A 45163-nucleotide genomic window follows, 5' to 3' on the forward strand; every position below is an offset into this window, starting at 1 on the left:
GCCATCCACTCGACCTCGCACGAGTGGCGCCACCTGCTCACCGCGCGCACGCCCGACACCACGACCAGGAGGTGAGCCGGAATGGCACTGCCCGAGAACGGCGCAGCGTGGCCGCCCCCGGACTGGGCCGCGTACTACGACCGCATAGCCGTTGACGATGCCTGGTACTCCGGAGACCGGACCCGGCTCGCCCGGATCTACGGCCGCGAGCAGAAGACACCGCGCCGCCGCCTGTGGTCCCGCCGCAGCACCGCGCACCGCCCCGGCCGCGACACCCGCTTGCACGTCCCGTTCGCCGGCGACATTGCGCAGACGTCCGCCGACATGCTGTTCGCGGACATGCCGACCGTCACCGTCGAGGACACGGCCACACAGACCCGCCTCGACCAGTTGCTCGCCGACGGACACACACAGCAGATGCTCTTGTCCGCCGCCGAACAGTCCGCCGCCCTGTCTGGGATCTACCTCCGGACGACGTGGGACCGCGAGTTGGTCGACCGGCCGCTACTCACCGCCGTGCAGCCCGACAACGCGATCCCGGAGTTCCGTTGGGGGATGCTCGCCGCCGTCAACTTCTGGCGGGAACTCCCCGGCAGCACCACACAGCAGGTATGGCGGCACGTCGAGCGGCACGAACCCGGCCGCATCGTGCACGCCCTGTATCAGGGCAGCGGCGACAACATCGGTCGCCGCGTGCCGTTGCTCGAACACCCCGATACGGCCGGCCTGGTCGGCAGCATCGAGCGCGACGGAGAGTCGACGATCACGGGTATCCGGCAGCTCACCGCGGCCTACGTCCCGAACATGACTCCGAACCGTCTGCACCGGGGGTCGCCGATGGGGCGCAGCGACTACGCCGCGCCGATCTATGACCAGCTCGACAGCCTCGACGAGGTGTGGACGTCATGGATGCGCGACATTCGACTCGCCCGTGCGCGCCTGATCGTTCCCGATGGCTACCTACGGTCGAACGGGCCCGGCAAGGGTGCGTCGTTCGACGAGGATGCCGAGGTATACGCGCAGCTCAACATGCCGCCCACCGAAAACGGCGGCATCACGCTGAGCCAGTTCGAAATTCGGGTCGACGAGCACCAGCGCACGGCCGAGGCCCTGATGAGGCAGGCCGCCCAGTCCGCCGGATACGCCGCGCGCGCGTTCGGCCTCGACCAGGGCGGGGGCGCCGCACGCACCGCGACCGAGGTCGACAGCGACGACGACAAATCGGAGATCACCCGCAGGAAGAAGGCCGGCCACTGGAAACAGGGACTGGCCGACATTCTGTCCGCCCTGCTCGCCCTCGACTCCGTGCACTTCCGCACGGGTGTTGCCCCCGAGCGCCCGCGGGTGGAATTCCCCGACGGCGTCGCCGAGTCCCCGATGGACACCGCGACGACCCTCGAACTACTCAACCGGGCGCAGGCCGTCTCGACTCAGACCCGGGTGAAGATCGTTCACCCCGACTGGGACGACACGGCAGTGAAAGCCGAGGCCGCAGCGATCCTGCGGGAAACCGGCATGGGCGAGGCGCCCGACCCGGGCGACACGTACCCGCTCAGCGTGCGCTAGTAGCGAACGGAACGGCGCTGCTGTGGTGGTTGGGTCAGAGTTCACCCATGACGGCCCCTCGTGCCCCTCGTGTCCGCCTATCCGACCGGTTCAGGAGACGAACGCTCACGTCTCAGCCCCCCGAGCCGGAGCCGCAGGCACCCCCCGAACCGGAGCCGCAGGCTCCGGACGAGCCGGAAACCACGGACGACCACGAGCAGCACCCCAACAGGGTGCATACATGGATGAACACGGCTTCCACGGTGATAACTGCATTCATTGCTATTCCGGCACTCGTCCTCGCGATCATCACCTACCAAGATCAACAAGCGGACTCTGAAAGCAGCGCCCGCAAGGAAGCATCGCAGATTGCTTGGTATTGGCAAACGCGCGATAAGCAACCGACGCATCTCGTCCTGGAAAACAGAAGCCTTCGGCCGGTCTATCGCGCATTTGTCAACATCGAAGACGACAGCGAGGACAATCGACAGGTGTTCTACTTTGACGACACCGTGAGCCCGTGCAGCAGAGTCACTTACCCCCTAGGCGCTCACGGGAAAGATGTTCTTACCCAACTCAATGCGGAACTGTTTTTCACTGATTCACTGGACCAACTTTGGAGAATGAATTACACGGGCGTTCTTAAGAATCTCGGGGAGGGTAGGAACGTGAAGATGACAACCGACTTGAACATGGTCGAAACCTGGAAACTGAAAAGTGAATATGAGGAGCTTTCCGCCTGCGGCTGAGGATTAGGGGGTGGCATGCCAATCCACCCCGGCATGGTCGAGGATCTCGCCACGGGCACCCGTAACCTGTATGCGCAGGCCGAGGAACGCCTGTTGGGCATGATCGCGCGCCAGCTCGCCGCTGGCCTCGACGCGCCCGGGTGGGTCGAGGCCAAGCTCGCCGCCGTGCAGACGCTACGGAGGGCCGCACAAAGCGTCGTCGACGAGCTGGGTAAGGCGACGCAACTCGAAGTGTTCGACGCGGTCGCCGAGGCGTACAACGTCGGCCACCGGTCGGCCGTAGCCGAGCTGGGCGCCCTGTCCGACGACGCCCGCGCCCTGGTCGACGAGCGCACCCCGAACGCCCAGGCCGTCGACCGCCTCGCCGCCGAGGCCGTCGACGTCGTCACCGCGACCCATCGGTCGATCCTGCGGGCCGTCGTCGACACCTTCCGGGCCGTCGTCGCGTCCGTGGCCGCCACGCCCCTACTCGGTATCGGCACCCGCCGGCAGGCCACGCAGGACGCGATGCGACGATTTGCCGACGCCGGTATCCGGGCGTTCGTCGACCGCGCCGGCCGCCGTTGGCAGCTCAGCTCTTACGCCGAGATGGCAGTCAGGACGGCGACCGCGCGGGCCGCGACCGAGGCGCACATGCGCACCCTCGCCGACGCCGGGGTCGAGCTGGTCGTCGTCAGCGACGCCCCGCGCGAGTGCCCCCTGTGTCGGCCCTGGGAAGGGCGCGTACTGACGATCAGCGGGCCCGCGGGCGCGCGTACGGTCGAGGTCGAGCACGCCGTCGAGGACGGCCGCATGGTCCCCGTCCGGGTGGCCGGCAGCCTCGACCAGGCCAGGGCCGCAGGGTTGCAGCATCCCAACTGCCGCCACAGCGTGAGCATGTACTCGCCCGGACTGACCCGGATCGAGCAGGCCACCAGCGACCCGGCCGGCTACGACGCCGGGCAGCGTCAGCGCGAGATCGAGCGGACCATACGGAAATGGAAGCGCCGCGAGGCCGCCGCCATCACGCCCGAGGCGCAGCGCGTCGCCCGCGCCAAGGTTCGCCAGTGGCAAGGCGCCATGCGCCAGCACCTCGCCGACCACCCCGATCTACGCCGCAACCGCGTACGCGAGCAGATCGGCGCCGGTAACCTCCCCGAGCCCCGGAGGGAGGCGACCGCCGAGCAGGTCGAGGCCGCCCGCGTCTGGTCGGGCGACGACGCCAGCGTGCGCGAGATGAGCGACGACCAGCTCGCCGCCGCCATGCGCTCGAACCTGCTCGACGACCGCGCCCGCCGCCGGATGGAGGTCGAGGCCGACCGCCGCGACCTCGACGCCCTGCTCGACCGCGCCGCGCCCCGCGGCACCCTCGCCGCCGATCTGACCCCGTTCAGTGACGCGGAGTTGGGCCGGCTGGTCGGGCACGTCGACGACGCCGACGCCCTACGGATCGCCGCCGAGCTCGACCGCCGCGACCTCGCCGCACGACTCCCGGGCGTCCGCCCGGATCTGGTCGGCCTGTCCGACGACGAGCTCGCCGCCCGCGTCCGCTACGCGATCGAGCACGGCCTCGACGACGTCGACCAGCTCGCCGCCGAGGCGCACCGCCGCGACCTGCTCGCCGCGATGTTCCCCGGCGGGCGCCTGCTCGACGACCTGTCCGGTCTCGGCGACGACGACCTCGCATGGGCGATGCAGTACGCCGACAACGGCGAACTACTGCGGATCGCCGCGGAGATGGACGCCCGCGAGGCCGTCGAGCTACCCGAGCCGGCCGACACCGGCGACGCCGTCGAGAACCTGCTCGCCGACCGCGACGCCCTCGCCGAAGCCATGGGCGACACCGTGCCCGGCCCGGCCGCGTGGGGCGCCCTCGCCGCGGACCAGGCCGTCGACGACCACCTCGACGACGACGCGTTTTGGGCCGACCTACGCGACGCCTCAGCCGCCCTGTACGGGGGCGACGACGACGAGGACAAGGACAAGGACGAGCGGCATCTCATCACTCGCCGCGAGGCCCGCGCCCTGTACGACGAGTACGTGTATCGGCAGTACCTACAGGCCGAACAGGACTGCAACGGCTACCTACTCAACAAGAAGGCCAAGGCCGCCGGGCACAACCCCGCATCCCTGTTCAGCGGGCCCGCGCGCATCGCCTACGCGCGAGCAAGCGACGAGCTGAAAGAGTGGTGGAAGGAACACGGCCGGCTCACGCAAGCCGAGTTCATCGAGTCCGTGACCGGCAAGGCGCAGCGATGGGCCGACGGCGCCCGCAAGAACGAGAGCGACCAGCAGAACAAGAGGTGACCCCATGGGCACGCGCGAAGAGATCGTGAGGGCACTCACGGCCGGCCGCGAGGCAGGCGACCGGGGCGACCCGCCGACCGCGTGCCCGTACCCGCTCACCTCGACACTCAGCACCGCATGGATACGCGGATACGCCGAGCGCCGCCCCGTCGCCGACCAGGGCGACCAGGACGTCGACGACTGACAACCGAACACCGCAGCACGACCCCGAAGGGGGGTCCGCCACTACGGCGGGCCCCCCTTTCGCATGCCCGATTCCGCCCCGTCCCAGGAGAGCCACCGTGCCCGACCCGAACCCGAACCCGAACCCGTCGGCCGACCCCTCGACGGACCCGGCCAACCCGCCCGCGCCGCCGGCCAACCCGCCGGCCCCGGCCGCGCCGCCGGCGGGCCCGCCGGCCCCGCCGCAGGGCGACCCCCAGACGCCCGCCGAGGGCGACGTGTCCACGCTCCCCGAGTGGGCCCAGAAGCTCATCAAGGACGCCCAGCAGGCCCCGAAGGAGCCGGCCCCGGCCGCGCCCGAGCAGGCCGCCGAGGGCGACCTGTCCCGCCTGCCGAAGTGGGCACAGCAGCAGCTCACCCAGGCGCAGGAGCAGGCCCGCACCGCCGCCGTACAGGCCGCCGTACTGCGCACCGCGCCGACCGCCGGCGCCAACGCCGCCGCCCTGCTCGACTCCCAGTCCGCCATGACCGCGCTCGCCGCGGTCGACCCCAACGACCACAACGCCGTGACGGAGGCGATCAAGGCCGCCGTGCAGGCACAGCCGCACCTCGCCGCCGCCGTCGGCCCCGCCCGCGGGGGCGCCGATTTCGGCAGTGCCACCCCGCAGGAGCGCCGGCCCGGTTCCCTGCACGACGCCATCGCCGCCCGTCTGGGCGCCTGAACCTAGGAGCACCCCATGCCCGTCACTCTGACCGAGGCGAAGAACAACGCGCAGGACGACATAGACGTCGCGGTGATCGACGAGTTCCGCAAGGAATCCGCGATTCTCGACTCTCTGACGTTCGCGGACGTCGTCAACCCCGCCGATGGGGGCGACACCCTCACGTATGGATACCGCCGGCTGATCACCCAGCCGACGGCGTCGTTCCGTCCGATCAACACCGAGTACACCGCGTCGGAAGTCCAGACGCAGCGATACACGGTCGACCTGAAGGTGATGGGTGGATCGTTCCGCGTCGACCGCGTCGTCGCCCGGATCGGCCCGGCCGCGTCCGGTGCCGTCACGCTGAACATGCAGCAGAAGATCAAGGCGACCCGCACGCAGTTCCAAGACACCGTGATCAACGGCGACACCGCCGTCGACGCCGAGTCGTTCGACGGCCTCGACAAGGCTCTGACCGGCACGGCGACCGAGTTCCGCGCCGGCGCCGTCACCGACTGGTCGGATTTCGACACCGACCCGCGCGCCGAACACAAGGCCCTCGACGCCGTCGACGAATGGCTGTCCCTGCTCGACGGCTCGCCGACGATCATTCTCGGCAACAAGCGTGCGCTTGCCCGCGTCCGCGCCGCCGCGCGCCGTGCCGGCATGTACACACAGAACCCGCTCGACGGCCTGCTCGGTCCGAACGGCCGGCCGATCGTCCGCGAGCAGTACGGCGACATCGTGTTCGCCGACCCGGGCGACAAGGCCGGATCGAACGACCCGATCATCCCGGTTGAGAACCGGACCGTCGGGGGCACGGCCGCGACTGGCCTTACCGACCTGTACGCGTACCGCGTCGGCATGGACGGTTTCCACGGCGTGGCGTGCATGGGTGGGACCGTCGTGCGTCAGTGGCTCCCCAACTTCGACTCCCCGGGCGCCGTCAAGTTCGGCGAGGTCGAGCTCGGTCCCGTCGCCGTCGCGCTCAAGAGCACCAAGGCCGCCACGGTCTTCCGAAACATCAAGGTGGGCTGACCCATGGCAGTGATCCGTACCCCCGTGAAGGACTACAGCGGGCCCGGTGTGGCCGGCCTGCACTTCGTCGACGGCCAGGCCGAGACCGACGACGAGGCCGTTATCGCCTACGCCCGCCGGCGTGGCTACGACGTCGAGGACACCGCGCCGAAGCGGAAGGCCCCGGCGAAGACCGAGCCCCCGAAGGAGTAGCCCGGTGCCCCGTGTCTACGCGACCCCCGAGCAACTGGCCGCGTGGACGGGGGAGCCGGCCCCGCCCGACGCCGAACGGTTGCTCGCCCGCGCGTCCGCCGACGTCGACGCCGCCCTGTTGTGCGCGTTCTACGCCACGAGCGACGCCGGCATGCCGACCGAACCGCACGTCGTGCAGGCCCTCGCCGACGCGACGTGCGCACAGGTCGAGTACCAGCTCGCCACGGGCGACGACGGAACCGGCGCCGCCGGCAGGTGGGGCAGCGTCTCTATCGGCCCGGTGTCTCTCGGCGACCGCCGCGACGACCCGCGGGCCCCGGGCGACGTCGACCTCGCCCCCCGCGCGCACCGCGCCCTGATGTTGGCCGGCCTGCTCCCGGGGGTGATCTGGTGAACGTCCCCGGGTGGCTGTTGCGCCACCGCGTCACGGTCGAGCCGTACGACGGCGACAGCGCGTACGGCCCGACCTACCGCCCGGCCGTCGAGGTGCGGGCCCTGGTCGCCGAACAGACCAAGCTCACCCGGAACCGCGAGGGCGTCGAGGTCACGTCGACGACGCAAGTCATCGCCGCGCCCGGCCTCGACTGCCCGGCCGAGTCCCGCCTCACCCTGCCGTCGGGGCGAGTGACCAAGGCGATCAGCGTCGCCAACCACACCGCGCCCGGCCTACCGGTGCCGCAGTCAACAGAGGTGATGTGCGAGTGACACAGCGTTCCCGCCTCCGGTTGAACGGGGCCGCAGTCATGCGCGGCACCCGGGCCGGCGCCGTCCGCGGCCTACGCCTCGCCTCCGAGCACGTGCTCACCGAGTCACGACGCGTCGTGCCGATCGAAGAGGCCACCCTCGAACGCTCCGGCGTCGCCACCGTCGACGAGTCGTCCCTCACGGCCGCAGTCAGCTACGACACCCCGTACGCCGTCCGGCAGCACGAAGAGTTGACGTACCAGCACGACGCCGGCAGGACGGCGAAGTACCTCGAACGGCCCATGACCGAAGAGGCCGACACCGTCGGCGAGATCATCGCCGCTCAGGTGCGGAGGTCGCTACGTGGCTGATGTGACCGACGGCGTCGCCCGCCTGCTCGACGGCCTCGACCTGCTCGCCTACGACCCGACCGGCAAGACCGGCGACACGTTCGTCGAGCGCATGCCGTCGACCCCGGATGCCGCCGTGTGCCTGTCCCTGTACGACGCCGGCCCCCCGGACGCGCGCAACGCCTACGACACCGTACGGCTACAGGTGCGCGTGCGCGGGGGCCCGGACCCGCGCGCCTCCCGCGACCGCGCGTGGGCGATCTACAGCGCGTTGCACGGCCTCGCCGGCGTCGACCTCCCCGACGGGACGTGGCTCATCCTCGCCGCCGCCCGCGGCACCCCCGGACCGATGGGCGTCGACGCCCAAGGCCGGCACGAACACGTCGTGAATTTCGACCTCGACGTGTCTTCCCCCAGCACTCACCGCACCGAATAGGAGGTAGCCAGCATGGGACGCCCCATCGACGCCCGCGGCTGGTATTTCGAGGTCGAGGACACCACGACCCCCGCAACCCCCGTATGGCACCGCATCGGCAACGTCAACTCCTGGTCGTACAGCCCGTCGGAGAACGAGGAGACGGCCGACACCACGACCAACGACAGCGAAGGCGCGTACGAACAGGACGTGATGCAGCGGGGCGCGACGCTGGAGGTCACCGGCCTGTGGTCGCAGATCGGCACCACCCGCGACCCCGGACAGAACTACATCGACAACACGTGGGCGTGGAAGCTCGGCAGCGAATCGCGCGGCCGGATGCGCTACCGCCACAAGTCGCAAGCCGACTGGACCGTTTGGGAGTGCACCGTTACGCCCGGCGAGCAGGGGGGCGAGCACAACGCCAAGACCAGTTGGGGCGCCACCTTCACCCGGTGCGGATTCCCGGACACCGAGCCCGTCACTGCCACCCCGGAGCCGTAACCATGATCGAGCAGCACGACGACCAGGCCCTCGACGTCGACCAGCGCGTCGACGACGTCGCCGACTTCGACGCGTTTTTCGCCGAGCAGGCCGAGCCGGAACGCCGCGGCGTACCGCTGCGCCTGTACGGCCGTACCTACACCCTGCCGCCCACCCTGCCCGCGCTCTACATGCTCCAGCTTCACCGCGTCATGCACAGCGCGCGCCCCGAGGACATTCGACGCCTGCTCGGCTCGCTGTTCGGCCCCGCGGCCGTCGACGACTGGGCAGAGGCCGGCATGGACGACCGCAAGCTCGGAATCGTCCTGATGTGGGCGACCGCCAACGTCGCCGACCCCGGCTCGCTGAGCATGGAACAGGCCGCCGCGGCGTACGACAAGCGCGAGGCCGCCAAGGCGGGAAAAGCCCCGCGGCCGGCGACGACGTCGAGGCCGAAGAACCGCCCGAAGGGCAAGGGGAAGGCTCGCAACTCTGGTCGGCAGTAGTCCGCCACTGGGGAGCGGTCGAGGCTGACCTACGCCGCGAGTACCAGCTCACCGCCGGCGAGGTCGCACGGCTCACCGTGCGCGAGTTCCTGGTGTGTCTGGGCGGCCTGTCGTCCGAGTCCCGGTTCGCCCGCGTGTGGCAGGCGACGCCCCGCGTCGTGACCGACCCCGACGAGATCGCACGACTCACCGGCAGGTGACCAGCACGACAACTGAATAGCGCGCCCTGCGGGGCGCCGATGGGGGGTGCAAAGTGGCCCTCACCATCGGCGAGTTGGTCGGCTATATCGACCTCGACGACTCCGGGGCGCAACGCGGAGTCGACCGGACCGAGGCCGCCCTCGCGGGTCTCCAGCGCGACGCCGACGGCCGGTTGCGCGACATGCGCGGTCGCTTCGCCGCGGCCGGCGCAGAGATGGGGGGCGCACTCGGCGACGGCATCGGAGGGGGCGCCGAGGAGGCCGGCCGCGGCCTCGCCGGTATCGGCCCGCTACTGGGCGCCGCGGCGACCAGTACCAAACTCCTGTCCGCCGGCGCCCTGGGCGCCGCGGGCGCCCTCGCCGCTGTACCGCTCGCCGTTATCGGTCTCGGCGCGAAAGTCCTCGCCGAAAACGAGCAGGTCAAGGGCGCTTTTAGCGACCTGGGCGAGCACGTCAAGGGGCAAATGCAGTCCCTTGCCGAGCCGCTGGTCGAGCCGTTCGTCGGCGCGGCCGGGCAGCTCCGGGGGATCTTCGACGACCTCGCCCCGCAGATCGGGAAGCTGTTCGAGGGCGTCGCCCCGCTGGTCGAGCCGCTGGTCGACGGCATCGGCGCACTCGCCAAGGGCGCCATGCCCGGACTGGTGTCCGCGGTCGACGCCGCGGGCCCCGTGATCGACGCCCTGTCGACCGGTCTCGGCGCGGTCGGCGACGGCATCGGCGGCTTCTTCGAGGGCGTCTCCACAGGCGCCGACGGGGCCGCCGAAGGGCTCGGCGGCCTGCTCGGCGCGGTAGGCGAGATCCTGCCCGCACTGGGCGGCCTGATCGGCACACTCGCCGAGGCCGGCGGGCCCGTCCTCGCCGCGGTAGCTAAGGCCCTGGTCCCGGTCGTAACCGGCCTCGCCGACGCCCTGGGCCCGGCACTGGCCGCACTCGGCCCGCCGCTTGAAACGTTCATCGGCGCACTCGGCGACGCCCTGGTGCCGATCGTCGGCGAGCTGGGCCCGGTCCTCGCCGCCCTCGCGGAAACGTTCGGCCTAGTCCTAGAGGGCGTATCGCCCATACTGCCCATACTGGGGCAATTGATCGCCGCGGTCCTGCCCGTTTTCGCGGAGCTGCTGACCGCCGTTCAGCCCCTACTCGTCACCCTGGGCGAGGCGTTCGCGCAGGTCATGACCGCACTCGAACCACTGGTGCCGGTCATCGGCGCACTACTGCTCGCCGCCCTCGACGCCCTCATGCCGATCATCGAACCTTTGATCGGCCTGGTCGGAAAGCTCGCCGAGATCCTGGCCGCAGGACTCGCGCAGGTGATCACGTCCGTCGTTCTGCCGATCCTTCAAGCCCTGGTTGCGTTGCTGCAAGGCGACTTCGACAAGGCGTGGCAGCTCGCCAAGACAGCCGTACTCAACGCAGCGAAGCTGATCGGCGAGGCCGCCGGCAAGCTCGCCGAGTGGGTCGGCAAGGGCATATCCGCCGCCGTCGACTGGATCAAGGGACTCCCCGCGCGGGCGTACAACGCCCTTGCACCGTTCGCCGGCCAGCTCGCCGAGCGCGCGCGCTCTGCCCTGTCGTCCTTCAAGACCAGTGTGGTCAACAAGGCCAACGAGGCGATTTCGTGGATGCGCGGTTTGCCCGGCCGGATCTCCAACGCCATCGGGAATCTTGGTTCGCTGCTGGTCGACAAGGGCCGCGATGTCGTGCGCGGCCTGCTCAACGGCGTAAAGAGCATGGGCGGTTGGCTCCGCTCCCAGTTGATCAGCTTCGCAAAGGACATGATCCCCGGGCCGATCGCCGACGCACTCGGCATCGCCTCGCCCTCGCGCGTCATGGCGAAGGACGTCGGCCGCTGGATTCCCGCCGGCCTGGTCAAGGGGATTCAGGGTGGAGCCGGCGCCGTCGACCGCGCCATGCGGTCGCTGGTCACCACGCCCGCCGTTCCCCAGCTCGCCCCCGCCGGCGCCACCGTCGGCGCCTACGGCTCGCCGTTCGCCCCGGCCGCCGCGGGCGTGACTGTCCAGATCGAGCATTGGCACGCCGCCGAGCACGGCGGGCCCGACGACAACGCGCGGGCCCTCGCATGGCTCGCCAAGGCAAGGGGGTGACGATGCCTGTCACCGCCACGGGCGCCGCTGGCGCCCTGGTCACCCGGCCCGGACACGTCCAGTACGGCGACCTGTTGCTCGGCCCCGACACCCCGTACCGGTGGCGAACGCTCAGCGGGTGGGGTGACCTCCCGCCCCTCGACCCCGGAACCGTGCAACGGGCCGACGCGCACGGGGCGTTCCCCGGGCAGTTGCTCGCGCAGCAACGGACGATCGGAGTCGACGGCCTGGTCGTGCGCGCACCGCGCGCGCAGATCGGCGAGGTCGTCGGCCGGCTGGAGGCCGCGACCGCGCCGCGCGTCGACGAGATCCCGCTCGTAGTGTGGCTCGACGAGCGCGGGCCCCTGCTCGCCTACGCCCGCGCCGTCCGTCGAGCCGTACCGACGACGACCGGTTACCGGCTCGGAACGATCGTCGGTGGAGCGATCGAGTGGGTCGCCACCGACCCGCGCCGCTACGCCCTCGCCGAGCAGGCCGCCACGGCGACGCTCCCCGTTTCCGAGGACGGCCTGTCGTGGGAGTCGGCCGGCGTCGAGGCACTGCCCGCCAAGCAGGCCGCCGGCGTCGGCGAGCTCTGGCAATGGTGGAGCGACGGCGACCCCGTCATCAGCGGCGACGGCACCGGCCCCGTATCCGTGCGACCCCTCGCCGAGTTCGCCGAACTTGTGTGGACCATCCCGGGCAACGCCTACGGGTGGCCCGTCGCCCCCGGCCAGACCGTCACGTTCGCCTCACAGGTCGCCGCCGACCGCAACGCGATTACGACGCTGCGATGGTGGAATGCGGCCGGGCAACACGTCGCCGACCAGTCGAGCGAACCGGGCGACGCATCGCTTACCGGCACCGCGCCGGCCGGCGCCGCCCGCGTGCAACCGGTCGTCCTCTTTCCCGCAGCACTCCCCGCGCCCGTACCGATCGGCACGTCGTCGCTCCGGATCAGCACGACCGCGGGCGTCCTCGCGTGGCCGCTCAACTTCGGCACGCCCGGCAGTACCGGCCGCATGTCGGCCGTCAACACCGGCACCGCGGAGACGCACCCGGTCGTCGAGTTCCGGGGCCCGGTCACCGCGCCGAGCCTGACCAACATCACGACCGGCGACGTCCTCGAATACGACCTCCCCCTCGCCGCCGGCGACGTCCTGGTCGTCGACACCCTCGCCGGAACCGTGACGCTCAACGGCACCGCCTCGCGCCTCTACACCGCGAGTAGCCGCAGCGTGCCCGAGCAGACGTTCACGCTCGCGCCCGGCACAACCCCCCTGATGTTCCGCGCCGCGCCCGGCAGCAACGACCCGGCCGCGTCCGTCGTCGTGCGCTACCGCGCCGCCTACTGGTAAGGAGCCCCCGCCGTGACCGTGCGCCCCGCATGGCTGTTGCCGCTTGGGCAGACGAGAGAAGACACCCGCCTCGCCCCCGTGGGCACGTGGTCGCCCGACGGCGAGATACGCACCCGCGACGGAGTGATCCCGGGCGGGAACCCGTTCGCCGCGACCGGCGCCGGCGCCATGTCCCTACAGGTCGGTATCGGCCGGGCAGCCGTGCAGGGCACGACCGCGCAGGGCGCCTATCCCGTCGCCGTCGACGCCCCCGAGACCGTCACTTTCACCGACGGGAACGCCCAGTTCGCCCGCATCGACTCTGTGATCTTGCGCGTATACGACGGCCTGTTCGACCAGAGCCAAAACGCCCTCGCCCGCGTCGAGGTCCTGGTCGGCACAGCGTCGGCGACGCCGACCGCGCCGACCCTTCCCCCCTGCTCGCTGCGACTGTGGGACGTCACCGTGCCCGCGGGCGCGTCCGCGGGCGTGGGCGGTATCAACTGGAACTCTGCCCTCGCCGACCGCCGCCGGTACACGGCCGCCGTGGGCGGGATCATCCCCCAGGGGTGGGGACTCAGTTTCAACGGAGCGTACGACGGCCAGTACCGCGACGCCGGCGGCACCCTCGAACGCTGGAACGCAGCCGACGGCACGTGGAAGACCTACCGGCCGCCCGAGCTCGCAACCGAGACGATCACCGGAGGCGTAAGCACCGCGGCCGGCTGGTCGCTGAACACCTTCGGCGCCCGCCGCCGTAACGGCGTCGTGCAGATGGTCGGTTACTGGACCCGGACCGGCGCGACCCTGCTCGCTAACCCCAACCTCGCCGACACCCTGGTCGCCACGCTCCCGATCGGGTGGCGCCCCGTCCTGCTGGTCGAGGCCGTCGCCTCGAACGGCTTCGGATTCGGCGCATGCGCCATCGGAGCCGACGGCCTTATGACGCTGCGTTCGTGGGCGGGTGGCGGACCGACCCGCACCGACAACGCCCTCGAAAAAGACACGAACGTGCGGATCTCCGCGACGTTCGTGCAGTAGGGGGCGCCGCGTGCAGACCCCTTACCGGTTCGTGTTCACCGACCTACGAAGCGACCAGGTACTCGACGCCCTGCCCGTACAGGGCGTCGCCCTCGACGACTACATAGGCAAGGTGGGCCGGCTCACCGGCAATGTGCCCATCCCGAACCGGGAGATCGCCGAGCGGGCCCGGCGGGCGTTGCAGCCCGGCCGTACGGGCGTATGGGTCGAGCGCGGGCGCGACATCTGGTGGGGCGGCATCCTGTGGACGCTGCAACTCGCGTCCAGCGCCCGGGGGTTTCTCACCGCGCAGATTCAGTGCGGCGGGTGGGAGTCATACCTATACCGGCGCCAGTTGCTCGACACCCAGGTCGCCCAGGGCGTCGACCAGTTCGACCTTGTGCGCGGCCTGCTCGACTACGTGCAGTCGACGCCCGGGGGCGATATCGGCATCACCTACGACGGCGAGCCGTCCGGCGTCACCCGCGACCGCGAGTTCAGCCGCTACGACCTCCCCACGATCGGCGACCTTATCGACCAGCTCGCCGCCGTCGAGAACGGTTTCGAGTGGCGGATCGCCAGTTACCGCGACACCGACGGCCGCCGCGTGAAACGGCTTGTGCTCGGTCACCCGATCATCCGCACCGGTACGGCCGAGATCGTGCTCGACCACCCCGGGCCCGTCCTCACCTACACGTGGCCGAACGACGCGTCGGCCCTCGCCAACGGGTGGCAGTCCCGGGGCGCGTCGATCAACAACAACCAGGCCGAAGACTCCTATCCGCTCATGTCCGAGCGCCTGGTCGCCGACGACGACATCGCCGCCGGGTGGCCGCGCCTCGACGGATCGTCGGATTACACCACCGTCGAGCAGGCGAAGACGCTCGACGCGCACGCCCGCGCCGACTGGACCGCCGCCCGCCGGCCCGTGCAGATCCCCGAGGTCGAGGTGTTGCTCGGCGACAACGTGAGCCCGGCCCTGCTCGGCGCCGCCGTCCGGCTACGCATCCGCGACCTGTGGCACTCCGACGTCCTCGACGGCCGATACCGCGTCGTCGGCCTGTCCATCAACCCACCCGAGCGAGGCCGCCCCGAGACGGCGAAGCTCTATCTGGAGGTTCCCGAGTAATGGCGTACGTCCCACAGGATCTACTCGACCGCGTCGCCGCCCTCGAACGCGAGGTGCGCACCCTCCGCGGCCGGGCGCAGATACGCCCCGCCCTCAACCAGGTGTTGAACGGCGACGTCGTGATCGGCGAAGGCGGGCGCCTGTTCGTCAAGGACCCCGACGGAACCCCCGTATTCGAGACCGGGCAGAGCCCCGCCGGCGACTACTTCACCCGCATGCGCCGCGACGACGGCGCACGCGCAATCAGCATCGGCGCCAACAGCTACCCCGAAGACGACGCCCCCTCTCAGATGGTCCGCATATGGGACCGGAATCAGAACGTCATCGTCATGGATGACTACTACTCCGACGAATTCCTCGGTCGCCCGTGGATGCCGGTACAACTGCACCCCACCGAACGGCAGGACTACGACGGCACGACGTACCAACCGGCATGGGTCGGCACCACGCCCGCCCATAACGCCGTACTGCACCTGTACATGACGACCTACGCGAACACCGGGGGTGGACAAGCCCGCGTCGTCCTCGCGCACGACGGCGTCGAGACCGAACTCGACGAGTGGGATTGCCCGGCCGGCACGTGGACCAACCGCACCATCACGCGCCCGCTCGACGGCCTGCAATTCCTGTCGTATTTCACGCTCCGCATTGAGCACCGCAACAAGTCGACCGGGCAGAACGTCGAAACTCGCCTGTACTCCGCGTACACCCGGAACACGTTCACCGAGGCCGAGGCGCCCGACGTGCCGACCGGCGAGGCCGCCAACGGCGCGACCGCCGAGCCCGCCGCCGCGCCCGTCGAGGAGGTGTGATCGATGCTCCCCGACGGAATCCCCACCGTCCGAGTCACCGGCCGATTCCTCACCCCGGCCGGCGAACCCCTCGCCGGGCAAGTCGTGTTCCGCGCGACCCCCGGCATGGTCACCTTCCCTGACTCCGACGTCATCCTCGGAGGGCCCGTTACCGCGCCGCTCGACGCGACCGGGGCGTTCGCCGTCACCCTCCCCGCCACCGACGCCCCCGACATGAACCCGACCGGCTGGTCGTACAGCGTCGCCGAGCAGCTCGCCGGCGTGGCGATGAACCGCGTCTATCAGGTGTTGCTACCGGCCGACGATCCCGAGGTCGACCTCGCCGACATCGCGCCGACCGACCCGACGACCCCGACGTATGTCGCCGTCCGCGGCGACAGCGCGTACGAGGTCGCGGTGAAGAACGGGTTTGTCGGCACGGTCGCCCAGTGGCTCGCGTCCCTGGTCGGCGCCCAGGGCGTCAAGGGCGACACCGGCGCGACCGGCCCGCAGGGTGTCGCCGGCCCGCAGGGCCCGCAGGGCCCGCAGGGCCCGCAGGGGCCGGCCGGCGCACCGGGCGTCGTGCAGTCCGTCAACGGCAAGTCTCAGGCCGCGGTCGTCCTCGCCGCCGCCGACGTGGGCGCCGTGGCCAACAACGGCGGATACAGCCGCATGGACGGCACGTTGCACGTGGTCTATGCCGGCACTCAGGCCGACGTATTCAAGGCGTCGGATGCGGCACAGTCGAAGTACACCGCCGTCAACAAGAACGCCGAGCTGATCACCAACGCGACGGCCACGTTCACCGACGCGCGAATCGGTGGCACGGGCGCCACGTTGGGCGGGGGAGCCGGCGGAGTCCTCGCGTTCGCCAACGCCGCCACGCCGCCCACGACGAACCCCGCGGGCGCCCTGCTGTGGGCCGAGGGCGGGGCGTTGAAGGTACGGCAGGCAGACGGAACCGCGTTCACTCTCGGTGCCGGGGGAGGCGCCGCGCCGGTTACGTCCGTCAACACCAAGACCGGCGACGTCGTGCTCACGGCCGCCGACGTGGGAGCCGAGGCCGCCGGTACGGCCGTCACGCTCAGCACCACGCAGACGATCAGCGGAGCGAAGACGTTCAGCGCCATACCGTCGAGCACCGTCGCACCGACCACCGCGAACCACCTCGCCCGCAAGTCGTATGTAGACGCCGCAGCGTTCGCCGGCGAGTGGTCGCCCGCCGACCACGGCCTCGCCGCGTGGGCGTTCGACCCCGCCCTCGCCGTGTCGACCGGCATCTACCCGGGGTCGGGCCCGATCCGGGTAACGGCCGTGATCCTCCGCGCCACGACCACGATCAACCGCGTTGTATGGTTCGCCACCGGTTACGCCGGCGGCCTGCAAACCGGATCGTGGGCCGCCCTCTACAACAGCAGCGGAACGCGCGTTGCCGCGACCGGCGACATGTCGACGGCCACCTACGAGCCGCCCGAGGAGCACGACGCCGGGGGCGGCACGATATCGAGCCCCCTCACCGCCGCCTACTCCGCAGCAGCCGGCATCTACTACATCGCGTGGCGCATGGTCTACAACACGACCACCCAGGATGGGCCCATGTTGCTCGCCGCTGAATCCGGCGCCGGCGCCCCGCCCAACCAGTTCGGTTACACCATGGTTCGCCGGTTTGGCGTTTACTCGACCGGCGCCAGCACCGCGCCCGCCTCGATCACCGTGTCGAGCATGGAGAACGGCGCGAACCGCTTTTGGGCCGCCCTCGCGTAGACCGCGCCGCCCCCTTCCCACCGCACGCCCCGGCACCGCGCCGAGGGCGTTTTTTCATGTCTGGAGACACCCCGTGTCTGTTTCGATCATCAGCCGCGCCACGTGGGGCGCCAAGCCGTGGGACAACGACCCCCGCAGCGACGGCCCCGCATACGTGCCGCTCAGCTCCCGTACAGAGTTCTTCGTCCACTACGACGGAGCGCACCACGTGACCAAGACCGGTTACGCGGTCCCGCGCGCCATCGAGGCCCAGCACCTCGCGCAGGGTTGGGCGGGCGTCGGGTATCACTTCGTCGTCGACCAGGCCGGCAACATCTACGAGGGCCGCGGGTGGACCCGCGCCGGCGCGCACTGCCCCGGACACAACGTGTCCGGCATCGGCGTACAGATCGCCGTCGGTGGCGACCAGGAGCCGAGCGAGGCCGCCCTCGCCGCATGCCGCGCCCTGTACGACGAGGCGTGCCGCAAGACCGGCCGCACCCTCGCCAAGCGAGGCCACCGCGACGGCATCGCTACCCAGTGCCCCGGCAGCAAGCTCTACGCGTGGGTACAGGCCGGCATGCCCGCGAAGGGCTACAAGCCGCCCACGGGTGGCACCGCGCCCAAGCCGAAGCCGACCGCGCCGCCGTTCCCCGGGCGCGACCAGTTCGGCCCCGGCAAGCGCAACAAGCACGTGACACGGCTCGGCGAGGCCCTGGCACGCAAGGGTTACGGCCGCTTCTACAAGGTCGGTCCCGGCCCGTCCTGGTCCGACGCCGACCGCAACGCCGTGCGCGCCTTCCAGCGGGCCCAGGGGTGGACCGGCGCCGACGCCGACGGATACCCCGGCCCGGAGACGTGGCGCCGCCTGTTCGCCTGACCATCCCCCGCCCGCCCGGCGCGAGGCGACGCTCGAGTATTAGCGTCAAAGTGACGACAAAACTCGAGGTTTCGCACCGCGCGGGGCGGGCCCCCGCCCACCCCCGAGAGGAACCCCCCATGCAGCCGAAGAACACCCGCGCCGTCCGTACCGCGCTCCAGACGTTCGCCGCCGTCCTCGCGGTCGTGCCCGCGCTCGCCGCGGTCGTCGCCGACTCTGGCGACCTCGTCGTCGCTGCCCCGTGGCTGGTCGGCGCCGCAGCCACGGCCGCCGCGGTCGCCGGCGTCGTCGCTCGCGCCATGGCGCACCCCGTCGTCGAGGCCCTGCTCGACCGGTTCGGTCTCGGCCTGGTCGACGACGCCGACGGGGGCGCCCAGTGACGATCCCCACCCCGTCCGATCCGGCCGCGGTCGCCGTCGAGCTGGAGAAGCTACGCGGCACGATGGAGACCGGATTTGCCCGCGTCGACGGAAGCCTCGCCCTGCTCGTGCAACGGGGCGACCAGACCGACCGCGCCATCGCCGACCACGAGAGCCGGCTCGACGCCCTCGAACGCAACCGATGGCCCCTGCCATCCCTCGCCGCCCTGGTCGCCGTCTGCGGCCTCATCCTGTCTCTGTGGCAGCTCGCCAACCGCCCATGACAAACGCCCCCCGCACGGCCACGCACGGCCGTTGCGGGGGGCGTTCTGTCGTTCTGTGGCGCCCTTACGCCTCGAAGTCACCCGCCCGGATACCGGCCACCAGGCCGGCCAGACTCGCGCGCGAGAACAGCAGCGCCGGCCCGGTCGGGTTCTTACTGTCCCTCACCGCGACGCGCGCAGGATCGACGACGGCGCACTCGACACAGTCAGACTGTGCGCCGGACAGCGACGACTTCCACCAGGTCACGGGGAGAGTCGACGCGTCTTCAACGTGGTTCATTCCGTCTGGTCCCTTATCTCTGCGATGCGTTTTGCGGACAGCTCGGGCGACAACGCAGCAGCGCGCAGCCGCTCGAACGCGTCCCGGTAGACGCCCACCTGCTCCGGTTCCTCGACGTACAGAGCCGACGTCAGCGACTCGACGTGCACGACGTCGAGGTCGACGCCTTCCTCGAACGACAGGAGCGAGTAACTGCCCATCTGTCCGACGTGCGGTGGGGCGTCCGACGGGAGAATCTGAATCGTGACGTTCGGCCGTCGGCCGCGGTCGAGCAGCCGCGAAAGCTGGTCACGCATGACGCCGTCGCCCGTGCACGTCGTGCGTAGCGCACTCTCGGCGATGATCGCCCACAGGTCGACCGGATGCTCGCGGGTGAGCACAGACTGACGTGCGAGGCGTACCTCGACCAGTGGATCGATTCGTTCCGCGACGGCCGCCGACATGGCGGTCGCCGTGATGATCTCCCGGGCGTAGTCGCCGGTTTGGAGCAGGCCGGGAACCACGCCCATTGCACAGGCGCGGACTTGCGCCGCCTCATGTTCGAGGCTGATCAAGTCCTCATACACGGGCGACAGTACGCCGCGGTAGCTGTGCCACCATCCACGCTTCGCGCCCTCGCGTGCGAGGGACAGCATTGCGCCCCGCAACTCGGCGTCGTCGACGCCGTACAGGTCGAGCAACGCCTCGACGTCGGCAGGCTTGGCCGCGCTCTTTGCCAGCTCCAGCCGAGACAGCTTGGCCACCGTGAACGTGCCGTCGCTCTTTTCGGCGACATCTTCGAGGGTGAGGTGTTGGGAGTCGCGCATCGCGCGCAGCTTCTTACCGAGCCTGCGCCGGCGCACCGTTGGTCCGCTCAACTTCACCTCACCTCCGTCATGTCCGACAGTCTGCCGGTTCGCCTCTAACCATGTCACCTGCGTTCGCCTCTCGTGAGCTGGCCCTCTCGCGGGCATATGCGAATTCTCATTCGTTGACTGAGAGGGTTGCATGTCGAGTGTGACAGGGAGCACTCTGGTGCGACGAAATGTGATCGTGCCGACGTATGGCGTTACGAAACGCTGCGCCAACAGGCACCACAGGCGTAGGGAGTTTGCATGGTGCACATGCAGCCGAGCGCGTTACCGGACTGCTGCGCTCCCCCGACCGGCCCCCCGGCGCAGTGTGTTTTCGAGTCGGGCCCCGAAGCGGCCGGCAAGGCCCGCCGGTACGTCCGGGAGTTGCTGAGACACGACGACAACCCCCTCGACGACACACGGCTCGCCGACGTCCTGCTCACCGTCTCCGAGCTGGTGACGAACGCGTACCGGTACGGCACCGAACCGGGCGACTCCGTACTCGTCAAAGTCCTGACGACGGACAAGCGCGTGCGCATCGAGGTGCACGACCCCCGGCGCAAGCGCCCGCGCCTCCGGAACGAGTCGGACGAACGGGCCCGCGGGCGCGGCCTGCACATCATCGACGGACTCGCGGCGCGGTGGGGCACCGACGACCGCGAGTTCGGTAAAGCCGTATGGGTGGAGTTGGAACGATGACCGACAGAGCCATAACCTTCCGGGCCGTCCCCGGCCCCGCCTTCCTCGAACGCTGCACGGTGGCAACGTGGCTGCACCGGGGCGCGCTCGCCGACCCGGTCGCACACGTCCTGATCGCCCACGCGCCCCCGCAGGGTGACGAGACAGCCGCGTCGGTCGAGGTCGGCCTGATGGGCATGGCCGACGCACTGCTGATGAATCCGGCCGCCGAACAGTTAGCGCATGTCGGCGACCGCCTGATCATGCGCGGGCCCTTCGTCGCGCTCGACTACGGGCACCCGACTGAGGTCCTGGGTCTCCCCACGCCCGGCGAGGACTGGCGAGCATTCGTCGCCACGGGTGGGCAAGCGTGCGTCACGATCGGCCTCGACCCCGTACCGCCCGGCGCCGGACCCGACGCCATCGCGGCGTACCTCGAACGCGTCATAGCCACGGGCCGCGCCTACATGGGCACGACGGCGATACGGAACCCCTGATGATTGGGGAACCGGTCGAGGAACTGCCCTTGCCGCCGCCGTTCATGTGGTCGTGCATCGCGTGCGAGTTGTTCCTGTTGCGGCTGGCCCGAAAGTGGGACGACCCTGCGGGGTGCTTCTGGGAACAGTTGGAGACGGCGCGGCACATCGTCGAGTCGCACCCCGGGGAGGTGCCCCCCCAGCACCTCGACGGGTGCGAGCTGTGCCCCGAGTACGCTCGCCGCGGAGACGATCACGCGGCCGACGTGTGGGCGCAGCACCGGGCACGGGACCTATTCATGCCGCCGTCGCTCGCCCGCTTGTTGTGAGCCACCCGTGACGCACGCTCGCGCCGGCGCGTGCGTCCGTCGGGGCCCGCCGATGTCGCATTCCCCCGTGCGGCGCGGTGCGGCCAACAGGAACGGCCCCGGTACCTACCGTGAGGCATCGGGGCCGTTCCTTCACTAATACTGCACTCGCACGTGTGTTCGACAGGGTGAGGCGTGGGGTACAGGGTGTGACGCAGGGAGCACTCTGTGCGCAGAGATAAGCGAGTGACCGAAGCTCCCGGCGCTCGGTTGCGAGCCAAGGCGTCGGGAAGCACGGCCCCCGGGGTTGAACCCCCGGGGGCCGTTGCGCGTGCCCACTGGTGGGTAGGCGCGAGATCGGGAGAGGGTTGACCCGTCCCGTACACCCTCGGAGAATCGAGGGCGCGTATTGGTCTAAACCACTTGGGATGGTGTGCTAGATGGCAGACAACGAGCGTTCGTCACTCTCCAACTTGCTCAAGGAAGAGCGCAGGTTCGCACCCCCCGCCGACCTGGCCGCGAACGCCAACGTCACCGCGGAGGCGTATGAGCAGGCCAAGGCTGACAGGCTCGGCTTCTGGGCCGAGCAGGCCCGTCGGCTGACCTGGGCCAAGGAGCCCACCGAAACGCTCGACTGGTCGAACCCGCCGTTCGCCAAGTGGTTCCAGGACGGCAAGCTCAACGTCGCCTACAACTGCGTCGACCGGCACGTGGAAGCAGGACACGGCGACCGGGTGGCCATCCACTTCGAGGGCGAGCCCGGCGACAGCCGCGCGATCACCTACGCCGAGCTCAAGGACGAGGTCTCCAAGGCGGCCAACGCCCTGCTGGAGCTGGGAGTCCGGGCGGGTGACCGCGTCGCCGTCTACATGCCGATGATCCCCGAGACGGCGATCGCGATGCTCGCCTGCGCCCGGATCGGCGCCGCGCACTCGGTCGTCTTCGGCGGTTTCTCCTCGGACGCGCTCGCCACCCGCATCCAGGACGCCGACGCGCGTGTGATCATCACCTCCGACGGCGGCTACCGCCGCGGCAAGCCCTCCGCGCTCAAGCCGGCCGTGGACGAGGCCGTCGAGAAGGCGGGTACCGTCGAACACGTCCTGGTCGTGCGGCGCACGGGCCAGGAGGTCGCCTTCACCGAGGGTCGCGACGTGTGGTGGCACGACCTGGTGGGGCGGCAGAGCGCCGAGCACGCCCCGCAGCCGTTCGACGCCGAGCACCCGCTGTTCATCCTCTACACGTCGGGCACCACGGGTAAGCCGAAGGGCATCCTGCACACCTCCGGCGGCTACCTCACCCAGACCGCATACACCCATCACGCCGTCTTCGACCTCAAGCCGGAGACGGACGTCTACTGGTGCACGGCCGACGTCGGCTGGGTCACCGGCCACTCGTACATCGTCTACGGCCCCCTGGCCAACGGCGCGACGCAGGTCATGTACGAGGGCACCCCGGACACCCCGCACCAGGGCCGCTTCTGGGAGATCGTCCAGAAGTACGGGGTCACGATCCTGTACACCGCGCCGACCGCGATCCGTACGTTCATGAAGTGGGGCGACGACATCCCCGCCAAGTTCGACCTGTCCAGCCTGCGCGTGCTGGGCTCGGTGGGCGAGCCGATCAACCCCGAGGCGTGGATCTGGTACCGCAAGAACATCGGCGGCGACCGCACCCCGGTCGTCGACACCTGGTGGCAGACCGAGACCGGCTCCATGATGATCACCCCGCTGCCGGGCGTGACCGCCACCAAGCCCGGATCGGCGCAGACGCCGCTGCCCGGCATCGCCGCGACGGTCGTCGACGACGAGGCCAACGAGGTGCCCAACGGCGGTGGCGGCTACCTGGTGCTGACCGAGCCGTGGCCGTCGATGCTGCGCACCATCTGGGGCGACGACCAGCGCTTCATCGACACCTACTGGTCGCGCTTCGAGGGCAAGTACTTCGCCGGTGACGGCGCCAAGAAGGACGACGACGGCGACATCTGGCTGCTCGGCCGGGTCGACGACGTCATGCTCGTCTCCGGGCACAACATCTCCACCACCGAGGTCGAGTCCGCCCTGGTCTCCCACCCCTCGGTCGCAGAGGCGGCCGTGGTCGGCGCGGCGGACGAGACGACCGGACAGGCGATCGTCGCCTTCGTGATCCTGCGTGGCACGGCCACGGAGACCGAGACCCTGGTCGCCGAGCTGCGCGCCCACGTCGGCAACACCCTCGGCCCGATCGCCAAGCCCAAGCGGATCCTGCCGGTCGCCGAGCTGCCCAAGACCCGCTCCGGCAAGATCATGCGCCGGCTGCTGCGGGACGTCGCCGAGAACCGTCAGCTGGGTGACGTCACCACGCTGACCGACTCCACGGTCATGGACCTCATCCAGGCCAAGCTGCCCGCCGCCCCCAGCGAGGACTGATCGCGGCAGCGGGATGGCGGAGCCGGCGGAGGGCACCCGATGATCGGGTGCCCTCCGCCGGGGCGCCCCGGCGGCGAGGACCGCCGGATGCGCACAGCCGTACGTATACCTAGACTCAGCTGAACAAGTGATCCATGGTGCGCCGGGAAGTCTGGTCGGCATGTGCTCCGTCCTGCCCACCGACCGGAGGTTCTCCGTGACCGCGTCCCGCTCCACCACCCCCCGCAAGGTCCTCGGCCGGCTGTCGCTGCCCGAGCGGACCTACGTGACGGACGCGCTGCGCACCGAGACCGTCGGCGGGCTGCTGTTGCTCGCCGCCGCGGTCGCCGCGCTGCTCTGGGCGAACATCCCCGCGCTGCGCGACAGCTACGAGAGCGTCTCCCACTTCCACCTGGGCCCCGCCGCCCTCGGCCTCGACCTGTCGATCGCGCACTGGGCCGCCGACGGGCTGCTGGCGGTCTTCTTCTTCGTCGCGGGGATCGAGCTCAAGCGGGAACTCGTGGCCGGTGACCTGCGCGACCCGAAGGCCGCCGCGCTCCCGGTCGTCGCCGCGCTCTGCGGCATGGCCGTACCGGCGCTCGTCTACACCCTCACCACCGTCGTCGGCGGTGGCTCCCTGGCCGGCTGGGCCGTGCCGACCGCCACCGACATCGCGTTCGCGCTCGCCGTGCTCGCCGTCATCGGCACGTCCCTGCCGAGTGCGCTGCGGGCCTTCCTGCTCACGCTCGCCGTCGTCGACGACCTCTTCGCGATCCTGATCATCGCGGTGTTCTTCACCGCCGACCTGAACTTCGCCGCTCTCGGCGGTGCCGCCGCCGGTCTTCTGCTCTTCTGGCTGCTCCTGCGCAAGGGCGTCCGCGGCTGGTACGTGTACGTGCCGCTCGCCCTCGTCATCTGGGCGCTGATGTACAACAGCGGCATCCACGCCACCATCGCCGGTGTCGCCATGGGCCTGATGCTGCGCTGCCACCGCCACGAGGGCGAGGACCGCTCCCCCGGCGAACGCGTCGAGCACCTCGTACGGCCCCTGTCCGCGGGCCTGGCCGTCCCCCTGTTCGCCCTGTTCAGCGCGGGGGTCGCCGTGTCCGGCGGGGCGCTCGCCGACGTGTTCACCCGGCCCGAGACCCTCGGTGTCGTCCTCGGGCTCGTCCTCGGCAAGGCACTCGGCATCTTCGGCGGGACGTGGCTGGCGGCCCGTTTCACCCGGGCGTCGCTCAGCGACGACCTCGCCTGGGCGGACGTGTTCGCCGTGGCGGCCCTCGCCGGCATCGGCTTCACCGTCTCACTGCTCATCGGCGAACTCGCCTTCGAGGGCGACCAGGCGATGACGAACGAGGTCAAGGCCGCCGTCCTGCTGGGCTCGCTGATCGCCGCGACACTCGCGACCGTTCTGCTGAAGATACGGAACGCCAAGTACCGCCGGCTGTGGGCGGAGGAGGAGCGCGACGAGGACGCCGACGGCATCCCGGACGTCTACGAGGAGGACGACCCGGCGTACCACCTGCGGCTCGCCGCGCTCTACGAGCGCAAGGCCGCCGAACACCGCAGGATCGCCCAGGAGAAGGCAGCCGCGCGCCACGGGCTTGCCGAAGTGCCGGGCGGGGCAGGCGAGGACCACCACCGTCCGGCATGATCTGACGAGACGGTACAAAAGACGGGACCGTACGCAGTCATGCCGTGCGCAGTCGGACGACCGCGCACGCGTCAGGCAGAAGACGCGGACATCGGACCGTACGCAGAAGAGGGAGACTCGCGATGAGCGCACCCGACGGCAGCCCGGTCGGCGCCGAACGCAGCATCGGCCAGCTGTTCGCCTCGGCGACGGCGGAAATGTCGGCGCTGGTGCACGACGAGATCGCGCTGGCGAAGGCGCAGCTCAAACAGGACGTGAAGCGCGGCGCGACCAGCGGAGGGGCCTTCTCGGCGGCCGGTGCCGTGCTGATCTTCTCCCTGCCGATGCTGAACTTCGCGCTGGCGTACGGCATCCGCACCTGGAGCGACTGGAACCTCGCGGTCTGCTTCCTCCTGTCGTTCGCGGCGAACGTGCTGGTCGCGCTCGTCCTCGCACTGGTCGGCGTGGCCTTCGCGAAGAAGGCCAAGAAGAGCAAGGGCCCGCAGAAGGTCGCCGCGTCGATGAAGGAGACCGCGGTCGTGCTGCAGAAGGCCAAGCCGCACCCGCGGCCGGAGCTCCCGAAGGACCGGGTCCCCGAGGCCATCGAGGCTGTGGCACGCTCGTCCTCATGACGGACCCCGCCACACCTTCGGAACCCCCGGCTCCGGCCGTCCTGCTGGACGGCCCCTGGAGCCACCGCGACGTCGCCGCCAACGGCGCCCGCTTCCACATCGCCGAGCTGGGTGACGGGCCGCTGGTGCTGCTGCTGCACGGCTTCCCGCAGTTCTGGTGGACCTGGCGGCACCAGTTGGTGGCGCTCGCCGACGCGGGCTACCGGGCCGTCGCCATGGACCTGCGGGGTGTCGGCGGCAGCGACCGCACACCGCGCGGCTACGACCCCGCCAACCTCGCGCTCGACGTCACCGGCGTCATCCGCTCCCTCGGCGAGCCGGACGCCGCGCTGGTCGGCCACGACCTGGGCGGATACCTCGCCTGGACGGCGGCCGCGATGCGCCCCAAGCTCGTGCGGCGGCTCGCGGTCGCGTCCATGCCGCACCCGCGGCGCTGGCGCTCGGCCATGCTGAGGGACGTCAAGCAGACCCGCGCCGGTTCACACATCTGGGGGTTCCAGCGGCCCTGGATCCCGGAGCGGCAGCTCACCGCCGACGACGGTGCGCTCGTCGCGGAGCTGATCCAGGAGTGGTCCGGGCCGCGCCCGCCCGAGGAGGAGGCGCTGCAGACCTACCGCCGCGCCATGTGCATCCCCTCCGCCGCTCACTGCGCGGTCGAGCCGTACCGCTGGATGGTGCGCTCCCTGGCCCGCCCGGACGGCATCCAGTTCAACCGGCGGATGAAGCGGCCCGTGCGGGTGCCGACGCTCCACCTGCACGGCTCGCTCGATCCCGTGATGCGCACGCGCAGCGCGGCAGGTTCCGGCGAGTACGTCGAAGCCCCCTACCGCTGGCGCCTGTTCGACGGCCTCGGACACTTCCCGCACGAGGAGGACCCGGTCGCGTTCTCCTCGGAACTCATCAACTGGCTGCGGGATCCCGAACCCGACCGGTGACCGGTCGGCCCCACCCGCCCCACCGGCACCTGAACACTTGTCCTACGAACGGCCAATTGCCCGGCGCATAGGCCAATTGGACGCTCCGGGAGCGGTTATCGACCATGGGGCGGGGGCACACGTCGGGGTATGGGCTGGACGCACGACTACAGTGACGCAACCCGCAATCGCCGCTCGGCGGGCGGTGCGAACCCCCACCGGCGAAGCGGCGCACCGCAGATGGCGACCGCGGATCCCCGGGTCGGGATTCCGCGTATCCTCCGCCGCCGGGCCCGCTGGGTCTCCGTACGACTGCGTCCTACACGCGATTGAGGCGCCACTCGCGCGAGTGACGCCCCGACACCTCCCGCTCCAGGACCGCTCCTAGAGGGCGCAGCTGTCGCTGCCCACCTGCTGGTCGGCGGTGCGCCCCTTGGTGATGTCCTCCTGGATCTCGTCCACGGTCAGCGCGTATCCCGTCTGGGCGTCGTCGAGCGACTTGGCGAAGACGACGCCGTAGACCTTGCCGTCGGGCGTGAGCAGCGGGCCGCCGGAGTTGCCCTGGCGGACGGTCGCGAAGAGGGAGTAGACGTCGCGGCGGACCGTGCCGCGGTGGTAGATGTCCGGGCCGTTGGCCGTGATGCGGCCCCGCACGCGCGCGGCCCGCACGTCGTACGCCCCGTTCTCCGGGAAGCCGGCGACGATCGCGCTGTCCCCGCTGCTCGCGTCCTTGTCGGTGAACCGCAGCACGGGCGCCTTGAGATCCGGCACGTCGAGGACGGCGATGTCGCGCCGCCAGTCGTAGAGCACGACCTTGGCGTCGTACTTCCTGCCCTCGCCGCCTATCTGCACGGTCGGCTCGTCGACCCCGCCCACCACGTGCGCGTTGGTCATCACACGGCGGCCGGAGAAGACGAAGCCGGTACCCTCCAGGACTTTGCCGCAGCTCGGGGCCGTGCCCATGACCTTGACGATGGAGCGCTGGGCACGGTTCGCCACGGGGCTGTTCGCCAGCGCCGGGTCGGGCGGCTGGACGTCGGTGATCGGCTCGTTCGAGAACGGGCTGAAGACCTGCGGGAAGCCGTTCTGCGCGAGGACGGAGGAGAAGTCCGCGAACCACGTGGCCGCCTGGTCCGGCAGCGCCTGCGAGACGCCCAGCAGCACCTTGGAGTTGCGGACCTCCTTGCCGAGGGTCGGCAGCGTCGTGCCCGCGAGGGCGGAGCCGATCAGCCAGGCGACCAGGAGCATCGCCACGACGTTGACGAGCGCGCCGCCGGTGGCGTCCAGGGCCCGGGCCGGGGACCAGGTGATGTGCCGGCGCAGCTTGTTGCCGAGGTGGGTGGTCAGGGCCTGGCCGACGGATGCGCAGACGATGACGACGATGACCGCGACGACGGCGGCGGTCGTGCTCACCTCCGCGTTGTCCGTCAGCGCGTCCCAGATGACGGGCAGCAGGTAGACCGCGACGAGACCGCCGCCCAGGAAGCCGATCACCGACAGGATGCCGACGACGAACCCCTGGCGGTACCCCACGACCGCGAACCACACGGCGGCGACCAGCAGCAAGATGTCCAGCACGTTCACGGAGGCCACCCTGTCATGCGCGCCAGTCGAGCGGGACCTGCTTCTCCCGGTCCCAGGGCCGCTCCCAGCCCGCGAAGTGCAGCAGCCGGTCGATGATTCCGGCCGTGAAACCCCAGACAAGGGCTGATTCGACCATAAATGCCGGACCTCGGTGGCCGCTGGGGTGAACGGCGGTCGCTCGGTTGGCGGGATCCGTGAGATCCGCCACGGGGACGGTGAAGACGCGGGCGGTCTCGTTCGGATCGACGACTCCGACCGGGGTCGGTTCGCGCCACCAGCCCAGCACCGGCGTGACGACGAAGCCGCTGACCGGGATGTACAGCCGGGGCAGGACACCGAAGAGCTGAACGCCCGAGGGGTCGAGGCCGGTCTCCTCCTCCGCCTCGCGCAGGGCGGCCCGCAGCGGGCCGTCGCCGGACGGGTCGCCGTCCTCCGGGTCGAGGGCACCGCCCGGGAAGGAGGGCTGGCCGGCGTGCGAGCGCAGGGAGCTCGCACGCTCCATCAGCAGCAGCTCCGGTCCGTGCGCGCCCTCACCGAACAGGACCAGCACGGCGGACTGGCGCCCGGCCCCGTCCGCCGGCGGCAGGAACCGGCTCAGCTGCCCGGGCCGGACCGTCTCCACGGCGTGCACCACCGGGTGCAGCCAGCCGGGCAGCCCGTCCTTGCTCAGTGCCACCGGGCCGCCCTGTGTGTCGCTCGCCCGCGTCATCGCCACCCCCGTCGTCCTGCCGCATCCAACGCGTGGCGGGCCCGAGATCGTTCCACGAGCGCCCTCGATCCCCTGAAAGGGCGGCGCGTCGGGCTCGTCGGGGGGCCTGCCGGAGGGCGCGGACGGCGCACCGGGGGGTTCGGGCAGCTCATCCGGCCCCCAGCGGCGGCGCCGGTGTACCGCCCGCGTCCAGATAGGCCTGCGGGGGCTTCAGACGCTGGCCGGGGAAGCCGCCCTTCTCGTACTTGAGGAGCTTCTTCGCCTTCTCCGGGTCCGTCTCGCCCTCGCCGTACGCCGGGCAGAGCGGGGCGATCGGGCAGGCGCCGCACGCGGGCTTGCGGGCGTGGCAGATACGGCGGCCGTGCCAGATCACGTGATGCGAGAGATCCGTCCAGTCGCTCTTCGGGAAGAGCGCGCCGACGGCGGCCTCGATCTTGTCCGGGTCGGTCTCGGCGGTCCACCGCCAGCGGCGCACCAGGCGCTGGAAGTGCGTGTCGACGGTGATGCCGGGGCGCCCGAAGGCGTTGCCCAGCACCACGAACGCGGTCTTGCGGCCGACGCCGGGCAGCTTGACCAGGTCCTCCAGACGGCCGGGCACCTCACCGCCGAAGTCCTCCACCAGGGCCTTCGACAGCCCTATGACCGACTTCGTCTTGGCCCGGAAGAAGCCGCACGGGCGGAGGATCTCCTCCACCTCCTCGGGGTTGGCGGCGGCCAGATCCTCGGGGGTCGGGTACGCGGCGAAGAGGGAGGGTGTCGTCTGGTTGACGCGCAGGTCGGTCGTCTGGGCGGACAGGACGGTGGCGACGACCAGTTGGAAGGGGTTGTCGAAGTCCAGCTCGGGGTGCGCGTACGGATAGACCTCGGCGAGCTCGCGGTTGATACGGCGGGCCCGGCGGACCAGGGCGGTGGGCGACTCGTCGCTCGGCGGGTGGACGACGGCCTTGGCGGGGGCGGCGCCCTTGAGACGGGCGGTGGCCTTCTGCGGCGCGGCCACGACCTTCTTGGCCGCGGGCGCCTTCTTCACGGCGGCACCCTTCGAGGCCTTCTCGGCGGTGGAGGCCTTGGACGCGGTCTTCCTCGCAGTCGCCGCCTTCTTGCCTGACGCGGCCTTCTCCGCAGGCGCCGCCTTCTTGCCTGACGCGGCCTTCTCCGCAGGCGCCGCCTTCTTTACAGACGCGGCCTTCTCCACGGGCGCCGCCTTCTTCACAGGCGTGGCCTTCTCCACAGACGCGGCTTTCTTCGCGGAAGCCGTCTTCTTCACCGGTTCCGTCTTGTTCCCTTTCGCCGTTTTCCTACCGCCATCGGAACCCTGTTCGCCCACAGCGGAATCGCGACGTACAACCACCCGCGCAGCCCCCTCGGCCTGTGCTCTCACCGGCGATTTGGACACCCGGCCAGCCTAAGGCCCGGCACCGGCATCCGCCCCGGCCCCTGAAGATCGGCGTCCAATTGGACCCCTGCCGCGTACCCCAGGACACGTGTGCGGCATCCTTGTGACAGATCACACTGTTTGGACCGCCCGACAAAATGGGCACCACGGTCCCTCGGTACACGGGGGAGCAAGATCCCCTGAGCAGGTCGAATAGGAGAGAACTCGTGGACGACGTTCTGCGGCGCAATCCGCTCTTCGCGGCGCTCGATGACGAGCAGGCCGCGGAGCTCCGCGCCTCCATGAGTGAGGTGACCCTCGCCCGCGGTGACTCGCTGTTCCACGAGGGCGACCCCGGTGACCGCCTGTACGTGGTCACCGAGGGCAAGGTGAAGCTCCACCGCACGTCCCCCGACGGCCGCGAGAACATGCTCGCCGTGGTCGGCCCCGGCGAGCTCATCGGCGAGCTCTCGCTGTTCGACCCGGGCCCCCGCACGGCGACCGCCACGGCTCTGACCGAGGTCAAGCTGCTCGGCCTCGGCCACGGCGACCTCCAGCCCTGGCTGAACGCCCGCCCGGAGGTGGCCACGGCGCTCCTGCGCGCCGTCGCGCGCCGACTGCGCAAGACCAACGACGCCATGTCCGACCTCGTCTTCTCGGACGTCCCGGGCCGTGTCGCCCGCGCCCTGCTCGACCTGTCCCGCCGGTTCGGCGTGCAGTCCGAGGAGGGTATCCACGTCGTCCACGACCTCACGCAGGAGGAGCTGGCCCAGCTGGTCGGCGCGTCCCGCGAGACGGTCAACAAGGCCCTCGCGGACTTCGCTCAGCGCGGCTGGCTGCGCCTGGAGGCCCGCGCGGTGATCCTCCTGGACGTGGAACGCCTCGCCAAGCGCTCGCGCTGACGCGCGCACCCCTGCCGTACGTCCTCGGGCCCCGTCTCCTCACGAGACGGGGCCCGAGGACGTATCAGGGGCGGTCAGATGAGCCCGTGCTCCTCCAGGTAGTCCATCTGGGCCCGTACCGACAGTTCCGCCGCCGGCCACAGGGAGCGGTCCACGTCGGCGTAGACGCGGGTGACGACTTCCGTGGGGGTGCGGTAGCCGTCCTCGACGGCTGTCTCGACCTGGGCGAGGCGGTTGGCGCGGTGGGCGAGGTAGTACTCGACGGCACCCTGGGCGTCGTCGAGGACCGGGCCGTGGCCGGGCAGGACCGTGTGGACGCCGTCGTCGACCGTGAGGGAACGCAGGCGCCGCAGGGAGTCCAGGTAGTCGCCCAGGCGACCGTCGGGGTGCGCCACGACCGTCGTGCCGCGGCCGAGGATCGTGTCGCCGGTGAGGACCGCCCGGTCGGCCGGGAGGTGGAAGCAGAGGGAGTCGGCGGTGTGACCGGGGGTCGGTACGACGCGCAGTTCCAGCCCGCCGGTGGTGATCACGTCTCCGGCGGCCAGGCCCTCGTCGCCCAGGCGCAGTGCCGGGTCGAGGGCACGCACGCGCGTGCCGGTCAGTTCGGCGAACCGGGCGGCGCCCTCGGCGTGGTCGGGATGGCCGTGGGTCAGCAGGGTGAGGGCGACGCGCTTGCCGGCCTGTTCGGCCGTGGCGACGACCCGGCGCAGGTGCGTGTCGTCCAGCGGGCCCGGGTCGACCACGACGGCGAGATCCGAGTCCGGTTCGGCGAGGATCCAGGTGTTGGTGCCGTCCAGGGTCATCGCCGACGCGTTGGGCGCCAGGACGTTCACGGACCGCGTGGTGGCGGGCCCCGAGAGGACCCCGCCGCGGGGCTGGCCGGGAAGGGCTGCTGCGTCCGTCATGCGGTGGCTCCACCGGTCGGGATGTGCTTGGTGAACTCGTCGTGGCCCGGCCAGGACAGCACGATCTCGCCGTCCACCAGGCGGGCGGTGGCCAGGACGGGCGTGAGGTCACGGCCCGGGGCGGCATCGAGCGCCCGGGCGGCCGTCTCGTACGCCGACAGCTGGCGCAGGGTCGCGATGGTCGGCGGCATCATCAGCAGCTCGCCCTTGTCGTAACCGGCCGCCGCCTCGCGTGGGGCGATCCACACCGTGCGGTCGGCCTCCGTCGAGGCGTTGCGGGTGCGCTGCCCCTCGGGGAGCGCCGCCACGAAGAACCAGGTGTCGTAACGGCGAGCCTCGAACTCCGGGGTGATCCAGCGGGTCCAGGCGCCGAGCAGGTCCGAGCGCAGGACCAGCCCACGGCGGTCCAGGAACTCCGCGAAGGACAGGTCCCGGGCGACCAGGGCGGCACGGTCCGCCTCCCAGTCGGCGCCCGTGGTGTCACCGACGACCGAGTCGGAGGCCGGCCCGGCGAGCAGCACGCCCGCCTCCTCGTACGTCTCCCGTACGGCTGCGCAGACGATCGCCTGGGCCGCCGTCTCGTCGACGCCGAGCCGGTCCGCCCACCACGCTCGCGTGGGTCCCGCCCAGCGGACGTGATGGTCGTCGTCGCGCGGATCGACCCCGCCGCCCGGATAGGCGTACGCGCCTCCGGCGAAGGCCATGGAGGCACGTCTGCGCAGCATGTGGACGGCGGGGCCGCTGCCGGTGTCCTTCAGGAGCATGACGGTGGCCGCGCGCTTCGGGGTCACCGGGGTGAGGGTGCCGGCCGCGAGTGCGCGGATGCGGTCCGGCCACTCCGGGGGGTACCACTGACCGTTCGCCATGGGCGCGAGGCTATCCCGTGACGGGCGGATGTTCGAGCGGCCCCGGGGACGGATTCCGCAGCTGGGACCGTCGAAGTGGGTGCCGGGCGGGTACTACGCGAGCTCCACCTGGATCTCGACCTCGACCGGCGCGTCCAGCGGCAGCACGGCCACGCCCACCGCGCTGCGCGCGTGCACGCCCTTGTCGCCGAGCACCTGGCCGAGGAGCTCGCTCGCGCCGTTCAGCACCGCGGGCTGGCCCGTGAAGTCCGAGGCCGAGGCCACGAAACCGACGACCTTCACCACGCGCGCGATGCGGTCCAGGTCACCGGCGACGGACTTGACGGCCGCCAGGGCGTTCAGCGCGCACGTGCGTGCCAGCTCCTTGGCCTCCTCCGGGGTGACCTCCGCGCCGACCTTGCCAGTGACCGGAAGCTTGCCCTCCACCATCGGGAGCTGCCCGGCGGTGTAGACGTAGGGGCCGGACTGCACGGCCGGCTGGTACGCGGCCAGCGGCGGGACCACGTCGGGAAGGCTCAGGCCGAGCTCGGCCAGCTTCGCCTCGACGGCGCCCACTACTGCTTCGCCCGCTTCAGGTAGGCCACGAGCTGCTCGGGGTTGTTCGGCCCGGGCACGACCTGGACGAGCTCCCAGCCGTCCTCGCCCCAGGTGTCCAGGATCTGCTTCGTGGCGTGGACGAGCAGCGGCACGGTTGCGTATTCCCACTTGGTCATGCGGCCGACTCTAGCCGCTGCCGCAGGGGGCCACACGGCCGCCCACGGCCCCGGTCGTCCACAGGCCACGGCCCCGGTTGTCCACAGCCTCCCGCGTAGCCCGGCCACGGACTGGTTAGGCTCGAATACGTGAGCAGGCTCCAGGTCGTCAGCGGCAAGGGCGGTACCGGCAAGACCACGGTGGCCGCGGCCCTAGCGCTGGCCCTGGCCACGGAGGGGAAGCGGACGCTTCTCGTCGAGGTCGAGGGCCGTCAGGGCATCGCGCAGCTCTTCGAAACGGAGGCGCTGCCTTATGAGGAACGGAAAATCGCGGTAGCACCCGGGGGCGGGGAGGTGTACGCACTCGCCATCGACCCCGAACTGGCCCTTCTGGACTACCTCCAGATGTTCTACAAGCTGGGCAGCGCCGGGCGGGCCCTGAAGAAGCTCGGCGCGATCGACTTCGCCACCACCATCGCGCCCGGCCTCAGGGACGTCCTCCTGACCGGAAAGGCCTGCGAGGCGGTGCGGCGCAAGGAGCGCAGCGGCCGGTTCACGTACGACTACGTCGTGATGGACGCCCCGCCGACCGGACGGATCACCCGCTTCCTGAACGTGAACGACGAGGTCGCGGGCCTCGCCAAGATCGGACCGATACACAATCAGGCGCAGGCCGTGATGCGGGTGCTGAAGTCGCCGGAGACGGCCGTGCACCTGGTGACGCTGCTGGAGGAGATGCCCGTCCAGGAGACCGCGGACGGCATCGCCGAGCTGCGGTCGGCCCGGCTTCCGGTGGGACGGGTCATCGTGAACATGGTCCGCCCGGAGGTGTTGGACGAGACCGACCTGGAACTCCTGCGCACGGTCCCGCGTTCCACTGTCGCGCGGTCCCTGTCGGCCGCCGGGCTCGGCGGGGCGCGGCGCGGCGGGCACGCCGAGCGGCTGGTGGACCCGCTGCTCGCGCAGGCCGCGGAGTACGCCGAGCGGTACACGCTGGAGCACGAGCAGCGCGCGGTCCTGACCGAGCTGGGCCTGCCGCTGCACGAACTGCGGCTGTTCGCCGAAGGCATGGATCTGGCGGGGCTGTACGAGCTGGCCCGCGAGCTGCGCGAGCAGGGCGTGTCATGAGCCAGGACAGACGGGCAAGGCCCGTAGCGAGTCGGAAGCAGGGGATGTCATGAGCCGTCCGGACCCGGCGTACACCCACGACCCGGCCCGCCCGCATCTCGCCCCGGCACGCCTGCTCGACATCGATCCGCTGCTGGAGGACCCCACCACCCGGATCGTGGTCTGCTGCGGCTCGGGCGGTGTCGGCAAGACCACGACCGCGGCGGCGCTGGGCCTGCGCGCGGCCGAGCGGGGCCGCAAGGTGGTCGTCCTGACCATCGATCCGGCCCGCCGGCTCGCCCAGTCCATGGGCATCGACTCGTTGGACAACACCCCGCGCCGGGTGAAGGGCATCGACGACTCCGCGGGCGGGGAGCTGCACGCGATGATGCTCGACATGAAGCGCACCTTCGACGAGATCGTCGAGGCGCACGCGGACCGTGAGCGGGCGGCCGCCATCCTGGGCAACCCCTTCTACCAGTCGCTCTCCGCGGGCTTCGCGGGCACACAGGAGTACATGGCGATGGAGAAGCTCGGGCAGCTGCGTGCCCGGGACGAGTGGGACCTGATCGTCGTCGACACCCCGCCGTCCCGCTCGGCGCTGGACTTCCTGGACGCGCCCAAGCGGCTCGGGTCGTTCCTGGACGGCCGACTGATCCGGCTGCTGACGGCACCGGCGAAGCTGGGCGGCCGCGCCGGGATGAAGTTCCTGAACGTCGGGATGTCGATGATGACCGGCACCCTCGGCAAGCTGCTCGGCGGTCAGCTCCTCAAGGACGTCCAGACGTTCGTGTCCGCGATGGACACGACCTTCGGCGGCTTCCGCACCCGAGCGGACGCGACGTACAAGCTGCTCCAGGCGCCCGGCACGGCGTTCCTCGTGGTCGCGGCTCCGGAGCGGGACGCGCTGCGCGAGGCCGCCTACTTCGTGGAGCGGCTGGCCGCGGAGGACATGCCGCTAGCCGGTCTGGTGCTCAACCGGGTGCACGGCAGCGGCGCCGACCGGTTGTCGGCCGAGCGGGCGCTCGCCGCTGCGGAAAATCTTGAAGAGCCCCGCATTGTGGATCAGGAGGGCGGGAAAGCAGTACTTCGTAACTCCCCCGACGCACAAGACAGTTCAGACTCTCCCACGCCCGGAACACCAGCTCAGGCTCCGGCATCGGCTCCCGAGGATGGCTCCCCCGCCGAGGACACCGAAGACGCCGAGCGGTCCGTCGACCAGCTCACGGCCGGCCTGCTGAGGCTGCACGCCGATCGCATGCAGCTGCTCTCCCGTGAGCGGCACACGCGTGACCGCTTCACCGCGCTCCACCCCGAGGTGGCCGTGACGGAAGTGGCCGCGCTGCCCGGCGACGTGCATGACCTCGCGGGACTGCGCGCCATCGGCAACCGGCTCGCGGCCGACGATCGCGAGCTTCCCGACCCCGCCGACCGGCCCGAAGCAAGTGCCTGAGGGCAACCCGGCGAGGGCGTAGGGCCGGTGAGCGACGCTGAGGGCTCACAGGCGATGGCGAAGGGCCCGGCAAGGGGCCCTCTGGCCTGGGCCTGGGAGCTCCCGGAGGGGAGCCCTCAGCTCACCGCCGCGTAGTTCTCGTAGATCTCGTCGTCGTCGAGGGGCATGACACTGCACCCCCGCTCGTACTCCGTGCGCGCCGTCTCCAGCAGCCGGCGCCAGGAGGTCACGGTGGGACGCCTGCGCAGCAGTGCGCGGCGTTCCCGCTCCGTCATGCCTCCCCACACGCCGAACTCGACGCGGTTGTCGAGCGCGTCGGCCAGGCACTCCGTGCGCACCGGGCATCCGGTGCACACCGCCTTGGCCCTGTTCTGCGCTGCTCCTTGAACGAACAGTTCATCCGGATCGGTAGTGCGGCAGGCCGCCTGCGCACTCCAGTCGGTTACCCAGCCCATACCGGCGCCGTCCTCTCCCGAATCGAGGCTCCCCCACGGCGGCAGCGGCATATTCACCGCCGCCAGTTGAGGACGTTACGGAAGGTGGGCACAGCGCAACACCCCCTTCGGGCCCAATCTTGAATGGCCCGAACGGACTATGGGTAAGCGGCAGATCACCCGGGGGAGTGAGCTGGCGACATATATAACCTTCCCGACAAACCGGGACAGTTCAGTTGCGTCACAATGGACACCGCATGACACACGAGGCGGATTCGGACACGACCCCACCGAAAAAGTTGGGGAACACCCGGAACGATTCGGGGTCGCCGGACGTATTGATACGTGACCTCGCTGCTGTGACAGTCGAGAGCAGCTTAGGCCAAGGCCTATACGCCTGTCCGGCGAATGAGAACGTAGGCTGCCCTCATGCCAAAGAAGCGCTCGGGCGGTGGTCTGTCTCCCACGCAGCAGGCCGCCAAGTTCCTCGGTGTCAGTGTCCTCGCGGGAGCCGTGCTGGCCGGCATCGCGCTCCCGGCGGTGGGCGCGCTGGGACTGGCGGCCAAGGGATCGGTCGAAAGCTTCGACGATCTCCCGGCCACCATGAAGACACCGCCGCTGAGTCAGCGCACCACCATCCTCGACGCCGACGGCGGCCCGATCGCCACCGTCTACTCGCGCGACCGCACGGTGGTCCCCCTCAAGGACATCTCGCCGTACATGCAAAAGGCGATCGTCGCGATCGAGGACTCGCGCTTCTACCAGCACGGCGCGGTCGACCTGAAGGGCGTCCTGCGCGCCCTCAACAAGAACGCGCAGACCGGCGGGGTCTCCGAAGGTGCCTCCACCCTGACGCAGCAGTACGTGAAGAACGTCTTCGTCGAGGAGGCGGGCGACGACCCGACCAAGGTCGCGCAGGCCACCCAGCAGACCATCGGCCGCAAGATCCGCGAGCTCAAGTACGCGATCCAGGTCGAGGAGGAGCTGGGCAAGAAGAAGATCCTCGAGAACTACCTGAACATCACGTTCTTCGGCCAGCAGGCCTACGGTGTCGAGGCCGCCGCCCGACGCTACTTCTCCAGGTCCGCCAAGGACCTCAGCCTGGAGCAGTCGGCCCTGCTCGCCGGCATCGTCCAGTCGCCCAGCCGGTACGACCCGGTCAACGACGAGGCGGAAGCCACCAAGCGCCGCAACACCGTGCTGCAGCGCATGGCGGCCGTCGGCGACATCTCCAGGGCGCAGGCCGCCGAGGCGATGAAGGCACCGCTCGGCCTGAAGGTCAGCAAGCCCAAGAACGGCTGCATCACCGCGGTCAAGGGCGCCGGCTTCTTCTGCGACTACGTGCGCGAGGTCTTCCTGAACGACCCGGTCTTCGGCAAGACCAAGAAGAAGCGGGCGAAGATCTGGAACCAGGGCGGTCTCACCATCCGCACGACCATGGACCCGCAGGCCCAGAACGCGGCGCAGACCTCCATCAAGGATCACGTCTACAAGAGCGACGAGGTGGCCACCGCCGCCACCCTCGTCCAGCCCGGCACCGGCAAGATCCTCGCCATGGGCCAGTCGCGTCCGTACGGCTTCAAGAAGAACGAGACGCAGATCAACCTCTCGGTCGACCAGTCGATGGGCGGCGGCATCGGCTACCAGCCCGGTTCGACGTTCAAGCCGATCGTGGCCGCCGCCGCCCTCGAGGACGGCATGCCGGCGAACAAGGTCTACTCCTCGCCGTACCAGATGCCGTACCCGAGCCCGGTCTCGGCCTGCGGCGGCAAGCGGTGGATGAACGACCCCGCCAACCCGGCCAAGCTGGAGAACGAGAACTCCTCCGAGGTCGGCCCGTACGACATGAAGGAAGCGACCGCCAAGTCGGTCAACACCTACTACGTGCAGATGATCAGCGACATCGGCATCTGCCCGGTGACGACCATGGCCAAGAAGATGGGCGTCGCGCGGGCCGACGGCGACAAGATGCCGCAGGTGCCCTCCATCGCCCTGGGCACCCAGGAGATGTCCCCGCTGACCATGGCGAACGCGTACGCGACCTTCGCCTCGCGCGGCATGCACTGCACGCCGGTCGCCATCGAGTCGGTCAACCGGCGCGTCGGTGACAAGACCACATCGCTCAAGGTCCCGAAGTCGACCTGCTCGCGCGCGATGTCGGAGAACACCGCCGACACCGTCAACGCCCTGCTGAAGGGCGTCGTCGAGGACGGTACGGGTAAGAAGGCCGGCCTCGGCAGCCGCCCCAGCGCCGGTAAGACCGGTACGACGGACGAGCGCTACGCGGCCTGGTTCGTGGGCTACACGCCGAACATGGCCGGTGCCGTGTGGGTCGGCGACCCCGCGCACAAGCGGAAGATGGTCGGCATCACCATCGGCGGCCGGTCGTACGGCAAGGTCTTCGGCGGCGAGGTTCCCGGCCCGATCTGGGGCGACATGATGTCCGGCGCGCTGGAGGGCAAGCCGGTCGAAAACTTCAACGACGTCCACATCCCCGACAGCAAGCCGCGGGACCGCGGCGACGGTGACCGCGAGGACGGGGACGGCGGCGGCCGCGACGACGGGGGCAACGGCGACGACGACGGCTTCATCGGCGGCCTGGTCGGCGGAAACAACGGCGGAGGCGGCAGCGAGCCCACGCCTTCGTTCTCCATCCCGGAGGGTTTCATCCGGGGCCAGGGCAACGGCGGGAACGGCAACAGCGGCCGGTTCGGCTGAGGCCGAGGGGCCGCAATGACCGAACGGGACTGAGCGCCTGAAACGGGGACGGCCCCCTCCGACCCGCACGGGTCGGAGGGGGCCGTCCCCGTCCGGCTGGAGGACCAGCCGGACGGCAGAAAGGTAAGGCGTCAGCCGGCCAGCAGCTTCTTCACCGCGGCGGCGACGCGGCCACCCTCGGCCTGGCCGGCCACCTTCGGGTTCACGATCTTCATGACCGCGCCCATGGCCCGCGGCCCCTCGGCACCGGCCGCCTTGGCCTCCTCGACGGCCTGCGCGACGATCTCCTGGAGCTGCTCGTCCGACAGCTGCTGCGGCAGGTACGTGGCGAGCACCTCGCCCTCCGCCTTCTCCCGCTCGGCCTGCTCGGCACGACCACCCTGCGCGAAGGCGTCGGCCGCCTCACGCCGCTTCTTCGCCTCCCGGGTGATCACCTTCTGGACCTCGTCGTCGGAGAGCTCGCGCTTCTCCTTGCCCGCGACCTCCTCCTTGGTGATCGCGGCGAGCGTCAGCCGGAGCGTCGAGGAGCGGAGCTCGTCGCGCTCCTTGATCGCAACGTTGAGGTCTTCCTGCAGCTTCGACTTGAGCGTGGTCATGGGTCGATTGTCGCAGGTGCGGGACGAACGGCGCCCCTCGATTTGCGGGGCGGTCGCCCAAAGGCCCAGCGCCCTCAGGGGATTCGGGTACCGCCCGGACACGGGCACGGCCGGGGTCTGACACGATGGTCGTATGCGCGCGCGATACGGAGTCCCCCTGGGAATCGCGGCGGCTGGTGCCGCCGGTCTGTTGTACTCCGCGGGCTTCGAAGCCCGCTCCTTCCGCCTCCGCCGGGTCACCGTCCCGGTCCTGCCTCCGGGAATGCGCCCCCTGCGTGTGCTCCAGGTCTCCGACATCCACATGGTCGGCGGGCAGCGCAAGAAGCAGCGCTGGCTGCGGTCCCTGGCGGGTCTGCGCCCCGACTTCGTGATCAACACGGGTGACAACCTCTCCGACCCGGAGGGCGTGCCGGAGGTCCTGGACGCGCTCGGTCCTCTGATGGAGTTCCCCGGCGCGTACGTCTTCGGCTCCAACGACTACTACGGCCCCAAGCTGCGCAACCCCGCCCGCTACCTGCTCGAGAAGGTCCAGGGCCGCCACGGGCTCAACGGCAACGCGCCGACCGAGGGCGCGGTGCACAACCCGTGGGAGGACCTGCGCGACGGTTTCGACGCGGCGGGCTGGCTGAACCTGACGAACGCGCGCGGCGAGCTCAAGCTCGAGGGCGTCTCGGTGGAACTCACGGGCCTGGACGACCCGCACATCAAGCGGGACCGCTACGCGCGGGTGGCGGGCGGCCCGTCCGACGCGGCGGACTTCTCGATGGGCGTCGTGCACGCCCCGTACCTGCGCACCCTGGACGCCTTCACGGCCGACGCCTACCCCCTGATCCTGGCCGGCCACACCCACGGCGGCCAGCTGTGCATCCCCTTCTACGGCGCCCTGGTCACCAACTGCGACCTCGACACGGACCGCGTGAAGGGCCTGTCCACGCACACGGCGGAGGGTCGTACGTCGTACCTCCACGTCTCGGCGGGCTGCGGCACGAACCGCTACACCCCCGTACGGTTCGCTTGCCCTCCGGAGGCCACGTTGCTGACGTTGATCGCGCGCGAGGACGTGGGCAAGTAGGGCGAGGGGGCCCGCCAGGGTAGCGCGAAGGGGCCCGGAGGGAAGCACGACGGACCCTGCCCGGTAGCGCGAAGGGACCGGGAGGGAAGCACGGGGGGCCAGTGGAGGCAGCGCAAAGGAGCCAGGGGGAAGCACTACGGACCCTGCCCGGTAGCGCGAAGGGGCCCGGAGGGGAGCACGACGGACCCTGCCCGGTAGCGCGAAGGGACCGGGAGGGAAGCGCGGGGGGCCAGTGGAGGCAGCGCGAAGGGGCCAGGGGGAAGCCCGACGGGTGGGCCCATGAGGTAGCGCGGCGGGTTCCGGCCGGATAACCCACACAGCCCCACCCACATCGCCCCCTATGTCCGTTTCTGCCAGCGTGGGGGCATGACCGCCCCGATACCCCGGGACATCCCGGACCTCCCCGCGCTCCCGTCCCCGCCGGCCCTGAAGTCCGCTCCCGTGCCCGCCGCGGCCGTCGTCACCCCGGTCCGCCGCCCCGCGGCCGCGGCCTACCGCCTGCTGATCGCCCTCGTGGCAGCCGCGGGCGTGACGCTGGAGCTGCTCCTCGGCGACGCGTCCCGGGCCCTCAGCCACTTCGCGATCCAGAGCAACATGCTGCTGGCACTGGTCATGGCCCTCTCCGCCCGCCGCGCCTGGACGGCACGCCGCCCCTTGCCCAGTGCCGTGCTGGGCGCGACGCTGCTCTACGTCGTCATCGCGGCCTTGGTGCACCACCTGCTGCTGGCGAACGAGGCGAGTTCCTTCTCCCTCACGGGCGAGGCCGCCGCCCCGACGGGCTGGCAGGCCCTCTCCCACGGTCTGCTGCACACGGTGACCCCGATAGCAGCGGTACTGGACTGGCTCCTGCTCACGTCCCCCGGCCGCCTGCACCTCCGCCAGGCCGGCGCCTGGCTCCTCTACCCCTTGGCCTACCTGGCCTTCTGCCTCGTCCGAGGCGAGCTGCTCCTCCCGGGCACCCAGGACCGGTACCTCTACCCGTTCCTGGACGTCGGCCAGGACGGCTTCAAACGCGTCCTCGGCAACGCCCTCCTCCTGGGCCTCTCCTTCTACGCCCTGGCCGTGCTCCTCGTAGCCCTCGACCACACCCGCCCGAACCCCATCCGCCACCGCGGCAAAACCGGATTTCGTCTCTAGCCACCGGTGGGCTAAAGTAAACGTCGTCGCCGCGACAGCAGCGACATCGGGGTGTAGCGCAGCTTGGCAGCGCGCTTCGTTCGGGACGAAGAGGTCGTGGGTTCAAATCCCGCCACCCCGACAGTGAAGTACCAGGTCAGGGGCCTGATCCACCAAGTGGATCAGGCCCCTGACGGGTTTCTGGAGATCGTTTGGGAGAAATCTGGGAGAAGATCTTGGTCAGGGTCTCCCAGGAGGTGACCGGTGAGGCCGTCTGAAGTGCGGCGGCTGAGGCCACTCGGACCTGCGCGTTCGCGAATCCAGCCCCGCAGTCGGCCGGGAACACCATGCCGCCCCGCCTCAACTGCCATTAGGACCACGACACATGGCAAGCCGCCACTCAGCGCGTCCCCACGACCACGCCCGAGCACTCGCCGAGCGGGTCCGTGCGCTGCGGGAGGCCCGTGGGTGGACGCGGGAGCGGCTCGCCAAAGAAGCTGGCATTGTTCTGGACGCAGAACGATCATTCAGGAACCACGGGCTTGGACAACGATACCGATGTGACGGTGCAGTTCTCGATCACCTCAGCGGAGACCGAACTCGTCACGCCGTTGGAGTCGAGGCACATGGTGAAAGCAAGCCTGTGGAGACCTGGAGTTCGCTGTTGGAGCCGCGGGCGAACTGCTGGTTGTGGCGCCGTTGCAGGTCCGACCTCCGAGGGCGAGCCCGCGGCCGTGCCGCCGCCGTAGATCTCCAGGCAACTGCTGGAGGCGGCGTTGACCAGGGCGCTGTAGGTGGGCGAGGCCGGGACACCACTCAGGGTCATGCCGTCGCCGTATCCGGTGGCAGTGTTGGGGGGACGGTTCCTGGCGTGCGCGCCCAGCTCGCCGGCGAGTCGCGCGGCTTTGGCGGGACCTTGGCGGTGACGGTCACTGTGTGCCCGCCCACCGGGGCCCGTGTGGCGATGCCCCAGGCCATGTTCCGGACGCCGATGATGGTGATCTGCACAGGTGCAGCGGTATGTGCGGCCGGGGACGACCGGTGGCACGCGGACCGTCTGGGTTACACGGTCAAGACCCTGACCCGTGCGTGCATGGCTGCCACCGGACAACCGGTGAAGCATGGGATCAATGCCCGTGCAGCGTTGGAGGTGAAGCGATTGCCGGCGCACACGGATGAGCCGGTGTCGACGCCGCGGCGGTCTGGCGATGGGCCGCGTCGCGGAACCTCCTGCGCAACACCACCTTCGACACGATGCAGTTCGGCCTCGAGATCAGCTCGACCAGCGGCGTACAGAAGCGGTACTCGCTGAACTCCTACAGCGCCTGGTGGAGCAACACCTCCGGCGGCGGATCAAGCATCTAGCTAGGGGCTTTCGTTTGGACCACCGTGCGGACCACAGAAAGATGCCTGCGATGTGGAGTCCGGCCAGGTAGATGGTGGCTGTCTTCTCGTAGCGGGTGGCGATGCCGCGCCACTGCTTGAGGCGGTTGATGCACCGCTCGACGGTGTTGCGGTGCTTGTAGGTCTCGCGGTCGAAGGCGGGCGGCCTGCCGCCCCGGCTGCCGCGTCGAAGGCGGTGTGCCAGCTGGCCGACCGGGCCGGGGATGACCGCACGGATTCCGGGCCTGCGCAGGTGCTTGTGGATGGCACGCGAGGAATACGCCTTGTCGGCCGCCAGGACGATGTCCGGAGTAGTGCGAGGCCGACCACGCTGCCGTGGCACTCGCAGGCGGGCCATGACCTACTCGAAGGCGGGTGCGTCACCGGCCTGTCCTGCGGTCAGGACGAACGCCAGGGGTCGGCAGCGACCGTCGGCCACCAGGTGGATCTTCGTGGTCAGTCCGCCGCGGGACTGGCCGATGGCGTGATCGTCCGGCTCGCCGGCCGGGCCCCTTTTTGCGAGCCCCGGCCGCGTGCTGGTGAGCGCGCACGATGGTGGAGTCCACCGAGACAGCCCAGTTGAGGTCCTCGTCAGCGTCGGCCTGGGCCATCAGCGCGGTGCCCTCACCGTCGACAACCGCGTACCAGGGAATCGTTTCCAGCTCGATGACCGAACGGACACGGGTACATCTGCCCGGCCTTCGATCAACTCGTGACGCAGGTCTAACAACAGGAGTTTCCTTCAGACGGCGATCAGCCGCCCCGGATCGGAGCGGCTGGTGCAGTTAACACACCACACACGGCCGGCCCCGTAGGGCGACCGGAGCGGCTTGGCCACGATTCCCTCAACGCCGGTGCCTTCGAGCGTCTCGAACCAGAGCAGGGCAGCGAGGCACACGCGCGCCTGATCGGTCGGGGCCCCCGCCGTCGGCCCGTAATGATCACCAAGCCCGCGTCCGCACGCGCTGCCACCTCCCCCTCACGACAAGAGACCCGCATAACCACGGAACCCGAAGCCGCTTGGTTCAATCTGCGATTTTGGCTCGCGAATCGTGCGAAAAGTATTGACGCAGTTCACCGGACCCTTAAGATCCAGTCGATCGACACTTCGACCGTCGTTCGTTATCTCGAACACGCTAGGGCCGCACCCCCGCCGGATTCCGGACAGCCTCTGACGG

Annotated in this window: 49 protein-coding genes, 1 tRNA gene and 2 pseudogenes (1 of these 52 running past the window's edge); 40 read left to right on the plus strand and 12 right to left on the minus strand. The window is 70.4% G+C overall.

All coding sequences use genetic code 11. The features are described 5' to 3' along the window. The 24 genes from ACIQHQ_RS32715 to ACIQHQ_RS32830 all read left to right on the plus strand — a co-directional run. Positions 1 to 75, plus strand: the 3' portion of a protein-coding gene (locus ACIQHQ_RS32715; RefSeq protein ID WP_402618999.1) for a PBSX family phage terminase large subunit. It extends 1185 nt beyond the left edge of the window; 75 of the gene's 1260 nt are visible here — the last part of the coding sequence; its start codon lies beyond the left edge, outside the window; its stop codon occupies positions 73 to 75. Positions 76 to 81: 6 nt separating this feature from the next. Continuing rightward, positions 82 to 1566, plus strand: a complete 1485-nt coding sequence (locus tag ACIQHQ_RS32720; RefSeq protein ID WP_402619002.1) for a phage portal protein — start codon at positions 82 to 84, stop codon at positions 1564 to 1566. 224 nt (positions 1567 to 1790) lie between these two features. Further along, positions 1791 to 2294: a hypothetical protein gene (locus ACIQHQ_RS32725; RefSeq protein WP_402619005.1), complete on the plus strand. Its 504-nt coding sequence runs from the start codon at positions 1791 to 1793 to the stop codon at positions 2292 to 2294. Between the two features lie 15 nt (positions 2295 to 2309). Beyond that, a complete protein-coding gene (locus ACIQHQ_RS32730; RefSeq protein WP_402619007.1) occupies positions 2310 to 4580 on the plus strand; it encodes a phage minor capsid protein in 2271 nt (756 codons plus the stop codon). A 4-nt stretch (positions 4581 to 4584) separates the two neighbouring features. Beyond that, positions 4585 to 4764 carry an Rmf/CrpP fold protein gene (locus tag ACIQHQ_RS32735; RefSeq protein WP_402154151.1) on the plus strand — a complete coding sequence of 60 codons (180 nt, stop codon included), beginning with the start codon at positions 4585 to 4587 and terminating at the stop codon, positions 4762 to 4764. Between the two features lie 97 nt (positions 4765 to 4861). After that, positions 4862 to 5464 carry a hypothetical protein gene (locus ACIQHQ_RS32740; protein ID WP_402619010.1) on the plus strand — a complete coding sequence of 201 codons (603 nt, stop codon included), beginning with the start codon at positions 4862 to 4864 and terminating at the stop codon, positions 5462 to 5464. A gap of 15 nt (positions 5465 to 5479) precedes the next feature. Further along, positions 5480 to 6484 carry a major capsid protein gene (locus tag ACIQHQ_RS32745; RefSeq protein WP_402619013.1) on the plus strand — a complete coding sequence of 335 codons (1005 nt, stop codon included), beginning with the start codon at positions 5480 to 5482 and terminating at the stop codon, positions 6482 to 6484. Between the two features lie 3 nt (positions 6485 to 6487). Further along, on the plus strand, positions 6488 to 6676 hold the full coding sequence (locus ACIQHQ_RS32750) for a hypothetical protein (RefSeq protein WP_402619016.1): 189 nt from the start codon (positions 6488 to 6490) through the stop codon (positions 6674 to 6676). Between the two features lie 4 nt (positions 6677 to 6680). After that, complete coding sequence (locus ACIQHQ_RS32755) at positions 6681 to 7070, plus strand: hypothetical protein (protein WP_355717869.1); 390 nt, start codon at positions 6681 to 6683, stop codon at positions 7068 to 7070. Then, the gene (locus tag ACIQHQ_RS32760) at positions 7067 to 7381 is read left to right on the plus strand and encodes a hypothetical protein (RefSeq protein WP_402619020.1); all 315 of its coding nucleotides are present in this window, start codon (positions 7067 to 7069) and stop codon (positions 7379 to 7381) included. Before ACIQHQ_RS32755 ends, ACIQHQ_RS32760 begins: the two co-directional genes overlap by 4 nt. Then, positions 7378 to 7731 (plus strand): minor capsid protein, encoded by a 354-nt coding sequence (locus ACIQHQ_RS32765; protein ID WP_402619023.1) that lies wholly within the window; start codon positions 7378 to 7380, stop codon positions 7729 to 7731. Before ACIQHQ_RS32760 ends, ACIQHQ_RS32765 begins: the two co-directional genes overlap by 4 nt. Further along, on the plus strand, positions 7724 to 8146 hold the full coding sequence (locus ACIQHQ_RS32770) for a minor capsid protein (RefSeq protein WP_402619026.1): 423 nt from the start codon (positions 7724 to 7726) through the stop codon (positions 8144 to 8146). The genes ACIQHQ_RS32765 and ACIQHQ_RS32770 overlap by 8 nt, the downstream gene beginning before the upstream one ends. Positions 8147 to 8158: 12 nt before the next feature. Then, the gene (locus tag ACIQHQ_RS32775; RefSeq protein ID WP_402619029.1) at positions 8159 to 8629 is read left to right on the plus strand and encodes a phage tail tube protein; all 471 of its coding nucleotides are present in this window, start codon (positions 8159 to 8161) and stop codon (positions 8627 to 8629) included. Between the two features lie 2 nt (positions 8630 to 8631). After that, the gene (locus tag ACIQHQ_RS32780) at positions 8632 to 9114 is read left to right on the plus strand and encodes a hypothetical protein (protein WP_402619032.1); all 483 of its coding nucleotides are present in this window, start codon (positions 8632 to 8634) and stop codon (positions 9112 to 9114) included. Positions 9115 to 9191: 77 nt separating this feature from the next. Beyond that, complete coding sequence (locus ACIQHQ_RS32785; RefSeq protein WP_402619035.1) at positions 9192 to 9314, plus strand: hypothetical protein; 123 nt, start codon at positions 9192 to 9194, stop codon at positions 9312 to 9314. A 53-nt stretch (positions 9315 to 9367) separates the two neighbouring features. Further along, complete coding sequence (locus ACIQHQ_RS32790) at positions 9368 to 11416, plus strand: hypothetical protein (protein WP_402619038.1); 2049 nt, start codon at positions 9368 to 9370, stop codon at positions 11414 to 11416. Positions 11417 to 11418: 2 nt separating this feature from the next. Continuing rightward, complete coding sequence (locus ACIQHQ_RS32795; RefSeq protein ID WP_402619041.1) at positions 11419 to 12753, plus strand: phage distal tail protein; 1335 nt, start codon at positions 11419 to 11421, stop codon at positions 12751 to 12753. A 12-nt stretch (positions 12754 to 12765) separates the two neighbouring features. Continuing rightward, positions 12766 to 13773, plus strand: coding sequence for a hypothetical protein (locus ACIQHQ_RS32800; protein WP_402619044.1), 1008 nt, complete (start codon positions 12766 to 12768; stop codon positions 13771 to 13773). Between the two features lie 10 nt (positions 13774 to 13783). Continuing rightward, the gene (locus ACIQHQ_RS32805) at positions 13784 to 14881 is read left to right on the plus strand and encodes a hypothetical protein (protein ID WP_402619046.1); all 1098 of its coding nucleotides are present in this window, start codon (positions 13784 to 13786) and stop codon (positions 14879 to 14881) included. Further along, a complete protein-coding gene (locus ACIQHQ_RS32810) occupies positions 14881 to 15693 on the plus strand; it encodes a hypothetical protein (RefSeq protein WP_402619048.1) in 813 nt (270 codons plus the stop codon). Before ACIQHQ_RS32805 ends, ACIQHQ_RS32810 begins: the two co-directional genes overlap by 1 nt. A 3-nt stretch (positions 15694 to 15696) precedes the next feature. Then, positions 15697 to 17436, plus strand: a complete 1740-nt coding sequence (locus tag ACIQHQ_RS32815; RefSeq protein ID WP_402619050.1) for a hypothetical protein — start codon at positions 15697 to 15699, stop codon at positions 17434 to 17436. 73 nt (positions 17437 to 17509) lie between these two features. Continuing rightward, entirely contained in the window at positions 17510 to 18295 is a 786-nt protein-coding gene (locus ACIQHQ_RS32820; protein WP_402619053.1) for a peptidoglycan-binding protein, read from the plus strand. A gap of 119 nt (positions 18296 to 18414) precedes the next feature. Then, a complete protein-coding gene (locus ACIQHQ_RS32825; protein ID WP_402619056.1) occupies positions 18415 to 18675 on the plus strand; it encodes a hypothetical protein in 261 nt (86 codons plus the stop codon). Continuing rightward, on the plus strand, positions 18672 to 18938 hold the full coding sequence (locus tag ACIQHQ_RS32830; protein WP_355724913.1) for a hypothetical protein: 267 nt from the start codon (positions 18672 to 18674) through the stop codon (positions 18936 to 18938). Before ACIQHQ_RS32825 ends, ACIQHQ_RS32830 begins: the two co-directional genes overlap by 4 nt. Before the next feature lie 64 nt (positions 18939 to 19002). On the opposite strand, the gene ACIQHQ_RS32835 is transcribed toward ACIQHQ_RS32830, so the two are convergent. Then, complete coding sequence (locus tag ACIQHQ_RS32835) at positions 19003 to 19218, minus strand: DUF397 domain-containing protein (RefSeq protein ID WP_402619060.1); 216 nt, start codon at positions 19216 to 19218, stop codon at positions 19003 to 19005. Next, positions 19215 to 20081, minus strand: a complete 867-nt coding sequence (locus tag ACIQHQ_RS32840) for a helix-turn-helix transcriptional regulator (protein WP_402619063.1) — start codon at positions 20079 to 20081, stop codon at positions 19215 to 19217. The genes ACIQHQ_RS32835 and ACIQHQ_RS32840 overlap by 4 nt, the downstream gene beginning before the upstream one ends. A 231-nt stretch (positions 20082 to 20312) precedes the next feature. Here ACIQHQ_RS32840 and ACIQHQ_RS32845 point away from each other — a divergent pair, with 231 nt between their 5' ends. The 8 genes from ACIQHQ_RS32845 to ACIQHQ_RS32880 all read left to right on the plus strand — a co-directional run bounded on the left by ACIQHQ_RS32845 (position 20313) and on the right by ACIQHQ_RS32880 (position 27409). Continuing rightward, positions 20313 to 20750 carry an ATP-binding protein gene (locus ACIQHQ_RS32845; RefSeq protein WP_402619066.1) on the plus strand — a complete coding sequence of 146 codons (438 nt, stop codon included), beginning with the start codon at positions 20313 to 20315 and terminating at the stop codon, positions 20748 to 20750. Continuing rightward, positions 20747 to 21226: a hypothetical protein gene (locus ACIQHQ_RS32850; RefSeq protein ID WP_402619069.1), complete on the plus strand. Its 480-nt coding sequence runs from the start codon at positions 20747 to 20749 to the stop codon at positions 21224 to 21226. The genes ACIQHQ_RS32845 and ACIQHQ_RS32850 overlap by 4 nt, the downstream gene beginning before the upstream one ends. Next, positions 21226 to 21534, plus strand: a complete 309-nt coding sequence (locus tag ACIQHQ_RS32855) for a hypothetical protein (protein ID WP_402619072.1) — start codon at positions 21226 to 21228, stop codon at positions 21532 to 21534. The genes ACIQHQ_RS32850 and ACIQHQ_RS32855 overlap by 1 nt, the downstream gene beginning before the upstream one ends. A 419-nt stretch (positions 21535 to 21953) precedes the next feature. Continuing rightward, on the plus strand, positions 21954 to 23918 hold the full coding sequence (acs, locus tag ACIQHQ_RS32860; protein ID WP_402619075.1) for an acetate--CoA ligase: 1965 nt from the start codon (positions 21954 to 21956) through the stop codon (positions 23916 to 23918). A 196-nt stretch (positions 23919 to 24114) separates the two neighbouring features. Beyond that, positions 24115 to 25551 carry a Na+/H+ antiporter NhaA gene (gene nhaA / locus ACIQHQ_RS32865; RefSeq protein ID WP_402619132.1) on the plus strand — a complete coding sequence of 479 codons (1437 nt, stop codon included), beginning with the start codon at positions 24115 to 24117 and terminating at the stop codon, positions 25549 to 25551. A gap of 122 nt (positions 25552 to 25673) precedes the next feature. After that, complete coding sequence (locus ACIQHQ_RS32870; RefSeq protein ID WP_402619078.1) at positions 25674 to 26162, plus strand: phage holin family protein; 489 nt, start codon at positions 25674 to 25676, stop codon at positions 26160 to 26162. Continuing rightward, positions 26159 to 27097 carry an alpha/beta fold hydrolase gene (locus ACIQHQ_RS32875; RefSeq protein ID WP_402619081.1) on the plus strand — a complete coding sequence of 313 codons (939 nt, stop codon included), beginning with the start codon at positions 26159 to 26161 and terminating at the stop codon, positions 27095 to 27097. Before ACIQHQ_RS32870 ends, ACIQHQ_RS32875 begins: the two co-directional genes overlap by 4 nt. Before the next feature lie 129 nt (positions 27098 to 27226). Beyond that, on the plus strand, positions 27227 to 27409 hold the full coding sequence (locus ACIQHQ_RS32880) for a hypothetical protein (protein WP_283968055.1): 183 nt from the start codon (positions 27227 to 27229) through the stop codon (positions 27407 to 27409). 51 nt (positions 27410 to 27460) lie between these two features. Here the strand turns inward: ACIQHQ_RS32880 and ACIQHQ_RS32885 are convergent, their stop codons facing one another. From ACIQHQ_RS32885 to nth, 3 genes are all read right to left on the minus strand, one after another. Beyond that, positions 27461 to 28660: a MarP family serine protease gene (locus ACIQHQ_RS32885; RefSeq protein ID WP_402619085.1), complete on the minus strand. Its 1200-nt coding sequence runs from the start codon at positions 28658 to 28660 to the stop codon at positions 27461 to 27463. Between the two features lie 13 nt (positions 28661 to 28673). Next, positions 28674 to 29369, minus strand: a complete 696-nt coding sequence (locus tag ACIQHQ_RS32890) for an NUDIX hydrolase (protein WP_402619088.1) — start codon at positions 29367 to 29369, stop codon at positions 28674 to 28676. 148 nt (positions 29370 to 29517) lie between these two features. Next, positions 29518 to 30633, minus strand: coding sequence for an endonuclease III (gene nth, locus ACIQHQ_RS32895; RefSeq protein ID WP_402619091.1), 1116 nt, complete (start codon positions 30631 to 30633; stop codon positions 29518 to 29520). 335 nt (positions 30634 to 30968) lie between these two features. On the opposite strand from nth, the gene ACIQHQ_RS32900 reads away from it, so the two are divergent. Further along, entirely contained in the window at positions 30969 to 31643 is a 675-nt protein-coding gene (locus ACIQHQ_RS32900) for a Crp/Fnr family transcriptional regulator (protein WP_010031945.1), read from the plus strand. A gap of 74 nt (positions 31644 to 31717) precedes the next feature. On the opposite strand, the gene ACIQHQ_RS32905 is transcribed toward ACIQHQ_RS32900, so the two are convergent. The 4 genes from ACIQHQ_RS32905 to ACIQHQ_RS32920 all read right to left on the minus strand — a co-directional run bounded on the left by ACIQHQ_RS32905 (position 31718) and on the right by ACIQHQ_RS32920 (position 34127). Next, positions 31718 to 32548, minus strand: a complete 831-nt coding sequence (locus tag ACIQHQ_RS32905; RefSeq protein WP_402619094.1) for an MBL fold metallo-hydrolase — start codon at positions 32546 to 32548, stop codon at positions 31718 to 31720. Continuing rightward, complete coding sequence (locus ACIQHQ_RS32910) at positions 32545 to 33414, minus strand: NUDIX hydrolase (protein WP_402619097.1); 870 nt, start codon at positions 33412 to 33414, stop codon at positions 32545 to 32547. Before ACIQHQ_RS32910 ends, ACIQHQ_RS32905 begins: the two co-directional genes overlap by 4 nt. 93 nt (positions 33415 to 33507) lie before the next feature. Then, positions 33508 to 33969 carry a RidA family protein gene (locus ACIQHQ_RS32915; protein WP_402619100.1) on the minus strand — a complete coding sequence of 154 codons (462 nt, stop codon included), beginning with the start codon at positions 33967 to 33969 and terminating at the stop codon, positions 33508 to 33510. Next, the gene (locus ACIQHQ_RS32920; RefSeq protein ID WP_093708112.1) at positions 33969 to 34127 is read right to left on the minus strand and encodes a DUF4177 domain-containing protein; all 159 of its coding nucleotides are present in this window, start codon (positions 34125 to 34127) and stop codon (positions 33969 to 33971) included. Before ACIQHQ_RS32920 ends, ACIQHQ_RS32915 begins: the two co-directional genes overlap by 1 nt. Before the next feature lie 129 nt (positions 34128 to 34256). Between ACIQHQ_RS32920 and ACIQHQ_RS32925 the strand changes: the two genes are divergently transcribed. Then, the gene (locus tag ACIQHQ_RS32925) at positions 34257 to 35234 is read left to right on the plus strand and encodes an ArsA family ATPase (RefSeq protein WP_402619102.1); all 978 of its coding nucleotides are present in this window, start codon (positions 34257 to 34259) and stop codon (positions 35232 to 35234) included. A 49-nt stretch (positions 35235 to 35283) separates the two neighbouring features. Next, positions 35284 to 36666, plus strand: coding sequence for an ArsA family ATPase (locus tag ACIQHQ_RS32930; protein WP_402619104.1), 1383 nt, complete (start codon positions 35284 to 35286; stop codon positions 36664 to 36666). Between the two features lie 116 nt (positions 36667 to 36782). Here ACIQHQ_RS32930 and wblA read toward each other — a convergent pair whose 3' ends face one another. Beyond that, a complete protein-coding gene (gene wblA / locus ACIQHQ_RS32935; protein WP_402619107.1) occupies positions 36783 to 37121 on the minus strand; it encodes a transcriptional regulator WblA in 339 nt (112 codons plus the stop codon). A 408-nt stretch (positions 37122 to 37529) separates the two neighbouring features. On the opposite strand from wblA, the gene ACIQHQ_RS32940 reads away from it, so the two are divergent. Then, complete coding sequence (locus ACIQHQ_RS32940; protein WP_402619110.1) at positions 37530 to 39818, plus strand: transglycosylase domain-containing protein; 2289 nt, start codon at positions 37530 to 37532, stop codon at positions 39816 to 39818. A 131-nt stretch (positions 39819 to 39949) separates the two neighbouring features. Here the strand turns inward: ACIQHQ_RS32940 and ACIQHQ_RS32945 are convergent, their stop codons facing one another. Then, entirely contained in the window at positions 39950 to 40414 is a 465-nt protein-coding gene (locus ACIQHQ_RS32945) for a GatB/YqeY domain-containing protein (RefSeq protein WP_031105819.1), read from the minus strand. Positions 40415 to 40547: 133 nt separating this feature from the next. Between ACIQHQ_RS32945 and ACIQHQ_RS32950 the strand changes: the two genes are divergently transcribed. The 4 genes and pseudogenes from ACIQHQ_RS32950 to ACIQHQ_RS32965 form a co-directional block, all read left to right on the plus strand. After that, complete coding sequence (locus ACIQHQ_RS32950; protein WP_402619113.1) at positions 40548 to 41486, plus strand: metallophosphoesterase; 939 nt, start codon at positions 40548 to 40550, stop codon at positions 41484 to 41486. A 366-nt stretch (positions 41487 to 41852) separates the two neighbouring features. Next, the gene (locus ACIQHQ_RS32955; protein WP_402619116.1) at positions 41853 to 42623 is read left to right on the plus strand and encodes a Pr6Pr family membrane protein; all 771 of its coding nucleotides are present in this window, start codon (positions 41853 to 41855) and stop codon (positions 42621 to 42623) included. A 47-nt stretch (positions 42624 to 42670) separates the two neighbouring features. Further along, a tRNA-Pro gene (locus ACIQHQ_RS32960) sits at positions 42671 to 42744 on the plus strand. Positions 42745 to 43647: 903 nt separating this feature from the next. Then, positions 43648 to 43803 (plus strand): annotated as a pseudogene (locus tag ACIQHQ_RS32965) (AraC family transcriptional regulator); the annotation flags it as partial. 195 nt (positions 43804 to 43998) lie between these two features. Here the strand turns inward: ACIQHQ_RS32965 and ACIQHQ_RS32970 are convergent. Continuing rightward, a pseudogene (locus ACIQHQ_RS32970) lies at positions 43999 to 44557 on the minus strand (IS5 family transposase); the annotation flags it as partial. Positions 44558 to 45163: the final 606 nt, after the last annotated feature.

This window comes from Streptomyces sp. NPDC092370 (assembly GCF_044755265.1).
Classification (GTDB): domain Bacteria; phylum Actinomycetota; class Actinomycetes; order Streptomycetales; family Streptomycetaceae; genus Streptomyces.

Excerpts from the sequence above, each read along its gene's own strand:
- ACIQHQ_RS32720 (WP_402619002.1), top strand. The coding sequence starts at position 82 with ATGGCACTGCCCGAGAACGGCGCAGCGTGGCCGCCCCCGGACTGGGCC.
- ACIQHQ_RS32725 (WP_402619005.1), top strand. The coding sequence starts at position 1,791 with ATGAACACGGCTTCCACGGTGATAACTGCATTCATTGCTATTCCGGCA.
- ACIQHQ_RS32730 (WP_402619007.1), top strand. The coding sequence starts at position 2,310 with ATGCCAATCCACCCCGGCATGGTCGAGGATCTCGCCACGGGCACCCGT.
- ACIQHQ_RS32735 (WP_402154151.1), top strand. The coding sequence starts at position 4,585 with ATGGGCACGCGCGAAGAGATCGTGAGGGCACTCACGGCCGGCCGCGAG.
- ACIQHQ_RS32745 (WP_402619013.1), top strand. The coding sequence starts at position 5,480 with ATGCCCGTCACTCTGACCGAGGCGAAGAACAACGCGCAGGACGACATA.
- ACIQHQ_RS32750 (WP_402619016.1), top strand. The coding sequence starts at position 6,488 with ATGGCAGTGATCCGTACCCCCGTGAAGGACTACAGCGGGCCCGGTGTG.
- ACIQHQ_RS32775 (WP_402619029.1), top strand. The coding sequence starts at position 8,159 with ATGGGACGCCCCATCGACGCCCGCGGCTGGTATTTCGAGGTCGAGGAC.
- ACIQHQ_RS32780 (WP_402619032.1), top strand. The coding sequence starts at position 8,632 with ATGATCGAGCAGCACGACGACCAGGCCCTCGACGTCGACCAGCGCGTC.
- ACIQHQ_RS32795 (WP_402619041.1), top strand. The coding sequence starts at position 11,419 with ATGCCTGTCACCGCCACGGGCGCCGCTGGCGCCCTGGTCACCCGGCCC.
- ACIQHQ_RS32810 (WP_402619048.1), top strand. The coding sequence starts at position 14,881 with ATGGCGTACGTCCCACAGGATCTACTCGACCGCGTCGCCGCCCTCGAA.
- ACIQHQ_RS32815 (WP_402619050.1), top strand. The coding sequence starts at position 15,697 with ATGCTCCCCGACGGAATCCCCACCGTCCGAGTCACCGGCCGATTCCTC.
- ACIQHQ_RS32825 (WP_402619056.1), top strand. The coding sequence starts at position 18,415 with ATGCAGCCGAAGAACACCCGCGCCGTCCGTACCGCGCTCCAGACGTTC.
- ACIQHQ_RS32835 (WP_402619060.1), bottom strand. The coding sequence starts at position 19,218 with ATGAACCACGTTGAAGACGCGTCGACTCTCCCCGTGACCTGGTGGAAG.
- ACIQHQ_RS32845 (WP_402619066.1), top strand. The coding sequence starts at position 20,313 with ATGGTGCACATGCAGCCGAGCGCGTTACCGGACTGCTGCGCTCCCCCG.
- ACIQHQ_RS32850 (WP_402619069.1), top strand. The coding sequence starts at position 20,747 with ATGACCGACAGAGCCATAACCTTCCGGGCCGTCCCCGGCCCCGCCTTC.
- ACIQHQ_RS32855 (WP_402619072.1), top strand. The coding sequence starts at position 21,226 with ATGATTGGGGAACCGGTCGAGGAACTGCCCTTGCCGCCGCCGTTCATG.
- acs (WP_402619075.1), top strand. The coding sequence starts at position 21,954 with ATGGCAGACAACGAGCGTTCGTCACTCTCCAACTTGCTCAAGGAAGAG.
- ACIQHQ_RS32870 (WP_402619078.1), top strand. The coding sequence starts at position 25,674 with ATGAGCGCACCCGACGGCAGCCCGGTCGGCGCCGAACGCAGCATCGGC.
- ACIQHQ_RS32875 (WP_402619081.1), top strand. The coding sequence starts at position 26,159 with ATGACGGACCCCGCCACACCTTCGGAACCCCCGGCTCCGGCCGTCCTG.
- ACIQHQ_RS32880 (WP_283968055.1), top strand. The coding sequence starts at position 27,227 with ATGGGCTGGACGCACGACTACAGTGACGCAACCCGCAATCGCCGCTCG.
- ACIQHQ_RS32890 (WP_402619088.1), bottom strand. The coding sequence starts at position 29,369 with ATGACGCGGGCGAGCGACACACAGGGCGGCCCGGTGGCACTGAGCAAG.
- ACIQHQ_RS32905 (WP_402619094.1), bottom strand. The coding sequence starts at position 32,548 with ATGACGGACGCAGCAGCCCTTCCCGGCCAGCCCCGCGGCGGGGTCCTC.
- ACIQHQ_RS32910 (WP_402619097.1), bottom strand. The coding sequence starts at position 33,414 with ATGGCGAACGGTCAGTGGTACCCCCCGGAGTGGCCGGACCGCATCCGC.
- ACIQHQ_RS32920 (WP_093708112.1), bottom strand. The coding sequence starts at position 34,127 with ATGACCAAGTGGGAATACGCAACCGTGCCGCTGCTCGTCCACGCCACG.
- ACIQHQ_RS32930 (WP_402619104.1), top strand. The coding sequence starts at position 35,284 with ATGAGCCGTCCGGACCCGGCGTACACCCACGACCCGGCCCGCCCGCAT.
- wblA (WP_402619107.1), bottom strand. The coding sequence starts at position 37,121 with ATGGGCTGGGTAACCGACTGGAGTGCGCAGGCGGCCTGCCGCACTACC.
- ACIQHQ_RS32940 (WP_402619110.1), top strand. The coding sequence starts at position 37,530 with ATGCCAAAGAAGCGCTCGGGCGGTGGTCTGTCTCCCACGCAGCAGGCC.
- ACIQHQ_RS32945 (WP_031105819.1), bottom strand. The coding sequence starts at position 40,414 with ATGACCACGCTCAAGTCGAAGCTGCAGGAAGACCTCAACGTTGCGATC.
- ACIQHQ_RS32950 (WP_402619113.1), top strand. The coding sequence starts at position 40,548 with ATGCGCGCGCGATACGGAGTCCCCCTGGGAATCGCGGCGGCTGGTGCC.
- ACIQHQ_RS32955 (WP_402619116.1), top strand. The coding sequence starts at position 41,853 with ATGACCGCCCCGATACCCCGGGACATCCCGGACCTCCCCGCGCTCCCG.